This is a genomic window from Sphingobium sp. FW305-3-2-15-F-TSA7 (genome assembly GCF_058787155.1).
The window spans coordinates 1-54,561 of the sequence record NZ_JBYSZM010000041.1 but is presented as its reverse complement, the minus strand read 5'-3'; the positions used below and the strand labels follow the sequence as shown (position 1 = coordinate 54,561).

56 protein-coding genes and 1 tRNA gene (1 of these 57 only partly in view) are annotated in these 54,561 nt (G+C 65.0%); 25 read left to right on the top strand and 32 right to left on the bottom strand.

Features of this window, described 5'->3' with window-relative positions; genetic code table 11:
* From AC3WN8_RS25800 to AC3WN8_RS25790, 3 genes are all read right to left on the bottom strand, one after another.
* Positions 1-376 carry the beginning of an SDR family NAD(P)-dependent oxidoreductase gene (locus AC3WN8_RS25800; RefSeq protein WP_492672375.1) on the bottom strand. It extends 524 nt beyond the left edge of the window, so only the first 376 of its 900 coding nucleotides appear in the window; it begins with the start codon at positions 374-376; its stop codon lies off the left edge, out of view.
* A 107-nt stretch (positions 377-483) separates the two neighbouring features.
* Positions 484-777 carry a hypothetical protein gene (locus AC3WN8_RS25795; protein WP_492672374.1) on the bottom strand — a complete coding sequence of 98 codons (294 nt, stop codon included), beginning with the start codon at positions 775-777 and terminating at the stop codon, positions 484-486.
* A 142-nt stretch (positions 778-919) separates the two neighbouring features.
* Positions 920-1,864: an NAD(P)H-binding protein gene (locus tag AC3WN8_RS25790; protein WP_492672373.1), complete on the bottom strand. Its 945-nt coding sequence runs from the start codon at positions 1,862-1,864 to the stop codon at positions 920-922.
* A gap of 89 nt (positions 1,865-1,953) precedes the next feature.
* On the opposite strand from AC3WN8_RS25790, the gene AC3WN8_RS25785 reads away from it, so the two are divergent.
* Positions 1,954-2,886 carry a LysR family transcriptional regulator gene (locus AC3WN8_RS25785; protein ID WP_492672372.1) on the top strand — a complete coding sequence of 311 codons (933 nt, stop codon included), beginning with the start codon at positions 1,954-1,956 and terminating at the stop codon, positions 2,884-2,886.
* On the opposite strand, the gene phoB is transcribed toward AC3WN8_RS25785, so the two are convergent.
* The 7 genes from phoB to AC3WN8_RS25750 form a co-directional block, all read right to left on the bottom strand.
* Positions 2,859-3,554 carry a phosphate regulon transcriptional regulator PhoB gene (gene phoB, locus AC3WN8_RS25780; protein ID WP_222987988.1) on the bottom strand — a complete coding sequence of 232 codons (696 nt, stop codon included), beginning with the start codon at positions 3,552-3,554 and terminating at the stop codon, positions 2,859-2,861. The genes AC3WN8_RS25785 and phoB overlap by 28 nt on opposite strands.
* A 2-nt stretch (positions 3,555-3,556) precedes the next feature.
* On the bottom strand, positions 3,557-4,240 hold the full coding sequence (phoU, locus tag AC3WN8_RS25775; RefSeq protein ID WP_492672371.1) for a phosphate signaling complex protein PhoU: 684 nt from the start codon (positions 4,238-4,240) through the stop codon (positions 3,557-3,559).
* Between the two features lie 28 nt (positions 4,241-4,268).
* Positions 4,269-5,042 carry a phosphate ABC transporter ATP-binding protein PstB gene (pstB, locus tag AC3WN8_RS25770; protein WP_492672370.1) on the bottom strand — a complete coding sequence of 258 codons (774 nt, stop codon included), beginning with the start codon at positions 5,040-5,042 and terminating at the stop codon, positions 4,269-4,271.
* The gene (gene pstA / locus AC3WN8_RS25765; RefSeq protein ID WP_492672369.1) at positions 5,042-6,343 is read right to left on the bottom strand and encodes a phosphate ABC transporter permease PstA; all 1,302 of its coding nucleotides are present in this window, start codon (positions 6,341-6,343) and stop codon (positions 5,042-5,044) included. The genes pstB and pstA overlap by 1 nt, the downstream gene beginning before the upstream one ends.
* Positions 6,336-7,727 carry a phosphate ABC transporter permease subunit PstC gene (gene pstC, locus AC3WN8_RS25760; RefSeq protein WP_492672368.1) on the bottom strand — a complete coding sequence of 464 codons (1,392 nt, stop codon included), beginning with the start codon at positions 7,725-7,727 and terminating at the stop codon, positions 6,336-6,338. Before pstC ends, pstA begins: the two co-directional genes overlap by 8 nt.
* 128 nt (positions 7,728-7,855) lie before the next feature.
* A complete protein-coding gene (locus AC3WN8_RS25755) occupies positions 7,856-8,899 on the bottom strand; it encodes a substrate-binding domain-containing protein (protein ID WP_492672367.1) in 1,044 nt (347 codons plus the stop codon).
* A gap of 134 nt (positions 8,900-9,033) precedes the next feature.
* Positions 9,034-10,239 carry an ATP-binding protein gene (locus AC3WN8_RS25750; protein ID WP_492672366.1) on the bottom strand — a complete coding sequence of 402 codons (1,206 nt, stop codon included), beginning with the start codon at positions 10,237-10,239 and terminating at the stop codon, positions 9,034-9,036.
* A gap of 116 nt (positions 10,240-10,355) precedes the next feature.
* On the opposite strand from AC3WN8_RS25750, the gene AC3WN8_RS25745 reads away from it, so the two are divergent.
* From AC3WN8_RS25745 to AC3WN8_RS25730, 4 genes are read left to right on the top strand one after another with little or no spacing between them, the layout of a single operon-like run.
* The gene (locus AC3WN8_RS25745) at positions 10,356-10,766 is read left to right on the top strand and encodes a hypothetical protein (RefSeq protein WP_492672365.1); all 411 of its coding nucleotides are present in this window, start codon (positions 10,356-10,358) and stop codon (positions 10,764-10,766) included.
* 10 nt (positions 10,767-10,776) lie between these two features.
* A complete protein-coding gene (locus tag AC3WN8_RS25740; protein WP_492672364.1) occupies positions 10,777-11,055 on the top strand; it encodes an HPr-rel-A system PqqD family peptide chaperone in 279 nt (92 codons plus the stop codon).
* Complete coding sequence (locus AC3WN8_RS25735) at positions 11,052-11,918, top strand: HprK-related kinase A (protein ID WP_492672363.1); 867 nt, start codon at positions 11,052-11,054, stop codon at positions 11,916-11,918. The genes AC3WN8_RS25740 and AC3WN8_RS25735 overlap by 4 nt, the downstream gene beginning before the upstream one ends.
* Entirely contained in the window at positions 11,915-12,919 is a 1,005-nt protein-coding gene (locus AC3WN8_RS25730) for a nucleotidyltransferase domain-containing protein (protein ID WP_492672362.1), read from the top strand. Before AC3WN8_RS25735 ends, AC3WN8_RS25730 begins: the two co-directional genes overlap by 4 nt.
* Before the next feature lie 31 nt (positions 12,920-12,950).
* Here the strand turns inward: AC3WN8_RS25730 and AC3WN8_RS25725 are convergent, their stop codons facing one another.
* A complete protein-coding gene (locus tag AC3WN8_RS25725) occupies positions 12,951-13,631 on the bottom strand; it encodes an HAD-IA family hydrolase (protein ID WP_492672361.1) in 681 nt (226 codons plus the stop codon).
* Positions 13,632-13,707: 76 nt separating this feature from the next.
* Here AC3WN8_RS25725 and glmU point away from each other — a divergent pair, with 76 nt between their 5' ends.
* The 5 genes from glmU to AC3WN8_RS25700 all read left to right on the top strand — a co-directional run bounded on the left by glmU (position 13,708) and on the right by AC3WN8_RS25700 (position 19,341).
* Complete coding sequence (gene glmU, locus AC3WN8_RS25720; protein WP_492672360.1) at positions 13,708-15,069, top strand: bifunctional UDP-N-acetylglucosamine diphosphorylase/glucosamine-1-phosphate N-acetyltransferase GlmU; 1,362 nt, start codon at positions 13,708-13,710, stop codon at positions 15,067-15,069.
* A gap of 120 nt (positions 15,070-15,189) precedes the next feature.
* Positions 15,190-17,013, top strand: coding sequence for a glutamine--fructose-6-phosphate transaminase (isomerizing) (gene glmS / locus AC3WN8_RS25715; protein WP_492672359.1), 1,824 nt, complete (start codon positions 15,190-15,192; stop codon positions 17,011-17,013).
* Between the two features lie 121 nt (positions 17,014-17,134).
* The gene (locus tag AC3WN8_RS25710) at positions 17,135-17,674 is read left to right on the top strand and encodes an RNA polymerase sigma factor (RefSeq protein WP_492672358.1); all 540 of its coding nucleotides are present in this window, start codon (positions 17,135-17,137) and stop codon (positions 17,672-17,674) included.
* Positions 17,671-18,249, top strand: a complete 579-nt coding sequence (locus tag AC3WN8_RS25705; protein ID WP_492672357.1) for a hypothetical protein — start codon at positions 17,671-17,673, stop codon at positions 18,247-18,249. Before AC3WN8_RS25710 ends, AC3WN8_RS25705 begins: the two co-directional genes overlap by 4 nt.
* A 78-nt stretch (positions 18,250-18,327) precedes the next feature.
* Positions 18,328-19,341 (top strand): M23 family metallopeptidase, encoded by a 1,014-nt coding sequence (locus AC3WN8_RS25700; protein ID WP_492672356.1) that lies wholly within the window; start codon positions 18,328-18,330, stop codon positions 19,339-19,341.
* A gap of 79 nt (positions 19,342-19,420) precedes the next feature.
* Here AC3WN8_RS25700 and AC3WN8_RS25695 read toward each other — a convergent pair whose 3' ends face one another.
* Positions 19,421-19,816 carry a hypothetical protein gene (locus AC3WN8_RS25695; RefSeq protein WP_492672355.1) on the bottom strand — a complete coding sequence of 132 codons (396 nt, stop codon included), beginning with the start codon at positions 19,814-19,816 and terminating at the stop codon, positions 19,421-19,423.
* 154 nt (positions 19,817-19,970) lie between these two features.
* Here AC3WN8_RS25695 and AC3WN8_RS25690 point away from each other — a divergent pair, with 154 nt between their 5' ends.
* The 3 genes from AC3WN8_RS25690 to AC3WN8_RS25680 all read left to right on the top strand — a co-directional run bounded on the left by AC3WN8_RS25690 (position 19,971) and on the right by AC3WN8_RS25680 (position 23,557).
* The gene (locus tag AC3WN8_RS25690) at positions 19,971-20,759 is read left to right on the top strand and encodes a helix-turn-helix domain-containing protein (RefSeq protein ID WP_492672354.1); all 789 of its coding nucleotides are present in this window, start codon (positions 19,971-19,973) and stop codon (positions 20,757-20,759) included.
* The gene (locus AC3WN8_RS25685) at positions 20,756-21,922 is read left to right on the top strand and encodes a M23 family metallopeptidase (RefSeq protein WP_492672353.1); all 1,167 of its coding nucleotides are present in this window, start codon (positions 20,756-20,758) and stop codon (positions 21,920-21,922) included. The genes AC3WN8_RS25690 and AC3WN8_RS25685 overlap by 4 nt, the downstream gene beginning before the upstream one ends.
* A gap of 123 nt (positions 21,923-22,045) precedes the next feature.
* Positions 22,046-23,557, top strand: coding sequence for a COG3904 family protein (locus tag AC3WN8_RS25680; protein WP_492672352.1), 1,512 nt, complete (start codon positions 22,046-22,048; stop codon positions 23,555-23,557).
* Positions 23,558-24,165: 608 nt separating this feature from the next.
* Here AC3WN8_RS25680 and AC3WN8_RS25675 read toward each other — a convergent pair.
* Entirely contained in the window at positions 24,166-25,005 is an 840-nt protein-coding gene (locus tag AC3WN8_RS25675) for a hypothetical protein (RefSeq protein ID WP_492672351.1), read from the bottom strand.
* A gap of 93 nt (positions 25,006-25,098) precedes the next feature.
* The gene (locus tag AC3WN8_RS25670; RefSeq protein ID WP_492672350.1) at positions 25,099-26,373 is read right to left on the bottom strand and encodes a S8 family serine peptidase; all 1,275 of its coding nucleotides are present in this window, start codon (positions 26,371-26,373) and stop codon (positions 25,099-25,101) included.
* 115 nt (positions 26,374-26,488) lie between these two features.
* On the opposite strand from AC3WN8_RS25670, the gene AC3WN8_RS25665 reads away from it, so the two are divergent.
* Both AC3WN8_RS25665 and AC3WN8_RS25660 read left to right on the top strand, forming a co-directional pair.
* Positions 26,489-26,977, top strand: a complete 489-nt coding sequence (locus AC3WN8_RS25665; RefSeq protein WP_492672349.1) for an RNA polymerase sigma factor — start codon at positions 26,489-26,491, stop codon at positions 26,975-26,977.
* Complete coding sequence (locus AC3WN8_RS25660; RefSeq protein WP_492672348.1) at positions 26,974-27,678, top strand: anti-sigma factor family protein; 705 nt, start codon at positions 26,974-26,976, stop codon at positions 27,676-27,678. Before AC3WN8_RS25665 ends, AC3WN8_RS25660 begins: the two co-directional genes overlap by 4 nt.
* Positions 27,679-27,682: 4 nt before the next feature.
* On the opposite strand, the gene AC3WN8_RS25655 is transcribed toward AC3WN8_RS25660, so the two are convergent.
* The 6 genes from AC3WN8_RS25655 to AC3WN8_RS25630 all read right to left on the bottom strand — a co-directional run bounded on the left by AC3WN8_RS25655 (position 27,683) and on the right by AC3WN8_RS25630 (position 31,639).
* On the bottom strand, positions 27,683-28,102 hold the full coding sequence (locus tag AC3WN8_RS25655) for a DoxX family protein (RefSeq protein ID WP_492672347.1): 420 nt from the start codon (positions 28,100-28,102) through the stop codon (positions 27,683-27,685).
* A complete protein-coding gene (locus AC3WN8_RS25650) occupies positions 28,099-28,530 on the bottom strand; it encodes a VOC family protein (protein WP_492672346.1) in 432 nt (143 codons plus the stop codon). The genes AC3WN8_RS25655 and AC3WN8_RS25650 overlap by 4 nt, the downstream gene beginning before the upstream one ends.
* A complete protein-coding gene (locus AC3WN8_RS25645; RefSeq protein WP_492672345.1) occupies positions 28,527-29,024 on the bottom strand; it encodes an SRPBCC family protein in 498 nt (165 codons plus the stop codon). The genes AC3WN8_RS25650 and AC3WN8_RS25645 overlap by 4 nt, the downstream gene beginning before the upstream one ends.
* On the bottom strand, positions 29,008-29,355 hold the full coding sequence (locus AC3WN8_RS25640; protein WP_492672344.1) for an ArsR/SmtB family transcription factor: 348 nt from the start codon (positions 29,353-29,355) through the stop codon (positions 29,008-29,010). The genes AC3WN8_RS25645 and AC3WN8_RS25640 overlap by 17 nt, the downstream gene beginning before the upstream one ends.
* Positions 29,356-29,528: 173 nt before the next feature.
* Complete coding sequence (locus AC3WN8_RS25635; protein ID WP_492672343.1) at positions 29,529-30,089, bottom strand: hypothetical protein; 561 nt, start codon at positions 30,087-30,089, stop codon at positions 29,529-29,531.
* Positions 30,090-30,196: 107 nt separating this feature from the next.
* On the bottom strand, positions 30,197-31,639 hold the full coding sequence (locus AC3WN8_RS25630) for a sigma-54-dependent transcriptional regulator (protein WP_492672342.1): 1,443 nt from the start codon (positions 31,637-31,639) through the stop codon (positions 30,197-30,199).
* Between the two features lie 242 nt (positions 31,640-31,881).
* Here AC3WN8_RS25630 and AC3WN8_RS25625 point away from each other — a divergent pair, with 242 nt between their 5' ends.
* The 4 genes from AC3WN8_RS25625 to AC3WN8_RS25610 all read left to right on the top strand — a co-directional run bounded on the left by AC3WN8_RS25625 (position 31,882) and on the right by AC3WN8_RS25610 (position 34,977).
* The gene (locus tag AC3WN8_RS25625) at positions 31,882-32,007 is read left to right on the top strand and encodes an aa3-type cytochrome c oxidase subunit IV (RefSeq protein WP_492672341.1); all 126 of its coding nucleotides are present in this window, start codon (positions 31,882-31,884) and stop codon (positions 32,005-32,007) included.
* Positions 32,008-32,017: 10 nt separating this feature from the next.
* Positions 32,018-33,145, top strand: coding sequence for an NAD(P) transhydrogenase subunit alpha (locus tag AC3WN8_RS25620; RefSeq protein WP_492672340.1), 1,128 nt, complete (start codon positions 32,018-32,020; stop codon positions 33,143-33,145).
* Between the two features lie 88 nt (positions 33,146-33,233).
* On the top strand, positions 33,234-33,515 hold the full coding sequence (locus AC3WN8_RS25615; protein ID WP_492672339.1) for a proton-translocating transhydrogenase family protein: 282 nt from the start codon (positions 33,234-33,236) through the stop codon (positions 33,513-33,515).
* Positions 33,516-33,519: 4 nt separating this feature from the next.
* Positions 33,520-34,977 (top strand): NAD(P)(+) transhydrogenase (Re/Si-specific) subunit beta, encoded by a 1,458-nt coding sequence (locus AC3WN8_RS25610; protein WP_492672338.1) that lies wholly within the window; start codon positions 33,520-33,522, stop codon positions 34,975-34,977.
* A 46-nt stretch (positions 34,978-35,023) separates the two neighbouring features.
* Here AC3WN8_RS25610 and AC3WN8_RS25605 read toward each other — a convergent pair whose 3' ends face one another.
* Positions 35,024-35,803 carry an enoyl-CoA hydratase/isomerase family protein gene (locus tag AC3WN8_RS25605; protein ID WP_492672337.1) on the bottom strand — a complete coding sequence of 260 codons (780 nt, stop codon included), beginning with the start codon at positions 35,801-35,803 and terminating at the stop codon, positions 35,024-35,026.
* 4 nt (positions 35,804-35,807) lie between these two features.
* Positions 35,808-36,665 (bottom strand): amidohydrolase family protein, encoded by an 858-nt coding sequence (locus AC3WN8_RS25600; protein ID WP_492672336.1) that lies wholly within the window; start codon positions 36,663-36,665, stop codon positions 35,808-35,810.
* A gap of 150 nt (positions 36,666-36,815) precedes the next feature.
* Between AC3WN8_RS25600 and AC3WN8_RS25595 the strand changes: the two genes are divergently transcribed.
* Both AC3WN8_RS25595 and AC3WN8_RS25590 read left to right on the top strand, forming a co-directional pair.
* Positions 36,816-37,769, top strand: coding sequence for a LysR substrate-binding domain-containing protein (locus tag AC3WN8_RS25595; RefSeq protein WP_492672394.1), 954 nt, complete (start codon positions 36,816-36,818; stop codon positions 37,767-37,769).
* Positions 37,766-38,995, top strand: coding sequence for a CaiB/BaiF CoA transferase family protein (locus tag AC3WN8_RS25590; protein ID WP_492672335.1), 1,230 nt, complete (start codon positions 37,766-37,768; stop codon positions 38,993-38,995). Before AC3WN8_RS25595 ends, AC3WN8_RS25590 begins: the two co-directional genes overlap by 4 nt.
* A gap of 228 nt (positions 38,996-39,223) precedes the next feature.
* On the opposite strand, the gene AC3WN8_RS25585 is transcribed toward AC3WN8_RS25590, so the two are convergent.
* Genes AC3WN8_RS25585 through AC3WN8_RS25565 form a run of 5 tightly spaced genes read right to left on the bottom strand, consistent with a single transcriptional unit; the run spans position 39,224 to position 45,262 of the window.
* Positions 39,224-39,625 (bottom strand): Zn-ribbon domain-containing OB-fold protein, encoded by a 402-nt coding sequence (locus AC3WN8_RS25585; protein ID WP_492672334.1) that lies wholly within the window; start codon positions 39,623-39,625, stop codon positions 39,224-39,226.
* 2 nt (positions 39,626-39,627) lie between these two features.
* Entirely contained in the window at positions 39,628-40,809 is a 1,182-nt protein-coding gene (locus tag AC3WN8_RS25580) for a thiolase family protein (RefSeq protein ID WP_492672333.1), read from the bottom strand.
* Positions 40,806-42,905, bottom strand: coding sequence for an acetate--CoA ligase family protein (locus tag AC3WN8_RS25575; RefSeq protein ID WP_492672332.1), 2,100 nt, complete (start codon positions 42,903-42,905; stop codon positions 40,806-40,808). Before AC3WN8_RS25575 ends, AC3WN8_RS25580 begins: the two co-directional genes overlap by 4 nt.
* Complete coding sequence (locus AC3WN8_RS25570) at positions 42,902-44,080, bottom strand: MFS transporter (protein ID WP_492672331.1); 1,179 nt, start codon at positions 44,078-44,080, stop codon at positions 42,902-42,904. Before AC3WN8_RS25570 ends, AC3WN8_RS25575 begins: the two co-directional genes overlap by 4 nt.
* A gap of 24 nt (positions 44,081-44,104) precedes the next feature.
* A complete protein-coding gene (locus AC3WN8_RS25565) occupies positions 44,105-45,262 on the bottom strand; it encodes an amidohydrolase family protein (RefSeq protein ID WP_492672330.1) in 1,158 nt (385 codons plus the stop codon).
* A gap of 249 nt (positions 45,263-45,511) precedes the next feature.
* Between AC3WN8_RS25565 and AC3WN8_RS25560 the strand changes: the two genes are divergently transcribed.
* Positions 45,512-47,713 (top strand): TonB-dependent receptor, encoded by a 2,202-nt coding sequence (locus AC3WN8_RS25560; RefSeq protein WP_492672329.1) that lies wholly within the window; start codon positions 45,512-45,514, stop codon positions 47,711-47,713.
* 107 nt (positions 47,714-47,820) lie between these two features.
* Positions 47,821-48,756 carry a polyphosphate kinase 2 gene (gene ppk2 / locus AC3WN8_RS25555; RefSeq protein ID WP_492672328.1) on the top strand — a complete coding sequence of 312 codons (936 nt, stop codon included), beginning with the start codon at positions 47,821-47,823 and terminating at the stop codon, positions 48,754-48,756.
* A gap of 193 nt (positions 48,757-48,949) precedes the next feature.
* Here ppk2 and AC3WN8_RS25550 read toward each other — a convergent pair whose 3' ends face one another.
* A complete protein-coding gene (locus AC3WN8_RS25550; protein ID WP_492672327.1) occupies positions 48,950-50,554 on the bottom strand; it encodes an inorganic phosphate transporter in 1,605 nt (534 codons plus the stop codon).
* A gap of 216 nt (positions 50,555-50,770) precedes the next feature.
* On the opposite strand from AC3WN8_RS25550, the gene AC3WN8_RS25545 reads away from it, so the two are divergent.
* Both AC3WN8_RS25545 and AC3WN8_RS25540 read left to right on the top strand, forming a co-directional pair.
* Complete coding sequence (locus AC3WN8_RS25545; protein WP_492672326.1) at positions 50,771-50,923, top strand: hypothetical protein; 153 nt, start codon at positions 50,771-50,773, stop codon at positions 50,921-50,923.
* A gap of 130 nt (positions 50,924-51,053) precedes the next feature.
* Positions 51,054-51,980, top strand: a complete 927-nt coding sequence (locus AC3WN8_RS25540) for a MarR family transcriptional regulator (RefSeq protein WP_492672325.1) — start codon at positions 51,054-51,056, stop codon at positions 51,978-51,980.
* A gap of 25 nt (positions 51,981-52,005) precedes the next feature.
* Here the strand turns inward: AC3WN8_RS25540 and AC3WN8_RS25535 are convergent.
* The 4 genes from AC3WN8_RS25535 to AC3WN8_RS25520 form a co-directional block, all read right to left on the bottom strand.
* Positions 52,006-52,081: transfer RNA gene (locus AC3WN8_RS25535), tRNA-Val, on the bottom strand.
* A 68-nt stretch (positions 52,082-52,149) separates the two neighbouring features.
* Positions 52,150-52,830 carry a murein L,D-transpeptidase catalytic domain family protein gene (locus AC3WN8_RS25530; RefSeq protein WP_492672324.1) on the bottom strand — a complete coding sequence of 227 codons (681 nt, stop codon included), beginning with the start codon at positions 52,828-52,830 and terminating at the stop codon, positions 52,150-52,152.
* Positions 52,831-52,936: 106 nt separating this feature from the next.
* The gene (locus tag AC3WN8_RS25525; protein WP_492672323.1) at positions 52,937-53,245 is read right to left on the bottom strand and encodes a hypothetical protein; all 309 of its coding nucleotides are present in this window, start codon (positions 53,243-53,245) and stop codon (positions 52,937-52,939) included.
* A 2-nt stretch (positions 53,246-53,247) separates the two neighbouring features.
* Positions 53,248-54,561: L,D-transpeptidase family protein (locus AC3WN8_RS25520; protein ID WP_492672322.1), on the bottom strand; the 1,314-nt coding region annotated here is incomplete at its 5' end.

The following is a 54,561-nucleotide window of genomic DNA, read 5'->3' as shown; positions in this document are numbered from 1 at the left end:
CGATCAGATGGACCTTGACGACAAGATCGAAATCCTCGGGTTCCATCTTGGCGAAGCTCTTGTCGCGCAGGATGCCGGCATTGTTGATCAGGATATGGACGCCACCCCAGGCTTCCTTGGTCTTCGCGACCATTTCGACCATCTGCTCATATTCGGTGACGCTGCCGCCGTTCGACATCGCCGTGCCGCCCGCGGCCTCGATTTCCGCTACGACCTGTAGCGCGGCATCGGAATGGCCGGTGCCGTCACGCGATCCGCCGAGATCGTTGACCACGACCTTGGCGCCGCGGCGCGCCAGTTCGAGCGCATAAGCGCGTCCCAGTCCACCGCCCGCGCCGGTGACGATCGCGACCCGGTCCTTGAAATCGATGCTCATGCCCTGCTCCGAATGACGTTTACGCGAACGTCACCTAAAGCTTTGCCGAGACGATTGGAAGCCGGAACCGCCGGCCCCTCGGGAGCGTGGGGCCGGCGGGGATCGGGTTACTTGCTGTAACCCGGATCACGGCGTTGCTTGCAGCCATCGGTCACGGTGCGCGAGCACCAGGGATATTCGGCCTTTGGCGGCGGCGGTGGAAAAGCCTGCTCCACAGATTGGGACGGCCGAACGATCTTGGCCTGTCCAGCGGGAGCCGGCGGCGGTGGCGGCATCGCGGCGTCGGGCGGCGGAGCCATTGCCTCGTTTGGCGGCGGCGCGGAGGGATCGGCCGGCGGGGGTGGTTGCGCGATCGCGGCCGTGCTGAATGCAAATGCGGCCATCAGGAACATGGATCTCATCTTCGTCTCCTTGCCCCGCCCGGATGGTGCGGTGTTCCCGCATCAGCACGTCAACGAAACGAAACCCGCCAGGGTTCCTGGACGAGAGTGCCCATTGAACGGCTGGTCGCGCCTGTGGTGCGCCATATCGTGGGCTGGCCGATCAACGGGCGACCGGGGGCAGGCAGCCCAGCCCCGTGAGCGTCGTTCCGATCGCCCGATCGAGGGGCGTATGCGGTTCGGCGCCGATAACATCGATCAGGCTGGCATTGTCGAGTGCAAGCGGATGCCGCCAGAAACCACGCATCCGCGCGGTTTCGCGCAACGAGACGTTGAAGAACCCGGCAATGGCGAGCAGCGACCAGGGCATGCGCCGGACGGGAATCCCCGGATCGCCTGCGGCCGCCCTGATCGCCTGGACGATCAGGCTTCCGTCCGGATCCCAGATGCCCGCGAAATGATGGCGCGCGAGATGCGCCAGGGCCGCGTCGCGATCGAGCAGTCGCGCGAACGCCTCGCCGAGATCGGGCAGATAGGCCCAGGCATGGCCGACGCCCGGCGTTGCGGGATTCATGATCGAACGGATCGGTTTGCCGGGTTTGATCAGGCCTTGCGAGAACCAGTTATTGCCCGGCCGCGGCCCGAAAAAGTCGCCCGCACGCAGGATGAGCGCGCGAACGCCCGAGTCCGCGATGCGACGTTCCATCGCAACGCGAATCTCGCCCTTGTGCGTATCGGGGCGTTGCGGCGTGTCCGGACTTGCGAGGGGCGTGTCGCGCGGATCGAAATTATAGATGGTGCCGGGCAGTGCCAGGCGTGCATCATTGGTGCGCGCCGCCGCGATGCTGTTGTCGAGCATTGGCAGTACCAGCCTGTCCCAATCGCGATAGCCCGGCGGGTTCACCGCATGGACGACCGTGTCGGCGCCTTCGGCTGCACGCAGCACCGCCTGGCTGTCCATTGCGTCGCCCTGAACCCATTCGAAGCCCTGCGATTCGGTGGGCAACCGGCGCGCCATTGCGCGGACCCGCCAGCCGTGGCGGGACAGCGCGGCGGCGATTTCGCCACCCACGCCGCCGGTCGCACCCAGGATCAATGCCGTTTTCATGATTGTCTCCATCGGTTGAAGCTCCAATGTGCGACGCGGCGACCATGAAAGAAATTGTCGTATATGTTCGACCAATATATATAAATTTGATGAACCAAGATCCGGATTGGGAGCAGTATCGGGCGTTTCTCGCGGTTCTGCGCGAGGGGAGCCTGTCGGGCGCGGCACGTGTGCTCGGCGTCGCTCAGCCGACGGTGCGGCGGCGCATTGAGGATCTGGAGGCGATGCTCGGTACGGCATTGTTCACGCGTTCTCCGGGCGGACTCCAGCCGACCGAGACCGGTCTTTCGCTGCGCGGACATGCCGACGCGATGGCGCTTGCGGCCGCGGCGCTGGTCCGGTCCGCCTCGTCCGACGCGCGCGAAGTCGCGGGGATCGTGCGCGTGAGCGCGAGCGAAGTGATCGCCGTCGAAGTGTTGCCGCCGATGCTGGCGCGCCTGCAGGCGAAACATCCCGCGCTGGTGATCGAATTGTCGCCCAGCAACCGCAATGAGGATGTCTTGCGCCGGGAGGCCGACATTGCGGTGCGGATGGTGACGCCCGCGCAGACCGCGTTGATCGCCCAGCGCGTCGGCATGGTTCGGCTGGGGCTCCACGCGCATCGCGACTATCTCGCACGGCGCGGCATGCCGGAGACGCTGGAGGCGATGCGTGGGCATGCTCTGATCGGCGTCGAGCGTGACAGCCCCGTGCTGCGCGCGCTTCAGTCCGGCGGCCTGCCGATGGCGATCGAGGATTGCAGTTTCCGCTCCGACAGCGACCTGGCCCAGCTTGCGGCGATCCGTGCCGGCGTCGGAATCGGCATCTGCCAGTCAGCGCTCGCCACGCGCGACCCGGCGCTGGTTCCGGTGCTTGCCGGCGCCTTCGGATTCGATCTGGAAACCTGGGTCGTCTGCCACGAAGACCTGCGCAACGTCGCCCGCGTCCGCGCGGTGTTCGATGCGCTGGTCGACGGGCTGCGCCGCTATATAATTGGTATTACAGCTAAATCTGTTCAGGCCGCGTCGGCATCCAGTGCATAACCCGCCGAGCGGACGGTGCGGATGATGTCGGCGCGGTCGCCCTGGTTGATCGCCTTGCGCAGACGGCGGATATGGACGTCGACGGTGCGTGGCTCGATCTCGCTGTCGCGGCCCCAGACCGAATCGAGCAGCCTTTCGCGCGAGAACACCCAGCCGGGATGCTCGAGGAAATGCTTGAGCAGGCGGAATTCGGTCGGGCCCAGCGGTACGACCGCGCCGCCGCGCTTCACCTTGTGGCCGACCGTATCCATCTCGATATCGGCATAGCTCAGCGTCTCGCCGGCCAGCGCCGGGCGCACGCGGCGGAGCACCGCGCCGACGCGCGCGACCAGTTCGCGCGGGGAGAAGGGCTTGGTCACATAATCGTCGGCGCCGGTGTCGAGTCCGCGCACGCGATCCTCCTCTTCACCGCGCGCCGTCAGCATGATGATCGGCACATTGGCGGTGTCGGGCGCACGGCGCAGGCGCCGGCAGACCTCGATTCCCGACAGGCTCTCGACCATCCAGTCGAGCAGCACGATATCGGGCGCCGATTCCTGTGCGAGCAACAGCGCTTCCTCGCCATCGGGCGTGTGACGGACCGCGAAATCCTCGCGTTGGAAGGTATAGACGAGCAGTTCCGCGAGCGCGGCATCGTCCTCGACCAGCAGCATGTCTGCACGTGCCATGATCAGACCTCCCGCGCGGCGCGGTCGCCGAGATATTGGCCGGTGGCCGCATAATAGACCATCTCGGCGACGTTGGTCGCGTGATCGCCGACGCGCTCGAGATTTTTCGCGACGAACAGCAGGTGCGCGGCCTCGCCGATGGTCTTGGGATTTTCCATCATGAAGGTGACGAGCGTGCGGAAGATCGAATTGTAGAAATCGTCGACCACATGGTCGCGCTCGATCACGCGGAGCGCGGCGGCGGAATCGCGTGCGCCGAATGCGTTGAGCACGTCATGGACCATCTCGGTCGCGGTGTTCGCCATCGCGGGCAGCAGCGAGATCGGCTCGATCATCCGCCGGCTCTCGATCAGCGGCACGCGCTTGGCGATATTCTTGGCATAATCGCCGATCCGCTCGATCACGCCCGCGATCTTGATCGCGGCGACGACCTCACGCAGGTCGTCGGCCATCGGTGCGCGCAGCGCGATGATGCGCACCGCAAGCTTTTCGACCTGGCTCTCGATCTCGTCGATGCGCGCATCCTCCGCGACGATGCGGCTCGCGGCATTGGTGTCGCTTTTGACCAGCGCGTCCATCGCCGCGACGATCGCGGCTTCGGCGCGGCCGCCCATTTCGGAGATCAGCCCGCGCAGCTCGCCGATATCCTCGTCGAACGCCTTGACGGTATGTTCGGTGGTACCCATCGCCAGTCCTTATAAACCCGATCGATCCTCAGCCGTAGCGGCCGGTGATGTAATCCTTGGTGCGCTCTTCGCGCGGGTTGGTGAAGATCTCGGACGTGTCGCCATATTCGACAAGCGTACCGAGGTGGAAGAAAGCGGTCTTCTGCGAGACGCGCGCGGCCTGCTGCATATTGTGCGTCACGATTGCGATCGCGTAGCGGCCGCGCAGTTCGTGGATCAGTTCCTCGATCTTGGCGGTCGCGATCGGGTCGAGTGCCGAGCAGGGCTCGTCCATCAGCACGACCTCGGGATCGACCGCGATCGCGCGGGCGATGCACAGACGCTGCTGCTGGCCGCCCGACAGGGCGGTGCCGCTCTCGGCCAGCCGATCCTTTACTTCGTCCCACAAGCCGGCCTTGCGCAATGCGCTTTCGACCATCCGGTCGAGATCGGCCTTGCCCGGCGCGAGGCCATGGATGCGCGGGCCATAAGCGACATTCTCGTAGATCGACTTGGGGAAGGGATTGGGTTTCTGGAACACCATGCCCACCCGTGCGCGGAGCTGCACCACGTCCATCGACGAGGCGTAGATATCTTCGCCATCGAGCGCGATCTGCCCCTCGACACGTGCGCCGGCGATCGTGTCGTTCATGCGGTTCAGCGTCCGCAGGAAGGTCGATTTGCCGCAGCCCGACGGGCCGATGAACGCGGTGACGTTCGCCATGTCGACATCGATCGAGACCGATTTGATCGCCTGTTTGGCGCCATAGAACACGCTGACGTCGCGCGCGGTCATCTTGGGAGTTTGTGTCATGTTTTCCATTACCAGCGACGCTCGAACCTGTTGCGGAGATAGATGGCCAGCCCGTTCATGGTGAGCAGGAAGACCAGCAAGACGATGATGGCGGCCGATGTCTTTTCGACGAAGCCGCGGCTCACCTCGTCCGACCAGAGGAAGATCTGGACGGGCAGGACGGTGGCGGGATCGGTGATGCCGCCCGGCGGCGTCGCGATGAAGGCGCGCATGCCGATCATCAGCAAAGGCGCGGTTTCACCCAGCGCGCGCGCCATGCCGATGATCGTACCGGTCAGGATGCCGGGAAGCGCGAGCGGCAGGACGTGGTGGAACACCACCTGCACCGGCGAAGCGCCGACGCCATAAGCGGCATCGCGGATCGAGGGCGGCACAGACTTGATCGCATTGCGCCCGGCGATGACGATGACGGGCATCGTCATCAGCGCCAGCGTCAGGCCGCCGACGATCGACGCCGAGCGCGGCAGATGCATGAAATTGAGGAACACCGCGAGCCCGAGCAGACCGAAGATGATCGAAGGCACCGCCGCCAGATTGTTGATCGAGACCTCGATCAGGTCGGTCCAGCGGTTGCGGGGCGCATATTCCTCCAGATAGACCGCCGAGAGCACGCCGATCGGGAAGGCGAGCAACAGCGTCACCAGCATCGTGATCAGCGAGCCCTTGAGCGCACCCCAGATGCCGACACGCATCGGATCGGTCGAATCCGACGCGGTCAGGAAGTTGACGTTGAAATCGGTGCTGAGCCGCCCGGCCTTGTCGAGCATGTCGTGCGCGGCGCGTGCTGCCGCATCCTCGCCATGGCCCTTGGCGACCAGATCGATCCCGGTCGAAACGGGCACCGGGACATCGACCTTGCGCGTCAGGATCGAGGGATCGTCCTGGATCGCGTCGCGCACCGACAGCCAGGCGCCGTCGGAGATCATCGTTGCGCCCTGCGCGCCGAAAGCGGCAGTCGCTGCCTTTGCCGTCACGCTTTCCAGGTCGACCGCGGCCAGCGCCGCGCGTGCGCCGTCACCATGCAACGCCGCGGGATCGACCGCGATGCCGGCGCGCGGGAAATCGATCGGCAGGCTGACTTCGGTCTGGGTGAAGCCGCGTGCGCCGTTGCCGACCATGGTGATCAGCAGGAAGGCGAGGAAGGCGACCGAGATGAGCACGGCGCCAAGGCCAAGCAGGCGGAAACGACGCTCAGCCGCATAGCGCTTGCGGATGCGTGTCTGCATCACGTCGGTCTTCCAGTCGGTCGGCGCGCGCGCAGCGGGCTCGGCCGGGGAGACGGGCGATGGGGCGACTAGGCTGTCACTCATAAGCTTCCCGGTATTTCTTCACCACGCGGAGCGCGACGATGTTGAGCAGCAGCGTGATCACGAACAGCACAAGGCCGAGCGCGAATGCGGCAAGGGTCTTGGCACTGTCGAACTCCTGATCGCCGGTCAGCAACTGGACGATCTGGGTGGTGACGGTCGTCACGCTGGCAAAGGGGTTGGCGGTGAGGTTCGCGGCGAGGCCGGCGGCCATCACCACGATCATCGTCTCGCCGATCGCGCGGCTGACGGCGAGCAGCACGCCGCCGACCACGCCGGGAAGGGCGGCGGGCAACAGCACCTTGCGGATGGTCTCCGACGAGGTGGCGCCCATGGCGAGCGATCCGTCCTTCATTGCCTGCGGCACGGCGGCGATCGAATCATCGGCCATCGAGGAGACGAAGGGAATGATCATCACACCCATCACCAGGCCGGCGGCGAGCGCGGATTCGGAGGATGCGCTGGTGATGCCGATCGCGACCGCGAGATCGCGGAGCGCCGGCGCCACGGTGAGCGCGGCGAAATAGCCGTAGACCACGGTCGGCACGCCGGCGAGGATCTCGAGGATCGGCTTCACCCAGCGCCGCGTCGACGGCTTGGCATATTGGGTCAGGTAAATCGCGCTCATCAGCCCGAGCGGGATCGCGACGATCATGGCGATGATCGCACCGATGAAGATCGTGCCCCAGAACAATGGTACCGCGCCGAATGCGCCCGACGACCCGATCTGGTCGGCGCGGATCGCGGTCTGCGGGCTCCACTGCGTGCCGAACAGGAATTCGATCGGCGAGACCATCGAGAAGAAGCGCACCGATTCGAAGATCAGCGATGCGACGATACCGATCGTGGTCAGGATCGCGACGAGCGAGGCGAGCAGCAGCGCCCCCATCACCAGCCGCTCTACGCGGGTGCGCGCCCGGAAATCGGGGCGGACCTTGGTGAAGGCATAAGCGCCGCCCGCAAAGGCCAACAGTAGTGCGACGACCGCGCCGATCGTCCCGTAGAAACCGAGCGCCTGGGCATAAGCAGGCGCAAGCGCTGCCGATTTCGCGTTGAAGCCCGCGGCGATCGATCCGTCGGCCAGCGCGCGCGCCTCACCCAGGATCGCCGAACGCTCCATGCCGAAGCTGGGGAGCTCGGCGGCGGCGGGGCTTGCGAGCACCGCCTGGGTGACGAGGCCGGGTGACACCGCCGCCCAGACCGCAAGGAAGAGCAGGGCGGGTACCGCGACCCACAGCCCGACATACCAGGCGTGATAGGCGGGCAGCGAATGCGGCCGCTGCGACGCGGGGCCGGCGATCACGAAGCGCGACGCACGCACCCGCGCGCTGATCCATGCGATCAGCCCGAGGCCCAGTACGAGGAAGAGGAGAGCGAGGGTGGACACTTAGCCACGCACCTTTCGTGTCATCCCCGCGCAAGCGGGGATCCAGGAACACGGTTTCATTCGGACAATCCTGCGCTGCTGGATTCCCGCTTGCGCGGGAATGACAGGGTAAGGCTCTAAAGCCGGGCTCACTTCAGGTCTTTGCCGTCCATGAACTTGAGCGCGCGGGCGGTCTCGGCATTGACGGCGCGAACCGCGTCGGGCGATGCGATCAGTCCGCGGCGCGCCAGATAGCCATCGGCGTTCCAGGCGCTCGCATATTCGGCGATGAATTCCTTGAGGCCCGGCACGGCATTCAGGTGTGCGCCCTTGACGTAGATATACATGGCGCGCGCGCCCGGATAGCTGAAGTCCGCGATCGTCTCGTAGGTCGGTGCGATGCCGTTGATCTTCACACCGCGGACGGCGTTGAGATTCTCTTCGAGGAAGCTGTAGCCAAGCACACCGATCGCGGTGGGATTGGAAGTCAGCTTCTGGACGATGAGATTGTCGTTCTCGCCCTGCTCGACATAGACCTTGTCCTCACGGACCTTGGTGCAGATCGTCTTGTGCTTGTCGGCGTCCGCTTCCTTGAGCGCCTTCATTGCCGGATCGGCGTCGCAACCCTTTTCCAGGATCAGCTCGGCGAGCGAATCTCGCGTGCCCGAGGTGGACGGCGGGCCAAGCACCTGGATCGCGATCGCGGGCAGGGCGGGGTTCACGTCCTTCCAGGTCTTGGCGGTCTGCGGCTTGCCATAGGGCGTCGCCGCGATCGCCTTGTAGATATCCTGGACGGTCAGCGCCATTGCGGGGCCGTTATTGGCTTCGATCAGCGCCAGGCCATCGATACCGATCTGGATCTCGACAATGTCCTTCACGCCGTTCTTCTGGCAGTCCTCGAACTCGGACTTCTTCATGCGGCGCGATGCATTCTCGATGTCGGGATGCTGGACCCCGACGCCCGCGCAGAACAGCTTCATGCCCGAACCGGTGCCGGTCGATTCGACCACAGGAGCCTTGAACTGAGCGTTCTTGCTCGCGAATTGTTCGGCAACGGCCTTGGTGAAGGGGTACACGGTCGACGAGCCGACCACCTTGATCTGGTCGCGGCTCGCGCCGGCCGAATCGCCGCCGGCGCCTCCGCAGGCGGCAAGCCCAAGCGGCAGCGCGAAAATGGCGATTTTCCTGAACATTCGAGTCTCCCGACAGCGTAACAATCTGTGTCTGGCGCGGCGGTAGCAGCGACTCTTGAGGCTTTTGTTGCACATTGGTGACGCTTTTATGACAGTGCCCGGGGTGCGATCGGGAAAGCGCTCCGTCGCGCTTTTCAAGACGCCGCGGGAAGCGTCACGGTCACGGTCGTTCCCGTGCCCGGAACGCTGGAGATATCGAGACGGCCGCGATGCCGCTCGATGATATGTTTCACGATCGACAGTCCGAGGCCGGTACCGCCCATGGCGCGACTGCGGCCCGAATCGACCCGATAGAAGCGCTCGGTCAGGCGGGGCAGGTGCTTGGGATCGATGCCGTCGCCCTGATCCTCCACCGTCAACCGGATCATGTCCGCATCGGCGGGTGCGAGCGTGATCCGCACCGGGCTTCCCGCCCGGCCATATTTGATCGCATTGCCGATGATGTTGTGGAGAAGCTGCGACAGCTGCGCCCGATCGCCGGCCACGGCAGGCAACGCGCCAGCCGCATCGATTTCGAGCGCGCGGTCGCGGCTGGCGGGTTGATCCTGAATCACGCGCGTCACTTCGCCCGTCAGCGCGCGCAGATCGATTGCATCATCGGGTGCGCGATGCTTTTCCGCCTCGATTCGTGACAGCGAGATCAGATCGTCTACCAGCGTCTGCATGCGCTGCGCCTCTTTCATGATCACGCCGAGGAAACGGGTGCGCGTCGCTTCCTCGCCGCCGGCTTCTCCGCCCAATGTCTCCGCAAAGCCCAGGATCGCGGCGAGCGGTGTTCGCAATTCGTGGCTGGCATTGGCGACGAAATCGACGCGGATGCGCTCGGCGGCATGTGCCAGGCTGCGGTCGACCAGATGGACGAGACGCCGACCGTCGGCCAGTTCGGCGATGCGCATCAGCCAGCGCTGTTCGCGCGTGCCTAGTCCGATCAGTTCGATGCCGCGATCGATGCCGCCGTCGAGTGGACGAGCGAGATGTTCGGACGCCGCAGGGTGGCGGATCGCGGTGCGCACGTCCTCGCCCAATATATGGCGGCCGAGCAGTGCGAGTGCGGCGCTGTTGGCCACGACGATGCGGCCGTCGCGGATCAGCAGCAGCGGATCGGTCAGCGCGTCGAGCAGTTCGTTCGCGCTGGACCCGTTGCGTGCGCCTTCGGCCGAGGGCGGCGGCGTGTCAGGGGTCGACGCGCGGGGATAGATGGCAAGCAGGATGGCGCCGATCCCGCCGGTCAGGAAGATCAGCACGGATTCGAATGGGGCACCGAGCGCGGTGCCGACGAACGCCGAGATCGCAACGATTGCCGCGGCGGCAGCGGTCCAGGCAGAATCGAAAGTCTTCATCGCGGTGCCCTTATGCCATTTGCGTGACACTTGTGTGCAGAATCCGGGGCATGGTTAATGGCGTCGCGTCGGCGCGGATTTACGTTTATGCAATCATAAGCGGGTATAAGGGCGCGATGATGGATCAGCCGGACGACAGCGACGAAACCGGAAAGCCGAACGCTTCGCGGCGTCAGGCACTGATGATCGGCGCGGTCGCGGCGTCGGCCGTGGTCTCGATCCGCCCTGCATTGGCCCAGACCGCAGGCTCGGTGCTCAATTGCGAGATTCCCGTGCCCGATGCGGCACGTGCCGGCAATTATATCGCGCCCGACGGCAGCCTGGTCCCTTCGGATACGCCGGGCGCGTTCCCGCCATCGCCGCGTCCGTTCAAGGGCGAGGAAGTCCGTTCGACGCTGCGCAGCGGCCGTTCTCTGCCGGGCACCGATCCGTCGCGCAGCCAGGCCTATACCAATTATATCCGTCGTCTTCAGCAGGGCCAGAGCGGCTTCACCTGCTACGCCTCGCTGCAGAATCCGCGGCGCTAATTTCCCTGTCATGGGGGGCATCGTCTACCGGGCGGATCCGCCCTCGGCACGGTGCCTGGTGGCGCTCGACGCACTCGACCTGATCTATCATCGTCCTTCGGGCATGACGCATGTCGTATCCGAGCCGGTTCCCCAGATTCTCGACATGTTGGCGGATGGGCCGACCGATGCGGAGGGCGTCGTGGCGCGCCTGTCGGCACGCCATGATTTCGATCCCGAAGGCGCGGTCGAGGCGATCGCCGCGCGGTTGATCGAGCTCGAAGCGATCGGCCTGGTCCAGCGCGCATGATGCATCGCTTCTCCGTTCGTATCGGTCCGGTGGGGTTCCGTATCGGATCCGCCTGGCCGCAGCCGGTCGCGGCGCTCCGTGCGCTTTATGCCGGTTATCCGGAACTCGAGGATGGCGTGGCCGACTTCACGGTGCGGCTGGAGCCCGAGCGGCCATGGCGCCGCTTCCTGCGCCCCTCCGTCGCGATCCATGGCGATTTCACGCTGCCCGATGCTGCTCCACTGCCGCTGGCACAGGGCCTGCTCGCCGCCGAGATGGGCATGAATTTGCAGATGGCGCTCGGCCAGCGCCGTTATCTGCTGCTGCATGCGTCCGCGGTGGAGCGCGACGGCCGCGCGCTGCTGATGACCGGCCATTCGGGGGCGGGCAAGTCGACGCTGGCGGCGCTGCTCGGCGAACGCGGCTGGCGGTTCATGGGCGACGAATTCGCGCTGCTCGATCCCGAAACCGGGTTGCTCCATGCCTTTCCACGGATGGTCAGCCTGAAGAATGCTGCGATCGCGGCGATGACCGCGGAGGTTGCTCCCGATCGTTTCGGCCCGTTGCTGAGCGGTACGCCCAAGGGCGATATCCGCCATCTGCGCCCCAACCGGGCCGCGCTGGAGGCAATGGATGTGCCCGCACGGCCCGCACTGATCCTGTTTCCGCGCTATGGCTTCGCCAAGGCGGATCGGCCGGTGGGAGCGAGCGAGGGTTTTGTGCGGTTGACCCAGGCCTCGACCAATTATGTCGCGATGGGTGAGCCCGCCTTCGATGCGCTTTCGGCGCTGGTACGCGACGTGCCGGGCCGCGCGATCGACTATCCCGATACGGAGAGCGCGGTCGCGCAGGTCGAACGGCTCTGGACGGAAGAGGCACGATGAAGGCGCTTGCCGACGCGTTGCGCGATCCGGAGAGCACCGCGCGGTTCGATGCGGGTGACTGGACGGCGCTGATCGCGGCCGCGCGCGCAGAGCAGTTGATCGGCAGTCTCGCCTTCCGACTGGAAGGGCAGCCGATGCCCGGCGCCGCTGCGCGTATCCTGGCCGATGCCCGTGCGTCGGCCGAACAATGGCGCCGTTCGGCATTGTGGGAGGCGGAAATGGCACGCCGTGCGCTGGCCGCGCTCGACCTGCCCGTGATCCTGATGAAGGGCACTGCCTATGCCGCCGCCGGGATGGACGCCGGGGTGGGGCGCTCGATCGGCGATCTCGACATCATGGTGCCGCAGGGTGCGCTGGGTCCAGTGGAGGCGGCGCTGCTCGCCGCTGGCTGGGAATGGGTGAAACCCGATCCCTATGACGATGCCTATTATCGCGAGCATATGCACGAGCTGCCGCCGCTGATCCATCGCGAGCGCGACCGGATGATCGACGTCCATCATACGATATTGCCGTTGACGGCGCGGATTACGCCGGATGCGGCGGCGATGGTGGCGGACAGCGTCGAGCTTACCGACGGGCTGCGCACCTTTTCCCCGGAAGATATGGTGCTGCACGGTGTCGCGCATCTCTTTGCGGACGGCGATCTCGCAGGAGGTTTGCGGAACCTGTGGGATCAGGACCGGCTCCTCCGCCAACTCGGCGTTGAGCCCGGCTTCTGGGATCGCCTCGGCGCCCGCGCGCAGCTACATGGCCTCACTCGGCATCTCGCGCTCGCCTTGCGCCTGACCCGGCGTCTCTATGCGACGCCGGTCGATCCGGCGCTGGCCGGACGCGCCGGGCTGTTGGACGGCTGGTTCGTCCGCCGTCTGCTCGCGCGCGACGGTTGGGGGCGCTCGACGCGCAAGTTCACTCAACTCGCTTTCTATATCCGCTCGCACTGGCTGCGCATGCCGCCGTTGATGTTGGCGCGGCATCTCTGGACCAAATGGCGCAAGAGCTAAAAAGCCCCTTCCCTGAAGAGAGGGGCTAACCTTAAAGCCCGCGCAGCGTCGGGATCAGATCCTCGTAACGATCGATGATCGCATCGGCGCCGAGCTCTTCCGCAGGGCCGCCGAGAAAGCCGAAGCGCACCACGACGCTCGGCACGCCGGCATTCTTCGCTGCCATCACGTCGTAGATCGAATCGCCGACGAATGCCGCGCGGCCGCCGCCGGCGCGGCGAATCATCTCGTGGATCGGCGCGGCGGAGGGCTTGGCATTGCCCTTGCCCATGGTGTCGCCGCCGATCAGCGCGAAGAAGCGGTCGCGCAGGCCCAGTTCGGTCAGCAGCTTGTCCGCAAGGCGTTCGAACTTGTTGGTGCAGACCGCGACCTTGACGTCCATCGCGTCGAGCGCGTCGAGCGTTTCGACCATGCCCGGAAAGGCAAAGCTGCCCGCCGAGATATTGGCTTCATAATGATCGAGCAGCGCACGGTAGAGATGCGCCATCTCGTCCGCTTCGCAACCGCCGGTCGCCGCGAGGCCGTGCTCGAGCATCCGCTTGGCGCCGCCACCGATCATCGGCCGCACCGTTGCCACGTCGAGCAACGGTCGGCCCGCCAGTGCCAGGGCGTGATTGACCGCGCCGGTCAGGTCCGCGCTGGTGTCGAGCAGGGTCCCGTCGAGGTCGAAACCGACGAGCTGAAACGGAAAGGCGGCGGAGCTGTCTTGCATGGCGCGTCCCATGCCTCGGCAGCTATGGAAATGGCAAGGTTTCCGTGGCAAGTGCGGGCGCCATGAGGGAACATCCATGAGCGCGACGCCCGCCGCAGATCTTGCCGCAATCATCCTCGCTGCGGGGCAGGGAACGCGGATGAAATCCGACATCCACAAGGTGCTGCACCCGATCGCCGGGCGGCCGATGCTTCATCACTTGCTGGCAAGCGTCGATGCGCTCGCCCCCGCGCGGACGGTGGTGGTGGTCGGGGCCGGCCGTGAACAGGTCGAGGCATCGCTGGCGGGCGGTACGGCGGGTTTCGCCGTCCAAGCGGAACAGCTCGGGACAGGTCACGCCGTCCGTCAGGCGGAGCAGGCGCTTTCGGGTTTCGATGGCGATGTGCTGATTCTCTATGGCGACGTGCCGCTGGTCGAAGAGGCGACGATGCGCGGCATGATCGCGCGACTGAACGCCGCCGATGCCCCCGTCGTGGTCGTTCTCGCCTTCCGTCCCGACGATGCCGCAGCCTATGGCCGGATCGTCGTCGAGGGGGACGGTTCCATCGCGAAGATGGTGGAATATAAAGATGCGACGCCGGAGGAGCGTGCGCTAAACCTGTGCAATTCTGGGCTGATGGCGGTCCGCGCGCGCGATCTGTTCGATCTGCTCGGGCGCATCGGCAACGACAATGCGGCGGGCGAATATTATCTGCCCGACATCGTCATGCTGGCGCTGGCCGAAGGGCGGCGCAGCGCCGTGGTCGAGGCTGAGCCCTGGGAGGTCGCCGGCGTCAACAGCCGTGCCGAGCTGGCCGCGGTCGAAGGCGAATGGCAACGCCGCTGCCGTGCGCGCGTCATGGCCGAAGGCGCAACGCTGATCGCGCCGGAGACGGTGTGGTTCGCGCATGACACGGTGATCGGCCGCGACGTGACGATCGAGCCCAATGTTTTTTTCGGCCCTGGCGTGCGCGTTGCCGACCGGGTCGTCATCCACGGTTTCAGCCATATCGAGGGGGCGACGATCGGCGAAAAAGCGGAAGTCGGTCCGTACGCACGGTTGCGTCCCGGCGCCGTCATGGGCGAGAAATCGAAAGTCGGCAACTTCGTCGAGATGAAGAAGGCGGTGCTGGGCCCCGGAGCGAAAGCCAACCATCTGACCTATCTGGGCGATGCCGAGGTGGGGGCGGGCGCCAATATCGGCGCGGGCACCATCACCTGTAATTATGACGGCTATTTCAAATACCGGACCGAGATTGGTGCCGGCGCCTTTATCGGATCGAACAGCGCGCTCGTGGCGCCCGTCCGGATCGGCGCGGGGGCGATCGTCGGTGCGGGATCGGTCATCACCCGCGACGTCGAGGCGGATGCGCTCGCCGTCGCGCGCGGGCAGCAGGAAGCGAAACCGGGTAGAGCGAAACGCTTTCGCGACGTGATGAGCGCCAAGAAGAACAAGTAATTCCCAAGCCGTAAGCGGGAGAGGTTAGGGGGGAGGACGTGTCGGGCCTCACGTCGATCGTGAACAGGCCTCCCCCCGACCCCTCCCGCACACGGGAGGGGAAAATGGAGTAAGTACTGCATGTGCGGAATCATCGGAATCTTGGGCAAAAACGATGTCGCCGACCGACTGGTCGATGGGCTGAAGCGCCTGGAGTATCGCGGCTATGATTCCGCCGGCATCTGCACCGTCCATGACGGGCAGTTGGTCCGCCGCCGCGCCGAAGGGAAGCTGGAGAATCTGGCGCGCGTGCTCGCCGCCGACCCCGCGCCGGGCACGAGCGGCATCGCCCATACCCGCTGGGCGACGCATGGCGCGCCGACCACCGACAATGCGCATCCGCATATCGCCGGCGATGTGGTGATCGTCCACAACGGCATCATCGAAAATTTCAAGCCGCTGCGTGACGAATTGCTGGCCGAGGGCCGCATCTTCCTGAGCCAGACCGACACCGAAGTGGTCGCGCATCTAATCGCGCGCGAGGTCGAAGGCGGCGTCGCACCGCGCGATGCGGTCGCCGCGGTGCTGCCGCGGCTCCACGGCGCCTTCGCGCTGGGCGTCATGTTCCGGACCGAGCCCGACCTGCTGATCGGCGCGCGTCTCGGCGCGCCGCTGACCGTGGGTTATGGTGAGGGCGAGAATTATCTGGGGTCGGACGCGCACGCGCTTGCCGCGCTCACCCAGCGCATCGCCTATCTCGACGAGGGCGACTGGGTCGCGATCACACGCTCGGGCGTCGAGATCTTCGATCGCGACAACCAGCCGGTCGAACGCCCGATCGTCGAATCGGGGGCATCCGCCGCGATCATCGACAAGGGCAATCATCGGCATTTCATGCAGAAGGAGATCTACGAGCAGCCGGTCGTGGTCGCCCAGACGCTGCAAAGCTATCTCCGTCCGCTTGAACAGATGGTCGCGCTTCCCGACATGGATTTCGATCTGGCATCGGTCGAGCGCGTCACTATCGTCGCCTGCGGCACCGCATCCTATGTCGGTATGATCGGCAAATACTGGATCGAGCAGTTCGCGCGCATTCCCGTCGAGGTCGATGTCGCGTCGGAGTTCCGCTATCGCGATCCCGTGTTGCTGCCCAACACGCTGGGCGTCGTCGTCTCGCAGTCGGGCGAGACCGCCGATACGCTCGCTGCCTTGCGTCACATGAAGGCGAACGGCGTCACCACCGCGGGCATCATCAACGTGCCGACCAGTTCGATGGCGCGAGAGGTCGATCTGCTGCTGCCCACCCATGCCGGGCCCGAGATCGGCGTCGCGTCGACCAAGGCATTCACCTGTCAGCTCGCGGTGATGGCGGCGCTTTCCGTCAATCTGGCGCGCGCAGCGGGTAAGCTCTCCGTCGAGGAAGAGCGCGAGATCGTCCGTCATCTGGTCGAGGCGCCTGCCGCGATCAATGCAGCGCTGGCGCATGACGATGAAATCCAGGCGATGGCGGGCACGATCGCCAATGCGCGCGACGTGCTCTATCTCGGCCGCGGTCCGGATTATCCGCTCGCGCTGGAAGGGGCGCTGAAGCTCAAGGAGATCAGCTATATCCATGCCGAGGGCTATGCCTCGGGCGAGATGAAGCACGGGCCGATCGCGCTGATCGACGATAATGTGCCGCTGATCGTGCTCGCACCTTCGGGCCCGCTGTTCGACAAGACCGTTTCCAACATGCAGGAAGCGCAGGCGCGCGGCGCGCAGGTCGTGCTGATCTCCGACGCCGACGGGCTGGCGCAGGCCGGCGAGGATGCCGTCGCCACGATCGAGATGCCCAAGGTCCATCCGCTGATCGCGCCGATCGTCTATGCGGTGCCGGTGCAACTGCTCGCTTATCATGTCGCGTTGGCCAAGGGCACCGATGTCGATCAGCCGCGCAATCTGGCAAAATCCGTGACGGTGGAGTGAGCGCGCTGATCATCTGCGTTCGGCGCTGAGCGGGGAAGTTCGGAAAGTCATGAAGATTTTTCCGTAAGAAACTCCGTTTCGATGCAACTGTCATGGCTGAGCAGATGGCAGGAGCGTGTGGATGAGCGGCCCGCAAGGCCAATGCGACGAACGGGATGCGCTCTATGCGGAGGCATCGCGGGCGCATGGGGGCATGATCGCGCGGCTGTCCGCCGGCTATGAAGCGGAGCCGGCCTTGCGCGAGGATCTTGAGCAAGAAATGCATTTCCAGCTCTGGCGCAGCCTGGCGATCTTCGCGGGGCAATGCAGCCTGGCGACCTGGACCCACCGTGTCGCGCACAATGTCGGTGCTCGTCATGTCGACAAGGCCGTGCGGGGGAAGCGGATAGAGATACTGGCCGATCTCGACGGCGTCGATGTTGCCGACGATCGCGCCGATCCGGAGGAGCAGGCCGATGCGGCGGTGACGCTCGACCGCCTCTACGCGCTGATCTGGCGATTACGGCCGATCGACCGGCAATTGCTGCTGCTTCATCTCGAAGAGGTGGATGCATCGGAATCCGCCGAGATCACCGGGCTCACCCCCGGCGCGGTCGCGACGCGCATCCATCGCATCAAGGCATTGCTCGCAAAGGATTTTGCGAAAGGAGACTTGTCATGACGGGCAACGAACCCGACGCCCCCACGACGATGTGGAAGCAACAATCGGTGCAGCCGCATATCCTGACCCCGCAGGAAATCCGCATCCGCATCGATCGGCTGGATGGCCGCATACGCGCGCGCAATCGCATCGAATATGTCGCGGCCGGACTGGTGTTCATGGTGTTCGCGGTGTTCGCGATCCGCCAGATCGCGCAGGGCATCTTCGATTTGGCAACATTGGCCGCGATATTGCTGATGGTCGGCGTGGGGACGGTGGTCTGGCAGTTGCACCGGCGCACCAGCCCGGTGGCGGCGATCGACGGCGCCCGGCCCAGCGTCGAAATCTATTGCATCGGGTTGCAACGCCAGCGTGATGCGCTGGCGTCGGTATGGCTCTGGTATGTTGCGCCGTCCATACCCGGTCTCGTGACGATGTATGTCGCCGTGCTGCTGAAGACGGAGGCCAGGAACTGGCCGTTCGTCGCGGTGACGGGGGTGGTGCAAATCGCCTTCATAGCCTGGATCATCCATATCAATCGCCGGGCCGCGCGCGTTCTGGATGCCGAACTGGACGCCCAGGCCGGGCCGCACTGATCCGCCGCCCCCCCCGGCAATCCAAAATCCAGACAAGCCAATGCCCGGCGCGACGCCGGCTGAACGAGGAGAATGACGATGCGATTTCCCGGCAAGACCGTGGCCGCGCTGACGATGGCGGCGGCGGCCGTCACCGCGGCGCATGCGGGAGGAGAGGATGAGGACGCGATCGTGCAGCGCGGGCGGGCCCTGTCCGACTGGACGTCCGCGGAGAGCGTGGCGGCGTTGGCCAAGGCGGCGACGCCCGATCTGCGCTCCAAGATCGAATCTGCCGGCAGTGCGGCGGCGTTCGCCGAGGCGATCAAGGGACAGATGGGTGCGCAGACCAAGGTCTTCGACGAGATCGCCATGAAGGGGAATGGCTATAGTTTCTATCAGCGGCTGGCGGCGCATGAGCGCCTTCCAGCGGCATCGACGATGGTCGTATGGGATGAAAAGGGCGTGGTGATCTCCGCGGTAATCCAGCCTTCGGCACCACCCCCGCCTGCGCTTGCCGCCGGGGCCGGCGTGCCGGTACGGCTGCCTTTTTCCGCACCGGCCAAGGGGAGCTGGCTTACGTTTTGGGGCGGACGCAATCTGGTGCGCAATTATCATATGGTCGCGCCCGCGCAGACCTATGCCTTCGATTTCCTGGTGACGCGCGACGGACGCTCCTTCGAGGGGCCGGCGGACAAGCTCTCCTCCTATTTCTGCTGGGGGCAGCCCGTGCTGGCCGCCGCGGACGGTGTCGTGTCCGAAGCGGTGGACGGGGTCGTCGATATGCCGGTGGGCCAGATGAATCCGAAACAGGTGGCCGGGAACCACGTCATCATCCGCCACGGCGAGAGCCAATATTCGCTTGTCGGCCATCTTCAGAATGGATCGACCAAGGTGAAAAAGGGGGATGTGGTGAAGGCCGGGCAGCCGGTCGGCCTGTGCGGGAACAGCGGCAACACGTCCGAGCCGCATGTCCATTTCCACCTCCAGACCGGGCCGACATTCGCCGAAGGCGGGCAGGGGCTGCCTGCGGCGTTTCACGACATGATCGTCGATGGTCGTCCGTCACGGGACGGGGAGCCGGTGCGCGGACAGGCGATCGCACCCGCGCGCTGACAAACGAAAAGGGGAGCATCCGCCGGATGCTCCCCCCTCTTGTGGATGGATGTTCGGGGCAGCGAATGCCTCACCCCCTTTATGTCGTGGCGACGCCGCGCCCATGCGGCGCATGGCGGAGTTCCGCCCAGGCGAGTATCGCGACGACCAGCGCCTGCGCCAGCACGAAGGCGATGCCGAATGCGGTCGGCGCGGTCAGCGCGAGCACCGCGATGCTGGCCGCGACCCAGCCGGCATTGCCGACCACTGCGATCATCACCAATGCGCGATTGAGCAGCGGGGTTCGCGCCATCCAGGCGAACAGGCCCGCGACCGGGAACAGGCTGCACCCGGCGACGAGCAGCAGGATCGGGTGCAATCCGGTCGGCCCGGACAGCAGCTCCGCACCCAAGGCCATCGCGGCGCCTGCGGCCAGACAGGTCAGTGCGTCGAAGGACAGGATCTTGCGGATTGTGCGGGTATCGGTGTCGGTCATGGCGAAACTCCTTGTGCAGTGCGGTTAAGTGCATGTCGGGTTGACGAGCGGAGATTTCGTCGATTCAGGTAGCTGCGTCGATTACCTGTCAGGTAATGTCGAATGAGCGGATCGGCGCTTATTGCCTGGGTCTGTTCGCAGATGGAGGGTTTCGATGACGGTCGCAGCACGGGGCGTTGGGGATCATCTGCGCGAATGGCGGCAGAAGCGGCGGATGAGCCAGCTCGACCTGGCGCTGGATACCGAGATATCCACGCGGCATCTGAGCTTTCTCGAAACCGGGCGGGCGCGGCCCAGCCGCGATATGGTCCTCCGCCTCGCCGAACAGCTCGAGGTGCCGTTGCGTGACCGCAACGTGATGCTGGCCGCGGCCGGCTTCGCGCCGCTCTTCGGCGAACGCTCGCTCGACGATCCCGACATGGCGGGCGCCCGCCGCGCGATCGACCTGATCCTGGCCGCGCACGAACCCTGGCCGGCGCTCGTGGTCGACCGTCGCTGGGATCTTGTCGCGGCCAATCGCGGCATTGCGCCGATGCTCGCGGGGATTCCGCCCGAACTGCTCGGTCCGCCCGCCAATGCGATGCGGCTGGCGCTGCATCCGCAGGGGTTGGCGCCGCGCATCGTCAATTTCGCCGAATGGCGCCATCACCTGCTCGATCGGCTGCGACACCAAGCGCGCGCGTCGACCGATGGTGCGCTCGATCCGTTGCTGGCGGAACTGGAGGCCTATCCCGTGCCGCCCATGCCCGATGCGCGCCCGCAGGATCTGGGCGGGATCGCGGTGCCGATGAAGCTGATGATGGGCGATCGCGTGCTGAGTTTCCTCAGCACCACGACATTGTTCGGCACCGCGCAAGACGTCACTCTGGCCGAACTGACGCTGGAGACCTTCTTTCCCGCCGACGAGGAAACCGCCGAGGCGGTGAAGCAGGTGGCCGCATGAAAGCCGGTCATCGCTGGATCGGTCGATCGGTTGCGAGCTTTGCGCTGGTCGCGGCTTTTCTCTCTGGTCCAGGCATGGCGGAGGATCCGCGTCAGTCCTTCGATATGGCGATTCCGGTCGCTCCCGCGCCGGTCACGGTCGAAGGGAAGCACCAATATGTCTATGAGCTTCACCTGACCAATTTCAGCGCCGATGCGCTCGTAATCCGGCAATTGCATGTGATGAATGCCGAGACGGGCGAGGTGCTGGCGCAGTTCGCCGGAGAAACGCTTGCGGGGCGGATCGCGCGTCTCGCCGCCGGGAAAGATGCCGCGGTGGTTGCGCCGGGCGAACGCGCGATCCTGTATATCGAACTGGACCGGGTACGCGACGGTCGTTTACGACGGCTGTCCCATCGGATCGATTATATGCGTGTTGCGCCAGGCTGGGCGAAGGCGTTCAGCGTTTCCGGTGCGGATATCGCAGTGGATATGCGCCCGGTGACGATGCTCGGCCCACCGCTTGCCGGCGGCCCCTGGGTCGCGATCCATCATCCGGACTGGGCGCGCGGCCATCGGCGCGTGATCTATGCGGTCGGCGGCAAGGCCCGCATCCCCGGGCGTTTCGCCATAGACTGGGTCAGGGTGGACGAGAATGGCCGCACGACAAAGGGTGATGCAGACGCGGTCTCCACGACATTGGGCTATGGAGCCGATGTGATCGCGGTGGCCGATGCCGTGGTGGCCGCGGCGCGCGACGACATGCCCGAAAGCGATCGCATCTCCGCGAACCCCGATCATCCGATCGGCGATGCGGCGGGAAATTTCGTGTCGCTCGCACTGCCTGGCGGCCGCTACGCGATCTACGAGCATCTGAAACCGGGCAGCATAAAGGTGAAAGCGGGGGATCGCGTGCGGAAGGGCGCGGTCATCGCGGCGCTCGGCTTCACCGGAGACTCGACCGGCCCGCATCTTCATTTCCACCTTGCCGACGCGGCCGCACCGCTGGAGGGGGAAGGGATGCCCTTCCTGATCGATCGTTTCGTGGCGCTCGGTCGTTATCGCGATATCGGCACGCTTGGCAGTGCTCGCTGGGAAATGGTGGCGCCGGCGACGAGCGGTCCTCGCATGGTCGAGCGCCCCGGTCCGAACACGGTGATCATGTTCGGACCGGCGCGGGATTGAAGCCAGTCAGCGGTCGAGGATCGTTGATCATGAAGGTGAAGTCGTGACGCTTCAAACCCCTGTTGCGATTGAAGCCCTCAAGGGTTTGCGGCATTGTCCGATCTTTGAGGGGGAAAGAATGCTATGGGCATGGCAGGGGCCGCGCTGGCGATCAAACCGAGCTTCCTGCGATCGAGGATCTACGCGATTCTGATCGGCCTGACGGCGAGCGTCGGTTTGGGCGCTGCGGGTGCGGCGCATGCCGCGAAGATCGAACATCGTACGCTTTCTAACGGTGTAGATGTCATCCTGCTCATGGGCTCGATCGAGCACGGTGATGACGACGTATTCCGTAAGCTTTCGATCAAGCTCAAGGATGCTGTCGTGGGGCTCGACAGCGAAGGAGGAGCCCTGGTGCCGGCGATCGAGATCGGCAAGCTGATCCGGCTTGCGGGCTATTCGACCGCGGTGGTGAAAGATGCTGCCTGCCTTTCGTCCTGTGCGCTGATCTGGTTGGCCGGTTCTTCAAGGTTGCTTTCTCCCGAAGGTCAGGTCGGTTTCCATGCCAGCTATCGCAATAAGGACGGCAAGATCGAGGAAACCGGCGTCGGCAATGCGCTTGTTGGTCACTATCTGACATTGCTGAACTTGCCGCAGAGAGCAGTTGTCTTCGCAACCACTGCGCCTCCTGACAAATTCAATTGGTTGTCGGCTGAGAACAAGGTGGAGGCGGGTATCGAATTCGAGGAGTTGATCCCCGATAAACCGGGCGATGTCCCTCAAGGCAAGGCAAAGACTGCCGGCAAGGCACAAGAAGGAAATCGTCTGGGCCCAGCGCCGCCGATCGTGGTTACGAATGTGCGAACTCCGAGCGACACATCTGGAGTGGCGGGAAAGAAAACGGAGATCCGGCCGTCGATTGATCAAATATCCCAAGAGTTCCGAGAATATATGTTGAAACCGGGATCTGTGAGAGAACAGTTTTCCGCGATGGGACTTGATGAGAAGGAATTTAAGGTTTTTGAATTTCATCTCCATGAAACTTTTGGAAATGGGAAATTAATAGCCGAGATATCCAAGGAAATTTATAACGCATGGGGTGCGATGTCAGACTATGAATCCAGCCGGCGCGTTGGAAGGCAATTGGGAAGCTCCGTGGCAGAAAAGGTATTCTTCAGGGGGCTTTCGAGGTTGCCTGACGAAGATATCAGAGCATATTTTCGTTATTTTTCCTTGTATCCAAAAGTGATGAATGACGCCCAATGCAGTGCCTTTTTTCGAGGAAATCCTAGCGATCCGGGCCTTGAGTTCCGAGCAGTTTCGGCCTTGGGGGAAGGTGAGCTGGAGAAGTTTCTATCTTTATACAGGCGTGGAATATCAACCGGTCTGTCGAGCGGAGGTGAAGGGATTTATCCGAATGAAGAACAAATAAATATCGCAAAACAGTCATTTAAAAGCCTGTATGTTGAGCGAATTGCAGCGTTGCCTGATGCGGAAAAAGAAAAAATATTGAAGGCGAACGATAACAAAGATTCTGTCAACGAAAAAGACTATTGCGATTCTAATGATATATTGTTCACGGCCATTTATGACCTCGAAGGCATGGTAGGAAATTGGTTCAGGCTTGCTTTTATACGAGATATCAGTCGAGATTGATGACGGTGCAGCCGTACCCGACCTGTGCCTACGCTCCGGTCAGGATGGCGGCTTGCATCTGCTCCTTGTTGCCAGCGGCCGCGCATGTTGGCGCAGCGCCAAGAGCACATGGCCGGGCTCCTCGATCATGGCAAATGGGCGGTATGCTCCATCCAGACGATCGTCTCTTTTGGCGCGCGAAGTCGACCCATCCAGCCGGCGGTGATTATCGAAGGCGTCGCGTAACCCTGGCGACCGAGCAGCATCAGCACAGGCAGGCTCAGGCGGTCGAGCTTCGCGAGGCTGACATCTGCAAGCTGCGGACGCCGCGCTGATCCCATTGGGCGACGGCAAAGAAATCTTCCCGGGGGGCGCTGGAACGACCAGGTAATCGGCATCTCCGAGCCGAGGCGCCATGGATGAACAATATGATCGGATTGGCGCGATCGGCGCCAATCTCCGGCAATTTCATCTTGATGCCAGGTCCTTAGCGGAGTGGAGGAGGCGTGGAATATTGCCCACATCCAACCTTTCGCTGGAGCGACAGTGAGGAAATTGGGACGTCTCCGAATGATCACCGTTCGGGCCGAACTTGGGAAAGCCCGGCCCGGACGACTTGCAGGGTGATATTATCGCGACTGCACGTTGGGTTCTTCGCCACCCTCCGTACTCGGTGCCGCCTCCTCCTGGCGCTTGGCTTCGGATTTCACTTCGCCTTTCGACATGCCGGAGACCAGCGCATCGCCCGATGCCGTAAAATTGCCGGCGGGGAGCGCGACGCTGCGATCGCCCACCGTCATCATCAGCGACGTGATCGTGCCGTCGGCGGTCGAGCGGACCGATTGCACGGTGCCGATGGCGCGGCCCTTGGCATCCTCGACGATCATGCCGGGCTGGACCGCGAAATTGCCGGCGGCATTGGCCGCGCCGCTGCCTGTTGCGGCAAGCTGACCCAGGCTACCCTGTGCGTTGCCGGCAAATGATCCGGCTGCGTTCGCGCTACCGCCGACCGCGTTCGTGCTGCCGGCAGCGGATCCAAGCGTTGCGTCCGCCGTGCCGCGCGCGCCGGTCACGGTGTCGCGCGCCAGCCCGACCGCGGGTTGTGCCGCGCCGCGCACCGCGTCGGTGCCGATCGCCTGTACGGTCATATCCGCATCGGCGGACCCGCTGCCGCTTCCCGTCGCCGACCCGCCGATCGTGCGGCCGATCGTATCGACATTGCCCGTGAGGCCGCCATTGGCCGATTGGCGCGTCGAGGCGCGCGTGCTCGCGCGGCCCGACCGCCGGTCGACACTGCGGTCGAGCCGGGTCTCACCGCTGCGTCCCAGCGTGCCGCCGATGCCCGAACCGAGACCGCCGGACAGGCCGCCGATCGTCTGGCCGAGCCCGCGGCCGCCTAGGAGCTGGGCCGAAGCCGGTGTCGTCGCCAGCGCCAGCATGGCGGTGCTCGCAATCAGGAGAATTTTCATGATCTTGTCCTTCCCTTCGTGCCGGCGGTCAGGCCGCCGTCAGAAGGGAAACGGAACCGGGCCTCCCTTTAATCCCACGGCGCGAGATTTTTTTCAGCGTGTACGGCAGTCACCGCAGACCAGTCCCTGGCCGAAGATCTTGTCCGGTCCCTTCGCGCCGAGATCGATCGCGCCCTGCGCCAGCGCGCGATAGGCTGCGTCGCGACGTGCGGGATCGGGCGCCGGATAATGCGCGAGCAGCGATGCGGCGACGAGGGGGGCCGCGAACGATGTGCCGCGCACTGCGGCCATGCCGCCACGTGCGTCCGCCGCGCGCATGTCGCCGCCGGGGGCCGCGAAATCGAGATGGAGTGCGCGGCCGGCTTCGATCAACGCGCGATTGCGCGCGTCGACACCGGTCACTGCGATCACGCCCGCATAGGATGCCGGATAGGATGGCGGGGCGGCCGGGCCATCATTGCCGACCGCCGCCACGATCATCATGCCGCGCGCCTGCGCCGCGCGGACGACGCGATCGAGCAAGGGATTGCGTGGGCCGACGAGGCTGATCGTCACCACGGGCACCTGCCGTCCGGCGAGCCAGCCCAGAGCGCGCGCGATGGTCGCGGCGCTGCCGCCCGCCGGATTGTCGCCATAGACATCGGCAACCAGCAGCCGCGTTCCCGGGGCGGGGCTGCGCATCGCCCCCCGGCCGACCATCAGCGAGGCGACGGCCGTCCCGTGATGGCTTGCGGACGGTGGGCCGGCGAAGCCGCGCTGCTCGATCGGCCCGTCAAGCGCGGGATGGCGGGCGACGCCGCCATCGATCATCCCGATCGCCGCGCCGGAGCCGGGCTGCGAGGTTTGCGCCATGGCGGCGAGCATCGGCATCGGCTTTGCCGCGCCGCTCTGGAAATGCAGCTGGTCGGCGCTGATCTCCGCCGGGCCGGCAATGTCGCGCAGCCTTTTCTCCGCGCGGGCCAGGCTCATGCCTTTGGGCGTGCCGAGCCGCGTATAGCGGATGTCGAGTCCGTCGATGCTTTCCTCGCCGATCAAGGTGAAGCCGGCGTCGACGGCCTTGCGCAACGCATCCGGTGTCGCGTCGACGATCATCAGCTCGCCGCGCACCGCTGGGTCGCCCTCGGCATCGAGTTCCAGGACGCGACGATTGGCGGAGACAGTGCTGCGCAATCGCCTCAGTCGGTCTCCGAGCAGGTTTTCGGCCATTCTGGCCGGTTCCACCCGGTCCAGAGTGTTCGAAACCGTGCGATCGATCGCGTCGGGCAGGCGCTGGATGACGGGGGGCAGCCCCGGCACGAGCTGAGCGAGCAGGGGCGCGGGCAGCCCCGCAACAAGGCATGTCAGAATGACCGGGGCTATGCGCCGCATCTGCCCATCCTAGCCCCGCTTCGCGAAATTCGTTCGATCTTTTTCGTCATGATAGGGATGAAACGCAGGAGCACGACCGTTTCATCCGTGAAGGACAGAAGATGGTGATGCGTTGATGGCGTTCGAAGGCGATATGCTGGCGCTGCTGCCGCGGCTGCGGCGTTTCGCCATGAGTCTGTCACGCAACGCCGCGGACGGGGACGATCTGTGCCAGGCGGCGGTCGAACGCGCGTTGAAATCGCGCGATCAGTGGCAGGCGGGCACGCGACTGGACAGTTGGATGTTTCGGATCATGCGCAATTTGTGGATCGACGAGATCAGGGCCCGTGGTCGCCGCGACCAGACCTTCGTACCCGAGGAAGCGGGGGCTACGGTGGGCGATGATGGCGACCGGCGCATCGAGATGGCGGTCGAAATCGCCGATGTCGGCCGCGCGATGGACCGGCTGCCCGCCGAGCAGCGCGAAGCGATCGCACTCGTGCTGGTCGAGGGTTTTGCCTATCGCGAGGCGGCCGAGATCCTCGACATACCGATGGGCACGCTGACGTCGCGACTGGTGCGCGGGCGCGAGGCGCTGATGCGCGAACTGGGGGAAGCGGCATGACGATCGATCGCGAGACATTGATGGCCTATGCCGACGGCGAACTCGACGAGCTGACCCGCCGCCGCGTCGAGCAGGCGATCGCGACGGATCCGGCGCTTGCCCGCCAGGTCGAGGCCGATCGTGCGCTGCGTGCCCGGATCGCGGGACATTTTGCGCCGTTTGCGGAAGAGGCCGTGCCCGAGCGGCTGAGCGCGTTGCTTCGGACCGATGTCATCGATCTGGCTGCCGCGCGGGCCGAACGCCGGCCGGCGCGATACTGGTTCGCCAATGTCGCGGCGATCGCGGCGACATTGGTGGTCGGCATTCTTGTCGGCCAAGGCATTGCCGATCGGAATGCCGGTCCGGTCGGCGTCAGCAACGGCGTGGCGGTTGCGCAAGGGAGCCTTGCCGCCGCGCTCGACACCCAACTCGCTTCCGCGCAAGCCGGCGATGCCGCGACCCGGATCGGGATCAGCTTTCGCAGCAATGACGGCAGCTATTGCCGGACTTTCCAGGGCGCGGGGCTGGATGGCGTCGCCTGTCGCGCCGCGGGCGGCTGGCAGGTTCGTCACATGGCGAGCGGCACCGTGCGCGCAGCGAGCGAATATCGCCAGGCAAGTTCGACCGATCCGGTGATATTGGCCGCGGCGCAGGCGATGATGGTCGGCGATCCGCTCGACGCCGCAGGCGAGGCTGCGGCGCGCGATCGGGGATGGAGATAGGGCGTCAGCCCCGCCGCAGCGGAAACATGGCGCGCAGTGCGGGATCGCGCAGCCACAGGCCGCCCCACATGAACAGCCCCAGATAGATGCTGAAAAATATGTGGCTGAACAGCGGGCTGCCGGCGCGGACCTGCGTCGCCATGGCGCCGCCCAACAGCCCCATCATCAGCACTGCACCGAAGATACTCGTGCGCGGCACCAGATAGAGGATCAGGCAGGCCAGTTCGATCAGGCCGATCATGAAAGCATAGCCGGGCGGCCAGCCGAGTGCGGCCATGGTCTCCTCAGCCACTGGCATGCCGAGCAGCTTGGGCGTCACCGAAGCGCCGATCATGAACAGCGCGAACAGGCCGGTCAGCGTCCAGCCGGTCCACAGCATCGCACCGCCATTGCGGGTTTGCGCTTTTTCGGTCGCAGCGTTCATGGCTGGCCCGGCGTCCAGCCCGCGGCCGGAACGGTGTTGATCATCCAGGGGGTTCCGAACCGGTCGGTCAGCATGCCGAAAGCGGGCGACCAGAAGGTCGGGCCGAACGGCATCGTCGCGCTGCCGCCCTCGGCGAGTGCGTCGAACACGCGCTGCGCTTCGGCCGCGTCCTCGCTGTGATAGGAGACGCTGAAGCCGCCCATATCCTGCGCATAATGGGCGGGCGCATCGCAGCCCATGATCGCCTGGTCACCGATCTGCAGCCATGCATGCATGATCAGGCCGCGGTCGTCCTCGCCGATCGGCACGCCTTCCGGCACGTCGTCAAAGGTGAGCATCGCGGTGATCTCCCCGCGCAGCACATCGGCATAATGCGCGAAGGCTTCGCGGCAATTGCCCTTGAAGACGAGATTGTTGATCAGCTTCATCGGCGGTCCTCCTTCTCATTGATCGATAAGGCCAGCCAGCGATCGAAGCGTTCGAAACTACTGGTCCAGCCATGATGATGTCCGGTCAGGCTCTGTGCGGACTTGAGCCCTTCATGCGTGAAGTCCATGCGCGTGCGCCCGTCGGGCAATTCGGCGAGCGCGATAGTGACGAGCGTGTCGACGGGCGGGCCGTCCTCATGATCGCCTTCCCATTTGAAAGTGAAGACCAGCCGTGCGGGCGGATCGATCTCGCGATAGGTGCCGCGCTGCCACAGCAGCGCACCCGTTTCCGGCGATTTGAGACAGGCGCTCCAGGCACCGCCGACGCGCAGATCCTGCTCGGCGTGGATGGCGGGAAACTCGACGGGACCCAGCCATGCGACCAGCATCTCCGCCTTGGTCCAGGCAAGCCAGATCAGGTCGCGCGGCGCGTCGAATTCTCGGACGAGGTGAAGCGTCTCGCGAGAGGATATCCCGTCAGCTTGGCCGGACATCGCGGTCTCCCGACTGGATGCGTTTCAGATAGGCGTCGAGCCGGTCGAAGCTCGCGTCCCAGAAACGGCGATATTGATCGAGCCAGTCGCTGACGGGTTTCATCGCCATCGGCTCCAGCCGGGCGGGGCGCCATTGCGCCGCCTTGCCGCGACTGATCAACCCCGACCGCTCGAGCACCTTCAGATGCTTGGAGATCGCGGGCAGGCTCATCTCGAACGGTGCGGCGAGATCGTTCACCGACGCCTCGCCTTCGCTCAGCCGCGCCAGGATGGCGCGACGGGTGGGGTCGGCAAGTGCTGCGAAGGTTGCACTGAGTGGGTCGGTCTGCATGGCGGTATTTGTATTTAACCGATAAGTTAAATTCAAGCCAAATCGCGAGACGTCGCATCATGCGGGCCGGCCGCATGCTGAATGTTCACCGGGTCCGGTTAGGCCCGGATGGCGTGAATTTATCTTGAAGTGCGCATGCGTCGGCGAAGCGTGCCGTTAGAAACGGCTATGCTTCAGGGGGTGACGCTGAGCGAATCCAGCACGCGGACGGCGATAGGGTCGAGCGCCGCGGCGCGGGACACGGGGTAGCGGACCATGACGCTCGCCATCGCGCCTTTGGAGGTCTTGAGCAGACGGATACGGATGCGGTCGCCCTCGGCGGTCGCGGCGCCGCGATATTCGCGCTCGCCGACCATGGCCCCCTCGACCTCGGTCGTGCCGTCGCGCAGTGCCTCGATCGCCTGCTGGAAATCGGCGTCGCCTTCATTGTCGGCGCCATAGGCGCGCATATCCGCGTCGGTCGCCTTGTCTTCGAAGATGCTGCCGTCTTCGTTGGCGGCGGCGCTCAATTGCGCCCAGCCCTCGGGGATCATGACCGAGAAGCCGTATTTGCGATTGGCATAGGTGCCGACGGGCTCGTCCGGTTCGCCTTCCAGTGCCACCGGCTCGCTGTCCACCGGGGTCACTTTTTGTGCGGCTTCGGCATTGTCATTGCCGGTGGCCGCCCGGTCGCACGCCGCCAGGCCGATCACGGCCGCCAACGCGCAAATATATGAAAGTCCCCGATCCCGCATGGCCGATTTTCTGACACGCCGAATCCGTAACGGTCAATTGGCTGGATCGACGATTCTGCGGAGAAATGGCGAAAATCTGAACCGATCCGGTCAGGATCGCCGCCGGCTTATGCGGCGTCGCCGATCCCGAGTTCGCCGAGCTTGCGGTACAATGTCGACCGGCCGATGCCGAGGCGGCGGGCCACTTCGGTCATGCGGCCGCGATAATGGCCGATCGCCAGGCGAATGACATCGGCCTCGATCTCCTCGAGCGGGCGAAGATTGCCGTCGGCGCGGTAGAGGGCGACGCCGGCGCCGTCCGCCGCGGCAGTCAGGCGGTTGCCCGGCATGCGCTCGGCAAGCGGGCGCGGGTCGGCGGCCTGTCGGGCGATCTCCGGGAAATCCGAGCGGGTGAGTGCGTCGCCATCGCACAGCACAGCGGCGCGGAACAATGCGTTCTGGAGTTGGCGGACATTGCCCGGCCAGTCATAGGACATCAGCAGCGCTTGTCCCTCATCGGTGATGCCCAGGCTGCGCAGGCCCGGCTGTTGCGCGATGCGCGTCAGCATGTGGCGGGCGAGTGCCGGAATATCCTCGCGGCGCTCGCGCAGCGGCGGGATGGTCACCTGGACGACGTTGAGCCGGTAGTAAAGATCCTCGCGGAAGCGGCCGGCCGCGACCTCGTCGATCAGAGTCTTGTTGGTCGCGGCGATCACGCGCACGTCGACATCGGCGACCGCGCGGCCGCCGATCGGCTGGATCTCGCCCGACTGGAGCACGCGCAGCAATTTGACCTGCGCGTCGAGCGGCAATTCGCCGACCTCGTCGAGGAACAATGTGCCGCCATCGGCTTCCTGGAACTTGCCGCTATGGCGCTCGAACGCGCCGGTAAAGGCGCCACGCTCATGCCCGAACAGAGCGGATTCCACGAGATTGCCGGGAATCGCGCCGCAATTGACCGCCACCATGCGCTTGCGCGCGCGGGGCGAGGCGGCGTGGATCGCTTCGGCGACCACTTCCTTGCCGACGCCGCTTTCACCCTCGATCAGCACGGGAACGCGTGCCCGTGCCGCCTTGGCGGCAATGGCGAGCGCGGCCCGGAAATCGGGGGCCGAGCCGACGATTTCGGCAAAGGCGAGCGGCTGGCTGATCTTTTCGGTCAGCGGGCGCAGTTCGCCCGCCGATGCTCCGGCACCGACCGCCGCATCGAGCGCGGCGAGCAGCCGGTCGGGCGCGATCGGCTTGACCAGGAAATCGGTGGCGCCTGCGCGCATCGCCTCGACCGCGGTCGAGACCGAGGTGACTGCGGTGAGCATCAATATCGGAAGGGCGGGCCGGCGCGTGCGAATCTCGGCGATCAGATCGCCTGCGTCACCATCGGGGACCCAATGATCGAGCAGGATCGCATCGAGCATCATGCCGTCCTGCGTGCCGAGCATCGCGATCGCGGTTTCGGTGTCGCCCGCGAAAATGGTCCGCCAACCCGCGCGCGACGCCAGCGCCGCGACCAGGCGGCGCTGTGCCGGCTCGTCGTCGATCAGCATCAGCACACGTATCCCGTTCGGCGTCATTCCTGCTCCATCCGTCCCGTATGGGGACGTTATGGCATGGAGGTGGTAAAGGCCGCCTTAAAGCGAGGCGGTGAATCGCGCTCATTGGATTCTTTGAATCGAGTCCGGATTCCGTTCGGATTTGCGTGCGTTCCGTCGTGCGCGACCCTGCGCCCGAGCGCTTGCACGCGCCGGGGCTTGAGGCGGCCGGCTTTGCTGGCTAAGGACCCCGCGAGGCTTTGATCATGGCAGGGGACATAAGAATGGCCGACGGTGGCGATATGAAGGCGCATCAGCAGACCTATGACGGGTTCATCGGGCTGTTCAAATGGGGCACGGTTGCGAGCGCACTCGTCGTCGCGCTCGTCATCTATCTCCTCGCAAGCTGACGCTGCGCACATGAAGATCGCGGTCCTTAAGGAGGACGCGGCCGGTGAGCGTCGTGTTTCGGCGACACCGGAAACGGTGAAGAAATTCATCGCACTTGGCGCCACCCTGGCCGTCGAATCGGGCGCGGGGGCGGATGCCTCGATCGCCGATGCCGATTATGCGGCAGCGGGTGCGAGCGTCGGCACGCGTGCCGCGGCACTCAAGGACGCCGACATATTGCTCGGCGTTCAGGGCCCGTCACCCGCGAGCCTGAAGGGCGCGAAGGCCGGGGCCTGGCTGGTCGCGGGCCTCAATCCGTTCGGAGAGCGCGCGCGAGTCGACGATTATGCCAAGGCCGGTGTCGAGGCGCTGGCGATGGAATTCATGCCGCGCATCACGCGTGCGCAGTCGATGGACATCCTCTCCAGCCAGTCGAACCTGTCGGGCTACAAGGCGGTGCTCGACGCGGCGGGCGAATATGGCCGCGCCTTTCCGATGATGATGACCGCGGCGGGCACGGTTTCGGCCGCCAAGTTGTTCGTCATGGGTGTCGGCGTTGCCGGGCTGCAGGCGATCGCGACCGGCCGGCGCCTCGGCGCGCAGGTTTCGGCGACCGATGTGCGGTCTGCGACCAAGGAGCAGATCCTGTCGCTCGGCGCCAAGCCGATCTTCGTCGAGAATGTCGCGGGCATCGAGGGCGAAGGGTCGGGCGGCTACGCGACCGAGATGTCGGAGGAATATCAGAAGGCGCAGGCCGAACTGGTTTCCGCGCATATCGCCAAGCAGGACATCGTGATCACCACCGCGCTGATTCCGGGGCGCGCCGCGCCGCGGCTGATCAGCGACGCGCAGATTGCGACGATGCGGCCCGGCAGCGTGATCGTCGATCTCGCGGTCGAACAGGGCGGCAATGTCGAGGGGGCGGTTGCAGGCGAAGTCGTCGTGAAGCACGGCGTCAAGATCGTCGGCCACCGTAACGTGCCGAGCCGGCTCGCCGCTGACACGTCGGCGCTGTTCTCGCGCAACCTGTTCAACTTCCTCAGCGCCTTCTGGGACAAGGAGGCGGGGCGGCCTGTTCTTCCGGACGACGACGAGATCACCCAGGCGATCCGACTGACCAAGGATGGCAAGGTCGTCAACGCCAGGTTGCTGGGTTAGTCATTCTAAGGCCGTTCGTGTCGAGCGAAGTCGAGACACGCTGCGCAAGGTCCCTCGACTTCGCTCGGGACCAACGGGGGTAGGAACTATGGACTTCATTTCGATCCTGTCGATCTTCGTGATGGCGTGCTTCGTCGGCTATTATGTCGTCTGGTCGGTCACGCCGGCACTGCACACGCCACTGATGGCGGTGACCAACGCGATTTCCTCCGTCATCATCGTCGGTGCGCTGATCGCATCGGCGGCGCTCGGTTCGGCCAGCGCGACCTGGCTGGGGCTGCTCGGAGTGGTGCTCGCGAGCATCAACATCTTCGGGGGCTTCGCGGTGACCGCACGCATGCTCGCCATGTACAAGAAGAAGGAGCGCTGACGCCATGCACGAGGCTGCTCCCGTAAACCCCTGGGTCGCGCTCGCCTATCTGGTGGCCGGCATCTGTTTCATCCTGGCGCTGCGCGGACTTTCCAGCCCCGCGAGCAGCCGGCGCGGCAACCGTTTCGGCATGTTCGGCATGGCGCTGGCGGTGGTCACCACCCTGGTGACGCACATTCCGGGCATGTCGCTTTCCGGCGAAGGCGATTTCGCTGTCGACTGGCAAGCCTTCGGACTGGTGCTCGGTGCGATCGCGCTCGGTGCTGTCATCGGCATCACCACGGCGCGCAAGATCGCGATGACCGCGATGCCGCAGCTCGTCGCCGCTTTCCACTCGCTGGTCGGCCTGGCCGCCGTGCTCGTGGCGGCGGCCGCCTATCTCAATCCGGAAGCGTTCCACATCGTCGATGCGGCGGGTGAGATCTTCGCGGTCAGCCGTGTCGAGATGGGCCTGGGCGTCGCGATCGGCGCGATCACCTTTTCGGGATCGGTCATCGCCTTCCTGAAGTTGAACGGCAACATGTCGGGCGCGCCCATTATGCTGCCGGCGCGGCATGTCATCAATCTCGGCACGCTTGCCGCGATCCTGGGTCTGATCGCCTATTTCGTGACCGACCAGAGCCCATGGGTGTTCTGGACCGTGACCGGCTTAGCCTTCCTGATCGGTTTCCTGCTGATCATTCCGATCGGCGGCGCGGACATGCCCGTCGTCGTCTCGATGCTCAACAGCTATTCGGGCTGGGCGGCCGCGGCGATGGGTTTCACGCTGGGCAACAGCGCGATGATCATCACCGGCGCGCTGGTCGGCTCGTCGGGTGCGATCCTCTCCTACATCATGTGCAAGGCGATGAACCGCAGCTTCATCTCGGTGATCGCGGGCGGCTTCGGCGCGGCGCCGGAGGCGGGCGGTGGTGCCGCCAAGGTTGACCGCCCCTGGAAGCGAGGCTCAGCCGAGGATGCCGCATTCCTGATGGGCCAGGCCGAACAGGTGATCATCGTTCCGGGTTACGGCATGGCTGTTGCCCAGGCGCAGCACGCGCTGCGCGAGATGGGCGACATGCTCAAGGCGCAGGGCGTGCGCGTGAAATATGCGATCCACCCGGTCGCAGGCCGCATGCCCGGCCATATGAACGTGCTGCTGGCCGAAGCCAACGTGCCCTATGACGAGGTGTTCGAGCTGGAGGACATCAACTCCGAGTTCGCGCAGACCGACGTCGCTTTCGTCATCGGCGCCAACGACGTGACCAACCCGGCGGCAAAGACCGACAAGACCTCACCGATCTACGGCATGCCCGTGCTCGATGTGGAAAAGGCCAAGACCGTGCTGTTCGTGAAGCGCTCAATGGGCGGTGTCGGCTATGCCGGCGTCGACAATGACGTCTTCTACATGGACAATACCATGATGCTTCTCGCCGACGCCAAGAAGATGGTCGAGGAAATCGTCAAGGCGCTTGGCCACTAGCGACCTTTTGTCATTCCCGCGCATGCGGGAATGACATTGAGGTGGATCAGCCGTCCTTGGGCTTCGCGAAGCCGGCAATCGCCTGCTTGAAATAGTCCGACTGGTTCACGAGCGGAATAAGGTCGAGTTCGCGTTGCAGCACGTGCTCCAGCGAATGGGCACCCTCGGCATAGACCGCCTTGGTCAAGGCCACGCTGAGCGGCGCGAGTGCGGCGAATGCCCGGGCGGTGACCATCGCAGCCGCCATTGCGCCGCCGGGCGGGCAGACCTCATCGGCGAGTCCCTTGGCGACCGCCGCATCCCCGGCGATTTCGTTCGGCGCCATCAGGAGCCGTTTCGCCGCAATGGGGCCGACGCGCTGCTGAAGGCTCCACATGATACCGAGATCGCCGACCAGCCCGAGACGGGCAAAGGCGGTGACCAGTCGCGCATTTTCGGCGACGACCAGGTGATCGCAGGCCAGCGCGATCGAAAGGCCACCGCCCGCCGCGATCCCCTCGACAGCGGCGACGATCGGTTTGGGGCCGGCCGCGATCGCACGGATCAGGCCGTGCACCTCCTTCATATTCTCGCGCGTGGCATTGATCGATGGAGGCGGCATATTCGGATCGACGCGCGAAAGGTCCGCGCCCGAACAGAAATGCGCGCCTTCGCCGGCGAGGATGATCGCCCGGCAGCCATCGTCCCTGGACATGGCGACGAGATGGCTGGTGAGCGATCGCCGCATTTCGGGGGTGAAGGCGTTGCGTCGTGCGGGATTGGACAGCGTCAGCACGGCGATCGCGCCATCGCGGACGAGCGTGACGGAAGGTTCGATGTCCGTCATGGCCTCAACCTGCCTTCAGCACGCGCAGCGCATTGTCGCGCAGGAATTTGGGCCAGACTTCGTCGCGCAGGGGCACGCCGGGCAGTTCGCCGAAGCTGCGCTCCAACGACAGGCCGGAGGGGTAGTAACCGGCATAGATCACCTTGTCGGCGCCGCGCGTATTGGCATAGTCGATGATGGCCTTGGGGAAATATTTCGGCGCAAAGGCGCTCGTCGAATAATAGAGATTGGGCCATTTCAGCAGCAGCTTCACCGCCATGTCCACCCAGGGTTCGGCACCGTGGCGCATCACGAATTTGAGGTCTGGGAAGAACCAGCAGACCTCGTCGATCAGCTCGACATGCTGCGGGGCAAAGGGCATGCGCGGCCCCGGAACGCCGGCATTGACGAAGATCGGCAGGTCGAGCTCGACGCATTTGGCGTAGAGCGGATAGGCGCGCTTGTCGTTGATCGGCACGCCGCATCCACAGGGAAAGAAGCTCGCCGCCGCAATGCCGTGCGTCTCGTACATTTCGGTCAGTCGCGCGAGTTCGGGCATGCCGCCGGCCGGATCGATCATGACATGGCCGAGAAAACGGTCGCGGTGCCGGGTGATCGCTTCGATCGTGACGGGATCGCTGACTCCGATCAGCGCCTTGTCGATTCCGAACCGGTCCATTTCGCGCAGCGTGTCGCCGATCGCGTCGGGCCCGCGCTCGACCTGCGGCGGATCCTTGAACAGGAAGCCCGCAGGATGGACGAAGCGCTGGTTGCGGCTGTCGTCGTCGCGCAGCCGGTCGCCGAACTGGTTCGACCAGTCGCGACTGGCATAGGGCAGATCGAGCATCGTATCGATCACGCCGATATTGGTGGGCATCGCCATCGCATCACTCCCGGAAACGGTCGCGCCGCTCCATCGTGACGGTGGGGCGCCGGAAACACCCTGATCCAGCGTGATAAAAGCGCATAATCGATTCTACAGAGGATGATCCTCAGCAAATTTTGATGGTGAAAGCGCGCAACCCCTCATAGCCTGACCCATCATCACAGATCGGCCGCCCGCGACGCAGGACGAAAAGGCCGGCGGCACGGGAGAAGATTTATTCGTATCACGCTCAGGCAACTCGCCGTTTTCGAAGCCATTGCGCGGTGCGGCAGCATCGCCAAGGCGGCGGACGAGATCGCGTTGAGCCAGTCGGCGGCGAGCATGGCGTTGCGCGACCTGGAAGCGCATCTGGGCGTCGATCTGTTCGCGCGCGAGGGCAAAAGGCTGTTGCTGTCCGACTATGGCCGGCAGGTGCAGGCGCGGGCTTCGTCGTTGCTCCGCCAGGCGCAGGAACTCGAGAAGCTTGCCGCCGGCGACGAACTGGTCGGGCGATTGCGGCTGGGGTCCACGCCGGCACTGGCGCATTCGGTGCTGTCCGCCGCATGCGGCCGCTTCACGCTCGAGCATCCCGGTGTCGTCATCGATCTCAGCGTTGCCGCGTCGATCGACGTCATCGCCAGGGTGCATCGCATGTCGCTCGACATCGGCTTTATCGGTTCGCCGACCAACCGGATCGATCTCGACACCCGCGACTGGATCGACGATCGCCTCGCGATGTTCTGCGCGCCGAGCCATCCGTGCGCGCAGCGTGTCGGCGAGAGCCTCACGCAGTTCCTGGCGGAGGACTGGGCTCTCGAAAAGGCGATGTCGAGCGAACGGATCTCGCTCACCATGGAAGCGCTCAAGCATCTGAGCTCGATCCGCATCGTCTTCGAATCCGACAGCATCGACGCGGTCAAGGCCGCGGTGACGGCGGGGGGGATGATCGGCTGCCTATCGCGCCGTACCCTGACCGGCGAATTCGCGCGCGGAGAACTGATCGATCTCGAAGTCTCCGATCTCGACATACCTCGCCGCGCCACGATCATCTGGAAGAAGGACAGCTATCAGGGGCGGCTTCAGAGCACATTCCTCGATTTTATCGGGGAGATCGAAGGATGAGCCTGCCGCCAAAGCCGCTGGCAGGCATCAGGATCGTCGATCTCAGCCGCGTGCTTGCCGGTCCCTGGGCGACGCAGACGCTTGGCGATCTGGGCGCCGAGGTGATCAAGATCGAGCGGCCCGCGCGCGGCGACGACAGTCGCAGCTTTGGGCCTCCCTTTCTGGAGGGGAAGGATGGTGGCTGGACCGGCGCCTCGGCGATGTTCCTGGCCGCCAATCGCGGCAAGCGTTCGATGACGCTCGATCTGGCGCGTGAGGAAGGGCGTGCCGTGTTGCGCGACCTGGTCGGCACCGCCGATGTCCTGGTCGAGAATTTCAAGGTCGGCGCGCTTTCGCGGATGGGGCTCGACGCCGCGACGTTGCGCACCTCCAATCCCGGACTGATCATCTGTTCGATCACCGGATACGGCCAGACCGGCCCCTATGCGCCGCGCGGCGGTTACGACCCCGTGATCCAGGGGCTGTGCGGCCTGATGAGCGTGACAGGCAATCCGCCCGAGATGCCGGGCGGTGGGCCGATGAAGACGGGCCCCAGCCTGGTCGATATCATCACCGGCCTCTACGCCGCTATCGCGATCCAGGCCGCGCTGATCGAGCGGGGCAAGGACGGGCCGGGCGTGGATCTCGACCTGTCCCTGCTCGATTGCGGTGTCGCGGTGATGGCGCAGCAGGCGATGCATTACACGCTGACCGGCACGCCGCCGCGGCCGATCGGCACCGGGGCCAATGGCGGGGTTCCGGGCGGCGGCTATCTCTGTGCCGATGGTCATATCATGATCGCACCGGGCAATGACGAAGGCTATGCGCGGATGTGCGGGGCGATCGGGCGGCCCGATCTGGCGACCGATCCGCGTTTCCGGACCAATCGGGACAGGCTGGCGCACCGCGCGGCCCTGCTCGGCATATTGGAACCGCTCTTCATGACCTGGACGGTCGCCGATCTCCATGCGGCGCTGCTGGCGGCGGATGTGCCGTCCGGGCCGGTCAACGATCTGGCGCAGGTTGAGGCCGATCCGCAGGTCGTCGCGCGCGGGATGTTCGTCGATCTGATGGGGCAGGGCGGGCGGATGGTGCCGCAAGTGGCCGGGCCGGTCGTCTATGATGGATCGAGAGCGACGGCCGCCGCGCCGCCGCCGGCACTCGGGCAGGACACCGACACGCTGCTCGCGGAACTCGGCCGTGTTCCGGCCGAGCGGGATGCGCTGAAGGCGGCGGGGATCATCTGACCCGGCCTTTTGGCGCCGCTAGTTTGATTCATCCGAGTCTAAGCATTCCCCGAGATTGTCATTCCCGCGAAAGCGGGAATCCCGCTTCTTCTTCTTTCTGATGCTTCACGGAATAGTGGGATTCCCGCTTTCGCGGGAATGACAAGATGAGTTGATCGAACTGGATCAAGCTCTAGCAGGGTCTTGAAACGCCTCCTCTCCGCGTCTCCGTGCCTCCGCGTGAGCCCGTCAGGCCGCAGTGAAGGGGTAGAGGGTGACGGCGGCGTCCGGATGCGGCTGGAGAACGACCTTGACCGGCATGCCGATCGCAATCGCAGCGGGTTCGACCTCGATCAGGTTGGTCAGCATCAGCGGCCCCTCGTCCAATTCGACGACCGCAACGACATAGGGCGCGGAAAATGCGGGCGTCGGCGGCCGGTGGACGATGGTGAAGCTGTAGAGGCGTCCGTGCCCGCTCGTCGCGCGCCATGTAAAATGCGGCGAATGGCAGGTCCGGCACAATATCTGCGGCGTCCAGCGCCATGCGCCGCAATCGTCACAGCATTGCAGCCGCAATTCGCCGGCACGCGTTCCTTCCCAAAAGGGTGCCGACAGCGGCGTCGGATGCGGCATCGGGATGGTCGGCGCCATGATCAATCCTTCGCCAGCAGTACGAAACCGTGCCGGCCGTCGGTCATCGGCGCGCAGCCCACTGCCAGCCTGGGATCGGCCACCTTGCGGCACAGGGCCGGGTCATGGGTGTGAATGCCCTCGCGCCATCCCGGGCACAGGTCGGGGGTGTCGCCGCGGAATTGGCGGACGATCTCGATCGGCTTGAAATTATAGGGCACGCCATTGTGACTATAGGCGAGATTGCCGCCGTCGAGCGATCCGGGATGGGCCCCGTCGATCCGCATGGCTTCCGGCGCATAGGCGCCGCCCTCTCCGGGGGCGCAAAAACCCAATGTTTCGAGCTGGATGATTGGCCCATGTGCGAAATGATCGTAACACATGACGATGTCGACATCGTCATGCCGGACCCCGGCGCGCGCAAAACCCTCGATCATGCGCGGGCGGCTCTGCATCATGCCGAGCGACGGCGCCTCGAAATAGCTGTTGGACCGGGTCTCGAACGCACCGCCGAGCACCCAGACCGGCGCCTGGCGGCAGTCGCGCGCGCGTTCGGCCGAGGTGACGACGATGCATGAGGCGCCGTCGTTGACGAGCGAGCACATTGGCTGGGTGAAGGGATCGGCGATCATCCGTGCGGCGAGGATCGCTTCGGCGTCGAGCGCGGGTCGGTCGAAGGCGACGGCTTCGGGATTGAGGCGGCCATGGCGATGCGCGATCGCGGCGACGGCGGCCATCTGTTCGCGGGTCGTGCCGAATTCGTGCATATGGCGCCGGGCGATCAGCGCGAACTGCGCCGGCGTCATCGATCCCGTCCATTCGGTGAATTCATAGGTCGGCCGGGTATAGGTCGCCATCTCCGCGCCCGCCATTTGCGAACTGCCGGCCGGGATCACCACGACCTCGGCCAGCCCGGCGCGGATGGCGGCGCCCGCAAGCAGCACCGCCGGCGCGCCCGATGTCTCGGCGACCAGCGTCATGGGCTGGCCGAACTGATAGGCGATATTGGCGTCGCTCACGCCCTGGCCGTTGCCGGCCGGAAAGCCGAAACCGATATAACCGTCGACATCGCCGATGGTGAGGCCGGCATCGTCCAGCGCCAGGCCGATCGATTCCATCAGCAGCGCGATCGTCGTCCGGCCCGACTTGCGGACCTGCTCGGTGACACCGATGCCGACGATCGCGATATCGCGCGCACCGTTCATCCGGCGACGACCAGCGAGTCGACGGCGACGGCGCGATCGTGCAGCGCGATGACAGGGTTGAGATCGAGCTCGGCCAATCGTGGTCCGGCCGCGAGCCCGAGACCGGCGACCGCAAGCCCCATGGCGACGAGCGCGTCGAGATCGGCGGGTGGACGGCCGCGCGCGCCGGCGAGCAGCGGCGCGATGCGCAGTCCCGCGATCATCTCGCGAATATCCTGCGCATCGACGGGCAAGGGGCGCACGGCGACATCACGCAGGATCTCGGCATGGATGCCGCCGGCGCCGATTGTGAGCGCCGGGCCGAGATGCGTGTCATGGGTGAGCCCGATCAGCATCTCGACGCCGCCCGATATCTGCTCCTGGATCAACACGCCCTCGATCCGCGCATCGGGGTTTGCCGCGCGGGCACGCTCGACGATCTGCGTGAAGGCCCCGGCCGCATTTTCCGGCGTATCGATGCCAAGCATGACAAGGCCGAGATCCGATCGGTGCGGGAAATCGGGCGACGACAATTTCACGACGACCGGAAAGCGCATTTCCGCCGCTGTTGACGCCGCCGCATCGGCGGATGATGCGAGGGCCTGGCGTGCCAGAACCACCCCGGCGTCGTCGAGCAGCGCGGCGGTCGCCGCATCATCGACGATGCCCGTGGTCCCGAGCGCGCCGATGTCGAGCCTGGGGCTGTGGGATGGGCGATCGCGAAAATGCCGGCGGGATTCGCGATAGGCGGAGAAGGCCTTGAGCGCACGGAACGCCTTGTCGAGTGAACGGAAGATCGGCACGCCAGAGGCGACGAGATCGGCATAGCCCGCACCTTCGGTGAGGACCGAACTCCACACCGCGATGACCGGCTTCTTCGCGCCGCGTTCGACCCAGGCGCGGACGTCGGCCGCCATATTGTCGGACAACATGCCGAACGCCGCGTTGAAGCCGACGATGATGACGTCGACCGAAGGGTCTTCGGCGATGATGTCGAACACCGCGCGACGATCGTCCGCCGCTGCGTTCATCGTGAACTGGCCGCCATTGTCGATCGGATTGGCAAAGGAGACATAGCCGGGCAGCAGCCGGCCAAGCCGTTCGCATGTCGCATCGCTCAGCGGCGGCACGTCCACGTCATAGCGTCCCGCGATCTCGGCCATCAGCGTCGCGGTGCCGCCGGAAACCGAATAAAGCGCCGCACCCGGACCGGTATCGGCCGGCAGCTTGGCGAAGAGATTGGCGGTCTCCAGCAATTCGTCGAGATCGCGCACGCGGGTGACGCCATGCTGGTCGAACAGGCCCTGGACGATCGCGTCGTTGCCGGAGAGATGCCCGGTATGCGACGCAGCCATCCGCGCGCCGCGCTCGCTCTCGCCGATCTTGAGCATGACCACCGGCTTGTCCGCGCGATTGGCTGCTTCGAGCGCGGCGCGCAGGCGCGGGAGCGACTTGAAGCCCTCGACATAGCCCGCGATCACGCGGGCGGGATCGTCGGCGGTGAAATGGCCGATCACATCGGCAATCTCGATATCGACTTCGTTGCCGACGGTGATCCAGCGGCTGAATGCGGCGCCCATGGCGATGCCTTCGACGATCGGGCGGCCCATCGCGCCGCTCTGCGTCACCAGGCCGATCAGCCCGCCGCGATGCCCCTCGGGCACGGCGAAGCGCTCGAACATATTATCCGCGGTGTTGGGGCCGATGACGCGCGCTCCGGTCTCGGCGATCGCGGCGGCGAGCGCGGCCTCGTGAGTCGCGCCTTCGGGGCCGGTTTCAGAAAAGCCCGCGCTGAAGATGACGATGCTGCGGATGCCGTGCGCGGCGCAGTCGCGCACGACCTGCGGAACATTGGCAGGGCCGACGCGCAGCAGCGCCACGCCGAACGCCTCCGGTACCTCGCCGATCGTGCGATAGACAGGGATGCCGGCGATTTCGCCGCCCTTCGGATTGACGAAGCACAGTTTCGCATCGGGGCCGTAGCGGGCGATCAGGTGCGCCACGCCGGCATCGCTGTCGACGCGGCCGATGATCGCGATGCCGCGGCCGGGGATGAAGAATTGGCGCAGATCGGCCCTGCTGCGAGCCAGCGAAGCGCCTGGAGTTTCATAGGTCATACGGTTGCTTCACGCCCCCTGGCGCGGGTTGCCATGATACAGGCGCTGATCGCCAGCAGCCCCGCGAGGGAGGCGAGCGCGAACAGGCTGGTCGAAGCGGGTTCATCGGGAAAGGCGAGGTGCAGGGCGGTCGGCCCGAGAAACGGGCCGGCATAATAGACGCCCTTGACCAGCCCGGTGTTGCGCGCGCGATCGGCATCGCTGCTGAGCGATGCGACGAGCGAGAAGATCGTCGGCCCGACCAGCCCGCCGCCAAGGCCGATCATCACCATGCCGGCCGCGATCACGGTGATCGTCAGCGCGAAACCGACGATGGTCAGGCCGAACCCCCAAAAGCCGAAGGCGAGAAGGAACAGCACGGCGTTGGGTGCGAAGCGGCGGAGTTCGCCGAAGGCGAAGCTGCTCAGGACCGAAAAACCGACGGTGATCGAGAACATCGCGCCTGCGATCGCCGAGCTGCGCACGCCGATCTCGACGAGACGGAAGGGTTCGAAGACGGGGATGCTGAAAGTGATCGAACCCGCGAGCACCGCGACGAGCGCGATCCCGAGCACGGGACGGATCGACGAGGGCGGTTTCGTCCGGTCACTGGTCGCCTGATGCACCGTCGCCAGATCGGGGCTGATGAGCGCGAGCGCGAGAAAGGGCAGCGCGATCAGGTGGACGAGAAACGCCATGCGCCATCCGCCAAGATCGCCGAGCAATCCCGAGAGCGGTACGAGCATCGCCAGCAATGCCGCACCGAGGCCGTGGATCGCGCCGATCCGCCGTTCGCGCGCGCGCCCTTCATAGAGCGTGCCGATCAGCGAAATCGCGAGCGCAACGATCACCGCCGCGGCGGCACCGACGAACAGCCGGGTCGCGACGATGCCGGGCAGGGTGGGCAGGAACATGCCGGTCAGTCCAGCCACTGCGAACAGGGCATAGCAGCCGGCCAGCAGCTTGCGCGGGCCGAAGCGCCGGACAAGCATGCCGCTGAGCGGCGAGGCGATGATCATCGCGATGCCGACCACCATGACCGTGGCCTTGGTCATGAACGCGGCATCGCCGGCCCCGCCAAATGCCTGCTGGATCTTGGGCAGCACCGGCGAGAGCGCGCTCATCGCCAATGGTGCGAACATGCCGGAGCCGAGCAACAATGCCTCGGTCGACCAATGTGCGCGCCTGTCAGTCATCCTCACCTCACCCGTCTTGCGGTCTCATTCCGGAAACAGAATGGCCGCGTTGTCGATATAGAAGGCCCGCTCGAACGCGGCATCGAGCCGATCCGTCCATTTCCGGAATTTGCCGACCGGATCCTTGCTGCCTTCGATATGCGGATAATCACTCGAAAAAACATAGGTTTCCGCAAGGCCGTAACGATGCACCATCGCTTCCAGATTTTCCGCCCACATCGGTGAGACGCGGACATTGCGGCGGACATATTCGCTCGGCTTCAGCGGATAGGTGATGCCGATCTTGGCCATCAGATCGGCATGCTGGTCCATACGCTCGCACAATGGGCCAAGCCAGCCGGCACCGACCTCGATGATGCCGAGCGCCAGACGCGGAAAGCGCTGGAAGACCCCACCCATCACCATGGTGAGCAGAAAGACCTCTGCGGCCATGTGCGCGACCAGGACGAAATAGGGGCCGATTGCTTCCTCGCCGCCGGCGCGCCCGTCGAAGCTCATCCGCAGCGATTTCGCATAGGCATATTCGCGCGGCGGCAGCATCGGATCGTCGGGGCCACCGCCATTGACCACGCCGCCGGCCGCGATGTGGATCAATGCCGGCACATTGGCCTCTTCGAGCATCGCCCAGAAGGGATCCCAGATATCGTTGGCGGGCGAGACGCCGCCCGGCGGCGACGCGCAAGGCAGGAGCACGCCTTTTGCGCCGAGCTTCAGGACGCGCGCGAGTTCCTGCATCGCCCATGCCGGATCGCCCATATTGATCTGGCACACGACGCGGGCGCGGCCGCCGGCCTTGCGGGTCCAGGCAATGGCGAAATCATTGTAGCGGCGGCATGCCTCGCGCGCGGCGGGCGAATCGACGCGCAGCTCGATCAGCGCGGTGTTGGGAAAGACGAGCTGGGCGGCAATGCCCGTGCGGTCCATCGCCTCCAGCCGGTCGATCGCCTCGGTGGCGCCAAGCGCGCTGATCCCCTTGACCGACCAGACATTGTCGCGATTGCGGGCGCGGGCGGCGACATCGTCCGGCGAGCCGGAGAAGCGCTTGAGGAAATCCATGACGAAGCCGGCACCAACATCGCGGACGATGTCCTCCATCACCTCGGGTTCCATATAGAGATGTGCGTCGCAGTCGAGCAGCGAGCCTTCCAGGCCGCTGCGGGTCAAGGTTGCGGGGGCGTTCATCGGAGTCCTTCCATCGACGCGCCGGAGGTCGGCGCAGCAGTGCGGACCGAATCATGCATCATCCGATCGCAGGATCATCGACGGTTTTTCCGCAATAGCTCGTCAGAAGTTCCAAGTTTCTGTGGAAAGGGGGGCTGGCTAGTTTCCATGCCCATGACGTGTGCACGCATCCGGCGAACAGGATGCGGCGGCGTGGTGACATGTGGGAAACGGTCGATTCCCGATCGTGATGCATGGGGGAGGAAGACGATGACCAAAACAGCCCTGCTCATATCGGTTGGCCTGTCGATTCTCGTGCCGGGACAGCTTGCCGCCCAGTCCACGGAGCCCGCGCCGGACGTGGCAGCCGCGGCGGACGACCAGGCCGCGCTCGATGGCGAGATCGTCGTGACCGCGCAAAGGCGTTCGGAATCGTTGCAGAATGTGCCGATCTCGATCACCGCGCTGACCGCCGACCAGCTCGCTTCCGCCGGGGTTGCCTCTACCCAGGATCTGACACTCGCGACGCCGGGCCTGCTCTGGGCGAAATCGAGCAATAATTCGCAGCCGACGATCCGCGGCATCGGCAGCCGCAATGCGAGCGCCGGCGACGAGCCGAATGTCGCGACCTTCATCGACGGTGTCTACCAGCCAGAACAGGCGACAACGGCGCAGGAACTGTCGAATGTCGAGCGGATCGAGGTGCTCAAGGGGCCACAGGGCACGCTGTTCGGCCGCAACGCGACGGGTGGCGCGATCAACATCGTCACCAAGAAGCCGAGCTTCGAGACCACGGGCGATGCGAGCCTGACCTATGGCCGCTATGATTATCTCAAGGGGACCGCCTATCTGAGCGGGCCAATCGTCGCCGACACGCTGGCGGCCAGCGTCGCTGCGACCGGGCTGCGCGACGACGGCTATATCCACAATATCTATCTCGATACGCGCCAGGGCCAGCGCAAGGCGGCGATCATTCGCGCGAAGCTGCTCTTCGTGCCCAGCGACAATGTCGAGATCCAGCTCAACGGGCTTTACAATTACAGCTGGGACAACGTCACCTATTCGGGCCAGCCGCTCGCCGGCAATTCGCAAGCGCGCCGCGCCACGGCGGCCCAGAACCCGCAGAATCTGCCGATCGATATCCGGGTGCCGACCGAAGCCTATACGAGCTCGACATCGACGGTCCCCTATTTCCGGCTCAACCAGTATCTCGTCGACGGCCATGTCTCGGTCGATCTGGGCGGTGCGGTGTTGAGCGGTCTCGCATCCTGGTCGGAGACCCATGGTTTCTCGCACTCGGTTACCGATATCTCGCCGCTCAGCCTGTCGATCAACGATTTCCGGCAGCGCGGCCGCGCCTATAATCAAGAGATCACGCTCACCAGCGACACCGATGGCCGGCTGTCCTGGCTGGTCGGCGCGACCGGATTCCAGAGCCGCACGCTCTACGATCCGCTGACGAGCATTTCGCCCACCACGACCACGCGACTCGTCTATGGACAAAAATCGAAGGCGATCGCCGGCTTCGCCGAGGCGACATACGAGGCGATCGACCACCTCTTCCTGACCGCCGGCATCCGTTACAGCTGGGATCAGAAGCAATCCTATAATCGTCCCCTCGCGACAGGCGTGGTGACGCAGGGCAAGGCAAGCTGGAAGGACTGGTCCCCGCGCGCGGTGGTCCGCTATGAATTCGGCCGTGGATCGAATGTCTATGCGTCCTACACACAGGGCTACAAGGCCGGCACCTTCAACGCGACGACGATCAACGGGACGCTCATTCCCGCCAATCCGGAACGGATCGAGGCATTCGAGATCGGGGTGAAGACGCAGCCGGCGCCGGGCATCACCGTGAACGCCGCTGCCTTCCACTATAATTACACCGATCTTCAGGTGAGCCTGGTCACCACCGTCAACAACCAGATCGCAACATTGCTCCAGAACGCGCCCAAGGCAGAGGTCGACGGTTTCGAAATGGACGTGAGCGCGCGCGTCACCGAAGGGTTGCGCCTTAATGCGGGGCTGTCGCTGCTGCGCCCCCGGATCGTCGACTTCGTCAATGCCTCGGTCAATATTCCGATCTTCGTCGGCGGGCTGCCCGCTGGCAATTCGACGGCCGGGCCGGTCGATGTCTCGGGCAACGACCTGATCCGCGCACCGCGCTGGACGCTCAATTTCGGCGCGAACTACGACACGCCCTTTGCTGGCGGGACGCTGACGTTCAACGCATCGGCCTTTTTCAGCGGCCGTTACTTCGTCGAACTCACCAATCGCGTGAAGCAGCCCGCTTATGAGGTCGTCAATGCGTCGGTGGCCTGGCGTTCGCCCGACGATCATTGGCGCCTGTCGGTGTTCGGCCAGAATCTGACCAACCAGAAATATTATGCCGGCGCGATCATCACCAATTTCGCCGACAATATCTCCTATCAGAAGCCGCGCTGGTTCGGCGTGTCGGCGGGATATTCGTTTTAGGGTCGATAAAGAGGGTGGCATTGGCGGTCCTGGTGCCGTGCACCAGCGCCGTCACATGTCCGTCACCGTCCGTCGCGATGATGCTGCGTCACTGCAGGAAAGATCGCATGCACAGCACATCCGACCAGACCCCTTCGCTCGAACTCGACCGGATCAAGGCGGAGATCGCCGACAGCTTCGACGAGGAGCTGGAGATGGAGATCGACGAGAGCCGGCTGGAAGCGCTGCTCGACGATCTGTCCGATCATCCCGATCGCGAACAGATCGAACGGCGCGTCTATTTCCGCGAATTGTTCCGATTGCAGCATGAACTGGTGCGATTGCAGGACTGGGTTCAGCACAAGGGGCTGAAAGTCGTCGTGATCTTCGAAGGCCGCGATTCGGCGGGGAAGGGCGGCGCGATCAAGCGCATCACCCAGCGGCTCAATCCCCGCGTCTGTCGTGTGGCGGCGCTCCCCGCGCCCAACGAACGCGAGCGCAGCCAATGGTATTTCCAGCGTTATGCAGCGCATCTGCCCGCCGCGGGGGAAATCGTGCTGTTCGATCGCAGCTGGTACAATCGCGCCGGCGTCGAGCGTGTGATGGGGTTCTGCACGGAGGACGAATATGAGGAGTTTTTCCGTTCGGTGCCCGAATTCGAACGAATGCTGGTGCGATCGGGCATCGTCCTGCTGAAATACTGGTTCTCGATCACCGATGAGGAACAGCAATTCCGCTTCAACATGCGGATTCACGATCCGCTGAAGCAATGGAAGCTTTCCCCGATGGACGTGGAATCGCGTCGCCGCTGGGAGGATTATACCCGCGCCAAGGAAACCATGCTCGAACGGACGCATATCGCCGAGGCGCCATGGTGGGTGGTCGAGGCGGTGGACAAGAAGCGGGCACGGCTCAACTGCATCGCGCATCTGCTCGACCAGATCCCTTATGACGATGTGCCGAAACCCCTGGTCACGCTGCCGGCGCGTATGCGGCACGACGATTATATCCGGCACCCGGTGCCGGCCGGGATGTATGTGCCGGATCGTTATCCGATCGAGTAAGGGGATTTGAGCTTGGGGCACTCGAATGAGCTTCGATTCAAGCCACTATATCTCACTAAATTATCGACCTGCACTGTCATTCCCGCGCACGCGGGAATCCAGATTCTTCTTGAAACTTCGCGGAAAAGCTGGATTCCCGCGTGCGCGGGAATGACAAGATAGAGTTACTTCAACCGGGGCAGGCGGCCGCCGCTCAGATGATCTGCGAGAACAGCATATAGAGCCCGCCGGCGAGCAGGATCGAGATGGGCAGCGTCAGCACCCAGGCCATCAGCATGTTGCGGATCGTGCTCATCTGCAGGCCCGATCCATTCGCCGCCATCGTACCCGCGACGCCGGACGACAGGACATGGGTGGTCGAGACAGGCAGGCCGAGCATGTCGGCGCTGGCGATGGTGCCCATCGCGACCAGCTCCGCCGAGGCGCCCTGCGCATAGGTCAGGTGGGATTTGCCGATCTTTTCGCCGACGGTGACGACGATCCGTTTCCAGCCGACCATCGTCCCCAGGCCGAGCGCGAAGGCGACCGCGATCTTCACCCAGGTCGGGATGAAACGCGTGCCCGCGTCGAGCGATGCCTTGTAGGTGGACAGCGTCTTCGCTCCTGCTTCGGGCACGACGGGTGTCTTCTCCTTGCCCAGCCGCTTGATCGCTTCGGATGCGAGATACATGTCGTTGCGGATATTGCCGACCGCGGCGGCCGGGATCCGGGTGAACGAGCCATGGTCCATCACCTGCTTGTCGACATCCCCGATCAGCGTGGCGAGCGCGGGAACGGTGTCGGGGCTCAGCGTCTTTTCGGAAATATAGCGGGTCACGACCTGGCGTGCCTCCGCCGGCGCGGCTGCGTCGGCGGGGCGGCCGCCGAGTACGGCGGCAGCGGCGACCGAATTACTGTGGAATTCTGCGGTATAGTGCGCCGGTACCGCGCGATTGAGCGCATAGGCGGTCGGCACTGTGCCGATCAGGATCAGCATGATCAGGCCCATGCCCTTCTGACCGTCATTCGATCCGTGCGCAAAGCTGACGCCGGTGCAGGTGAAGATCAGCAGCGCACGGATCCACAGCGGCGGCGGCACGCCATCCTTGGGTTCCTGATACAGCGCCGCATTGCGGATCAGCAATTTCATCGCGAGGAAGAGCAGGGCGGCCACGCCGAAGCCGATCAGCGGCGAGAGCATCAGCGCCTGGCCGATCTCGGTCGCCTTGGTCCAGTCGACGCCCGACGTGCCGCTCTTGCCGTGCAGCAACGCATTGGCGACGCCGACACCGATGATCGAACCGATCAGCGTGTGTGAACTGGACGAGGGGATACCCAGCCACCAGGTCGCCAGATTCCAGACGATCGCCGCGATGAGCAGCGCGAACACCATGGCGAAACCGGCATTGGAGCCGACCTGGAGGATCAGTTCGACCGGCAGCAAAGAGACGATACCGAACGCCACTGCACCGGTGGACAGCAGCACGCCGAGGAAATTGAAGAAGCCCGACCAGACCACCGCGACGTTTGCGGGCATCGCATTGGTGTAGATCACCGTCGCGACCGCATTGGCGGTGTCGTGAAAGCCGTTCACGAACTCGAAACCCAGCGCGATCAGCAGCGCGACGAACAACAGGATGAACGGCAGATAGGCGGTGGCATGTACGCCGACCGCGCTGGCATCGGCATAGATGCTGTATGCGACATAGGCGAGCGCGGCGACGATCGCTGCGCCGAATCCGATATTGCCGATCTGGCCCAGGCCCTTGTCGAGATCGGGCCGTGCGATATGTCCGTCCGCGGTCGTGCTAGCGTTCATCTTGCCGTGTCCTCTGGTCGAGATCACAGCCCTAGGCGGCTTGTGTGACAGCTGCGTGGCGGCCAAGGGCGCCCACCATTTCGGGCGATTGATGCGACAGATTGATCCGGAACGGAGCGGGCGGCTTCAACCCATGTCGTTTTGGACTAAATGTTCGGCATGAAACGGCACGATCATCCGGCGGGGCAGCCCCGCGCATATTCCGCGGCGGAGGGGATGGCCTGGCTTTCCTCGGCACGTGCGCCGCTGGCGCGCGCGCTCAGCCTCAGCCAGATGCTCGATTTCGGCGGCGATCTGGCGCCGCGCATTGTCGACGCGCTTACCGAACTAGACGCGCTCGAGCGGCGATTGCGTGAGCATGGACTGTGATTGCGTGAAGCAATATATCCGGATCGGATGAAACGAACGCAGCTGGGGTGAAACGGTCAATCGCACCAAAGCGGCTGTGAATTGCGAGATGGGTGGAACCAGGCGCCCCGGGGGGCGACAGGAGGATGACGTGAGTGACGGGGGAGCTGGCTCGGCCGCGTATGGGGCACGAGCCGATGTGCTGATCCTAGGCGAGAATGCGCTGGCCGTCGCGATTGCGCAGGCGGCGGCGCAAGGCATCGGCCATCATGCGACCGGGCCGCTCGACCATGCTGCCGGACTGGCGCTGATCGAGGACGGCAATGTCCCGCGCTGGATCGTGCTTGCGCTTGATCCAGCCGATGGGGTCGCGCTCGACCCCCTCCTCGCGGCGATCGAGCGTGCGGCGCAGACCGGGCGTTGCAAAGGGCTGGTGACACTGCCCCTGGCCATGATCGATCGTGTCATTCCCGTCATCACGCACCCGGCGATCGAACTGCTCTGTGATCCAACGCCGATCGAGCTCGCTGCGGCGCTTGCGCTCCAGACGATGCCGTCGCGGCGCGCGGCGGACCTGTCGAGCGACGATACGCGCCGGCTGCGCGACCTGAGCGAGGAAGTGGGGCGGATCGCGCGGGCGCTTGCCTCATTGTCGGAGGAGACCCAGGTCGGCCAGGGATTGCGCGAACGTCAGCGCAGCTATGAGGCCGAACAGCCGACGCTCGAAGATGGCGCGGTGACGGCGGACGATGTCCGTCGCCTGATTCGGGCTCGGCGGCTGCGCGCACGCTTTTTCGATGGTGAACTGTTTGCCGATCCGGCGTGGGACATGCTGCTCGACCTTGCCGCCGCCCGGCTGGAGGGGGCTTCGGTCGCCGTATCCAGCCTGTGCATCGCCGCCGCCGTGCCGCCCACCACGGCATTGCGCTGGATCCGGATGATGAGCGATCAGGGATTGTTCGTGCGGACGGCCGATCCGATGGACGGCCGCCGCGTGTTCATCGAACTGTCCGATCGGGTCGCCCGGGCGATGAACGGATATTTCGCGGCCGTGCGCGAAGCGGGCCTGCTATCGTAGGACGGATAGCGATGGCGGAATTCCCTGGTGGGCGCTGACGGGCTCGAACCGCCGACCCTCTCGGTGTAAACGAGATGCTCTACCAACTGAGCTAAGCGCCCGGGGCCATCCCCATGACAGCAAGGTGACGATCGGGCAAGTCATTGACGCCGATTGCCTCTGCTTCGGTTCACACCTTGTCGGCGTAGAGCAATCGTCCAGGCCCGAGCATTCCCAGGACCTGTGGCAGCATATGGGGCGCGACCGCGAAGCAGCCTTCGCTGCGTCCGAGCTTGCCCCAGGTGGCGATCTGATTCTCGCTCACATAATCGGCGCCGTGGATCACGATCGCCCGCGATTCGGCATTGTTGTTGCGCGGATCCAGCCCGATCAGCCGCATCGCGGCGCCGTGGATGCCATGATAGATTTCGCCCGTCTTGTACGCGCCGTCCGATGTCGCGAGCGATCCGGGTTCGTTGGAGAAACTCCGGAGCCAGCCCGAATGCTCGGGATCCGACCCGCGACCATGGGCGACCAGATAGGAATTGGCCTGGCCGCTGATCAGATCGACGATGTGGAAGCGCAGTGCGCGCGACGCCATGCTGAAATCGGCGATGGCGATGCGATCGCGCAGCGCGAAGGTGCCGGCATGGCTGTCCAGCGTCGCGCGCGCGCGTTCGAGCAGCCGCGCATAGGGCTTGTCGAGCGGCGCCGGCGTGCGCGCCGATGGCGGCGCCCATGACGATAGCGGCGCGGGCTCCGTGCCCTTGGCGACGGTGGGATCTTCGGGTTCGGCGCGCGTGACCGACGGCGGCAGGACGGCAATGCCCAGCCCGGTCAGCGCCAGCCTTGAAAAAGTGCGGCGGTCCATGGGCCTGTTATACCGCCAAATTCCGCCTTCGCCAATTCCCGCCCCGTCGGCGATGCGCCGGGGCGGGGCTGGTCAGAGCCGATCGGTGCGCGCGGGAGGCGCCGGGCTATCGTTGCGCGGCGGCGCCCTCGTTCGCGACCGGCGCTTCGCTATCGTTGCGCGGCAGGCGGGCAGTCAGGCCGGTGGCGTCGGCATCGTCGCGCATCTGCTCGTCGTCGGTGAAGGCCGGCGGCGGCACGGCGGGTGCCACTTCGTTCACGACATTCTCGGGCGGCAGCGTTTCGTTCACCGGCGCCAGATCCTCGGGCACCTCGACGACATTATTCTCGACCGCCGGGGCTTCGGGCTCCTTGCTGCCGCAGGCGGCGAGCGAAAGCGTGGCCGCGGCGGCGGTCAGCAACAGGACGATACGCATGATTATTTCCCCTTGGATGCAACGGCAATGGTCGCCGCACGGCGGCTGGATGCTTCGATCTTTCCGGCCAGCAGCTTGTCCCAGCCATAGGGATCGGCGCGGAAATTCATCGTGCCGTTGCCGCTGGCGAACGCGGTCCAGTAAAGCAGGTAGACCGCGACCTGCTTGGGCAACTGGACACGCTGCGTCTTGCCCGTGTCGATCGTGGCCTGGATCTGCCCGCCGAACTTCGGATCGTCCTTCATCATCAGCTCGGCGAGCGGAATCGGCTTTTCGAGCCGGACGCAGCCATGGCTCGCCAGCCGGTCATAGCTGGAGAATTTCGCGCGCGACGGCGTGTCATGCAGATAGACGGCGAACGGATTGTCGAAATCGAACTTGAGCTGTCCAAGTGCGCTGTTGGGCCCGGCGGGCTGGACGATGCGCTCACCCGTCTGTGGGGTGCCGACGATCTTGTAGCCCTGGCGGATCAGCGCAGCACGGCCCTTGGGCCATAATTCGCGCTTGGCGATCGAACTCGGCACATTCCAGGGCGGATTGAGCACGATCGAATGGATGCTGGAGACGAGCATCGGCGTCTCGTTGCCCGGACTGCCGGTGACGGCGCGCATCGACGCGACGGGGGCGTCGCCCTCGAACACCGTCAGCACCGCTGCGGCGATATTCACCTGGACGCGATTGACCGGCAGTTCGCGCGGCAGCCAGCGCCAACGCTCCATATTGGCCATGATCGCGGCGATCCGATCCTCGACCGGCACGTTGAGCGCCGCCAGCGTCCGCGCGTCGAGCTGGCCGGTGGGGTTGAGGCCGTAGCGCCGCTGAGCGCGCTGGATCGCGTCGGCGAGTTTCTCGGTCGCGGTGACGCCCTTGTCCTCGATCGTCAGCCGCGCACGGACCGCGGTCGGCGCGGAGGCGGCGACCAGCTTCGGCCAGCCGCCGGCGTCGCGAATCTTCTCGTAATTGGCCAGGCCAGCCTTCAGCCCTTCATAGCCGGCATAGGGCGGGGTGAGATCGCTCGCCCATTGCGGCAGGCGATCGGCCGCGACTGCGGCGGCAAAGGCAGGCAGGGGATCATAGGCGGCCGGGCGCAGCGCCCAGATCTCGAGGAAGTCGCCGGTGTCGACGCGCCCGACATGCAGTGCGCGCGCGCGATCGAGCGCGGCACGGACCAGTGCGTCCCCGCTCAGCGTCTGACGCTGCATCGTGCCCGCGGTCAGCCCATGATCGGCGCCATCGTCGAGCCATGATGTCAACCAGGCGGATTGCGCCGGCGACAGGGTCGGCAGGGGCATCGCAGGTATGACGGGCACTGCGAC

Bases quoted from the DNA above. Each gene is read 5' to 3' on its own strand.
- AC3WN8_RS25795 (WP_492672374.1), bottom strand. From the start codon at position 777: ATGAGATCCATGTTCCTGATGGCCGCATTTGCATTCAGCACGGCCGCG.
- AC3WN8_RS25790 (WP_492672373.1), bottom strand. From the start codon at position 1,864: ATGAAAACGGCATTGATCCTGGGTGCGACCGGCGGCGTGGGTGGCGAA.
- AC3WN8_RS25785 (WP_492672372.1), top strand. From the start codon at position 1,954: ATGAACCAAGATCCGGATTGGGAGCAGTATCGGGCGTTTCTCGCGGTT.
- phoB (WP_222987988.1), bottom strand. From the start codon at position 3,554: ATGGCACGTGCAGACATGCTGCTGGTCGAGGACGATGCCGCGCTCGCG.
- phoU (WP_492672371.1), bottom strand. From the start codon at position 4,240: ATGGGTACCACCGAACATACCGTCAAGGCGTTCGACGAGGATATCGGC.
- pstB (WP_492672370.1), bottom strand. From the start codon at position 5,042: ATGGAAAACATGACACAAACTCCCAAGATGACCGCGCGCGACGTCAGC.
- pstA (WP_492672369.1), bottom strand. From the start codon at position 6,343: ATGAGTGACAGCCTAGTCGCCCCATCGCCCGTCTCCCCGGCCGAGCCC.
- AC3WN8_RS25755 (WP_492672367.1), bottom strand. From the start codon at position 8,899: ATGTTCAGGAAAATCGCCATTTTCGCGCTGCCGCTTGGGCTTGCCGCC.
- AC3WN8_RS25750 (WP_492672366.1), bottom strand. From the start codon at position 10,239: ATGAAGACTTTCGATTCTGCCTGGACCGCTGCCGCCGCGGCAATCGTT.
- AC3WN8_RS25745 (WP_492672365.1), top strand. From the start codon at position 10,356: ATGATGGATCAGCCGGACGACAGCGACGAAACCGGAAAGCCGAACGCT.
- AC3WN8_RS25740 (WP_492672364.1), top strand. From the start codon at position 10,777: ATGGGGGGCATCGTCTACCGGGCGGATCCGCCCTCGGCACGGTGCCTG.
- AC3WN8_RS25735 (WP_492672363.1), top strand. From the start codon at position 11,052: ATGATGCATCGCTTCTCCGTTCGTATCGGTCCGGTGGGGTTCCGTATC.
- AC3WN8_RS25730 (WP_492672362.1), top strand. From the start codon at position 11,915: ATGAAGGCGCTTGCCGACGCGTTGCGCGATCCGGAGAGCACCGCGCGG.
- AC3WN8_RS25725 (WP_492672361.1), bottom strand. From the start codon at position 13,631: ATGCAAGACAGCTCCGCCGCCTTTCCGTTTCAGCTCGTCGGTTTCGAC.
- glmU (WP_492672360.1), top strand. From the start codon at position 13,708: ATGAGCGCGACGCCCGCCGCAGATCTTGCCGCAATCATCCTCGCTGCG.
- glmS (WP_492672359.1), top strand. From the start codon at position 15,190: ATGTGCGGAATCATCGGAATCTTGGGCAAAAACGATGTCGCCGACCGA.
- AC3WN8_RS25710 (WP_492672358.1), top strand. From the start codon at position 17,135: ATGAGCGGCCCGCAAGGCCAATGCGACGAACGGGATGCGCTCTATGCG.
- AC3WN8_RS25705 (WP_492672357.1), top strand. From the start codon at position 17,671: ATGACGGGCAACGAACCCGACGCCCCCACGACGATGTGGAAGCAACAA.
- AC3WN8_RS25700 (WP_492672356.1), top strand. From the start codon at position 18,328: ATGCGATTTCCCGGCAAGACCGTGGCCGCGCTGACGATGGCGGCGGCG.
- AC3WN8_RS25695 (WP_492672355.1), bottom strand. From the start codon at position 19,816: ATGACCGACACCGATACCCGCACAATCCGCAAGATCCTGTCCTTCGAC.
- AC3WN8_RS25690 (WP_492672354.1), top strand. From the start codon at position 19,971: ATGACGGTCGCAGCACGGGGCGTTGGGGATCATCTGCGCGAATGGCGG.
- AC3WN8_RS25685 (WP_492672353.1), top strand. From the start codon at position 20,756: ATGAAAGCCGGTCATCGCTGGATCGGTCGATCGGTTGCGAGCTTTGCG.
- AC3WN8_RS25680 (WP_492672352.1), top strand. From the start codon at position 22,046: ATGGGCATGGCAGGGGCCGCGCTGGCGATCAAACCGAGCTTCCTGCGA.
- AC3WN8_RS25675 (WP_492672351.1), bottom strand. From the start codon at position 25,005: ATGAAAATTCTCCTGATTGCGAGCACCGCCATGCTGGCGCTGGCGACG.
- AC3WN8_RS25670 (WP_492672350.1), bottom strand. From the start codon at position 26,373: ATGCGGCGCATAGCCCCGGTCATTCTGACATGCCTTGTTGCGGGGCTG.
- AC3WN8_RS25665 (WP_492672349.1), top strand. From the start codon at position 26,489: ATGGCGTTCGAAGGCGATATGCTGGCGCTGCTGCCGCGGCTGCGGCGT.
- AC3WN8_RS25660 (WP_492672348.1), top strand. From the start codon at position 26,974: ATGACGATCGATCGCGAGACATTGATGGCCTATGCCGACGGCGAACTC.
- AC3WN8_RS25655 (WP_492672347.1), bottom strand. From the start codon at position 28,102: ATGAACGCTGCGACCGAAAAAGCGCAAACCCGCAATGGCGGTGCGATG.
- AC3WN8_RS25650 (WP_492672346.1), bottom strand. From the start codon at position 28,530: ATGAAGCTGATCAACAATCTCGTCTTCAAGGGCAATTGCCGCGAAGCC.
- AC3WN8_RS25645 (WP_492672345.1), bottom strand. From the start codon at position 29,024: ATGTCCGGCCAAGCTGACGGGATATCCTCTCGCGAGACGCTTCACCTC.
- AC3WN8_RS25640 (WP_492672344.1), bottom strand. From the start codon at position 29,355: ATGCAGACCGACCCACTCAGTGCAACCTTCGCAGCACTTGCCGACCCC.
- AC3WN8_RS25635 (WP_492672343.1), bottom strand. From the start codon at position 30,089: ATGCGGGATCGGGGACTTTCATATATTTGCGCGTTGGCGGCCGTGATC.
- AC3WN8_RS25630 (WP_492672342.1), bottom strand. From the start codon at position 31,639: ATGACGCCGAACGGGATACGTGTGCTGATGCTGATCGACGACGAGCCG.
- AC3WN8_RS25625 (WP_492672341.1), top strand. From the start codon at position 31,882: ATGGCCGACGGTGGCGATATGAAGGCGCATCAGCAGACCTATGACGGG.
- AC3WN8_RS25620 (WP_492672340.1), top strand. From the start codon at position 32,018: ATGAAGATCGCGGTCCTTAAGGAGGACGCGGCCGGTGAGCGTCGTGTT.
- AC3WN8_RS25615 (WP_492672339.1), top strand. From the start codon at position 33,234: ATGGACTTCATTTCGATCCTGTCGATCTTCGTGATGGCGTGCTTCGTC.
- AC3WN8_RS25610 (WP_492672338.1), top strand. From the start codon at position 33,520: ATGCACGAGGCTGCTCCCGTAAACCCCTGGGTCGCGCTCGCCTATCTG.
- AC3WN8_RS25605 (WP_492672337.1), bottom strand. From the start codon at position 35,803: ATGACGGACATCGAACCTTCCGTCACGCTCGTCCGCGATGGCGCGATC.
- AC3WN8_RS25600 (WP_492672336.1), bottom strand. From the start codon at position 36,665: ATGGCGATGCCCACCAATATCGGCGTGATCGATACGATGCTCGATCTG.
- AC3WN8_RS25590 (WP_492672335.1), top strand. From the start codon at position 37,766: ATGAGCCTGCCGCCAAAGCCGCTGGCAGGCATCAGGATCGTCGATCTC.
- AC3WN8_RS25585 (WP_492672334.1), bottom strand. From the start codon at position 39,625: ATGGCGCCGACCATCCCGATGCCGCATCCGACGCCGCTGTCGGCACCC.
- AC3WN8_RS25580 (WP_492672333.1), bottom strand. From the start codon at position 40,809: ATGAACGGTGCGCGCGATATCGCGATCGTCGGCATCGGTGTCACCGAG.
- AC3WN8_RS25575 (WP_492672332.1), bottom strand. From the start codon at position 42,905: ATGACCTATGAAACTCCAGGCGCTTCGCTGGCTCGCAGCAGGGCCGAT.
- AC3WN8_RS25570 (WP_492672331.1), bottom strand. From the start codon at position 44,080: ATGACTGACAGGCGCGCACATTGGTCGACCGAGGCATTGTTGCTCGGC.
- AC3WN8_RS25565 (WP_492672330.1), bottom strand. From the start codon at position 45,262: ATGAACGCCCCCGCAACCTTGACCCGCAGCGGCCTGGAAGGCTCGCTG.
- AC3WN8_RS25560 (WP_492672329.1), top strand. From the start codon at position 45,512: ATGACCAAAACAGCCCTGCTCATATCGGTTGGCCTGTCGATTCTCGTG.
- ppk2 (WP_492672328.1), top strand. From the start codon at position 47,821: ATGCACAGCACATCCGACCAGACCCCTTCGCTCGAACTCGACCGGATC.
- AC3WN8_RS25550 (WP_492672327.1), bottom strand. From the start codon at position 50,554: ATGAACGCTAGCACGACCGCGGACGGACATATCGCACGGCCCGATCTC.
- AC3WN8_RS25545 (WP_492672326.1), top strand. From the start codon at position 50,771: ATGGCCTGGCTTTCCTCGGCACGTGCGCCGCTGGCGCGCGCGCTCAGC.
- AC3WN8_RS25530 (WP_492672324.1), bottom strand. From the start codon at position 52,830: ATGGACCGCCGCACTTTTTCAAGGCTGGCGCTGACCGGGCTGGGCATT.
- AC3WN8_RS25525 (WP_492672323.1), bottom strand. From the start codon at position 53,245: ATGCGTATCGTCCTGTTGCTGACCGCCGCCGCGGCCACGCTTTCGCTC.